Annotated in this window: 48 protein-coding genes and 4 pseudogenes (1 of these 52 running past the window's edge); 28 read left to right on the top strand and 24 right to left on the bottom strand. The window is 64.1% G+C overall.

The features are described from left to right. Positions 1 to 574 carry the 3' end of a cytochrome-c oxidase, cbb3-type subunit I gene (gene ccoN, locus GYB81_RS08605; RefSeq protein WP_161866650.1) on the top strand. It extends 854 nt beyond the left edge of the window, so only the last 574 of its 1428 coding nucleotides appear in the window; the start codon falls outside the window, past its left edge; its stop codon occupies positions 572 to 574. Further along, on the top strand, positions 564 to 797 hold the full coding sequence (locus GYB81_RS08600; protein WP_161866651.1) for a cbb3-type cytochrome oxidase subunit 3: 234 nt from the start codon (positions 564 to 566) through the stop codon (positions 795 to 797). Before ccoN ends, GYB81_RS08600 begins: the two co-directional genes overlap by 11 nt. Before the next feature lie 4 nt (positions 798 to 801). Here GYB81_RS08600 and GYB81_RS08595 read toward each other — a convergent pair whose 3' ends face one another. The 3 genes from GYB81_RS08595 to GYB81_RS08590 form a co-directional block, all read right to left on the bottom strand. Further along, a complete protein-coding gene (locus GYB81_RS08595) occupies positions 802 to 1458 on the bottom strand; it encodes a TIGR04211 family SH3 domain-containing protein (protein WP_161866652.1) in 657 nt (218 codons plus the stop codon). Positions 1459 to 1686: 228 nt separating this feature from the next. Further along, positions 1687 to 1824, bottom strand: coding sequence for a hypothetical protein (locus tag GYB81_RS24455; protein WP_178101860.1), 138 nt, complete (start codon positions 1822 to 1824; stop codon positions 1687 to 1689). Positions 1825 to 1856: 32 nt separating this feature from the next. Then, positions 1857 to 2756 (bottom strand): LysR family transcriptional regulator, encoded by a 900-nt coding sequence (locus tag GYB81_RS08590; protein ID WP_161866653.1) that lies wholly within the window; start codon positions 2754 to 2756, stop codon positions 1857 to 1859. 103 nt (positions 2757 to 2859) lie between these two features. Here GYB81_RS08590 and GYB81_RS08585 point away from each other — a divergent pair, with 103 nt between their 5' ends. The 6 genes from GYB81_RS08585 (at position 2860) to GYB81_RS08560 (ending at position 8313) form a co-directional block, all read left to right on the top strand. Beyond that, on the top strand, positions 2860 to 3723 hold the full coding sequence (locus GYB81_RS08585; RefSeq protein ID WP_161866654.1) for an MBL fold metallo-hydrolase: 864 nt from the start codon (positions 2860 to 2862) through the stop codon (positions 3721 to 3723). Then, positions 3714 to 4412, top strand: a complete 699-nt coding sequence (locus tag GYB81_RS08580) for an SDR family oxidoreductase (RefSeq protein WP_161866655.1) — start codon at positions 3714 to 3716, stop codon at positions 4410 to 4412. The genes GYB81_RS08585 and GYB81_RS08580 overlap by 10 nt, the downstream gene beginning before the upstream one ends. Before the next feature lie 204 nt (positions 4413 to 4616). Further along, a complete protein-coding gene (locus GYB81_RS08575; RefSeq protein WP_161866656.1) occupies positions 4617 to 6395 on the top strand; it encodes an acyl-CoA dehydrogenase C-terminal domain-containing protein in 1779 nt (592 codons plus the stop codon). A gap of 123 nt (positions 6396 to 6518) precedes the next feature. Continuing rightward, complete coding sequence (locus tag GYB81_RS08570) at positions 6519 to 7064, top strand: chalcone isomerase family protein (RefSeq protein WP_161866657.1); 546 nt, start codon at positions 6519 to 6521, stop codon at positions 7062 to 7064. 8 nt (positions 7065 to 7072) lie between these two features. Continuing rightward, entirely contained in the window at positions 7073 to 7606 is a 534-nt protein-coding gene (locus GYB81_RS08565; RefSeq protein ID WP_161866658.1) for a DUF3833 domain-containing protein, read from the top strand. Further along, positions 7603 to 8313, top strand: a complete 711-nt coding sequence (locus GYB81_RS08560) for an SDR family oxidoreductase (protein WP_161866659.1) — start codon at positions 7603 to 7605, stop codon at positions 8311 to 8313. The genes GYB81_RS08565 and GYB81_RS08560 overlap by 4 nt, the downstream gene beginning before the upstream one ends. Before the next feature lie 70 nt (positions 8314 to 8383). Here the strand turns inward: GYB81_RS08560 and GYB81_RS08555 are convergent, their stop codons facing one another. Further along, entirely contained in the window at positions 8384 to 8935 is a 552-nt protein-coding gene (locus GYB81_RS08555) for a TetR/AcrR family transcriptional regulator (RefSeq protein WP_161866660.1), read from the bottom strand. A 172-nt stretch (positions 8936 to 9107) separates the two neighbouring features. On the opposite strand from GYB81_RS08555, the gene GYB81_RS08550 reads away from it, so the two are divergent. The 3 genes from GYB81_RS08550 to GYB81_RS08540 are packed head-to-tail and all read left to right on the top strand — an operon-like array spanning position 9108 to position 14826. Then, a complete protein-coding gene (locus tag GYB81_RS08550; protein ID WP_161866661.1) occupies positions 9108 to 10271 on the top strand; it encodes an efflux RND transporter periplasmic adaptor subunit in 1164 nt (387 codons plus the stop codon). A gap of 15 nt (positions 10272 to 10286) precedes the next feature. Next, positions 10287 to 13421 carry a multidrug efflux RND transporter permease subunit TMexD gene (gene tmexD, locus GYB81_RS08545; RefSeq protein ID WP_161866662.1) on the top strand — a complete coding sequence of 1045 codons (3135 nt, stop codon included), beginning with the start codon at positions 10287 to 10289 and terminating at the stop codon, positions 13419 to 13421. Between the two features lie 4 nt (positions 13422 to 13425). After that, entirely contained in the window at positions 13426 to 14826 is a 1401-nt protein-coding gene (locus GYB81_RS08540; protein ID WP_218573843.1) for an efflux transporter outer membrane subunit, read from the top strand. 74 nt (positions 14827 to 14900) lie between these two features. On the opposite strand, the gene GYB81_RS08535 is transcribed toward GYB81_RS08540, so the two are convergent. Beyond that, on the bottom strand, positions 14901 to 15302 hold the full coding sequence (locus GYB81_RS08535; RefSeq protein ID WP_161866663.1) for a hypothetical protein: 402 nt from the start codon (positions 15300 to 15302) through the stop codon (positions 14901 to 14903). 115 nt (positions 15303 to 15417) lie between these two features. Between GYB81_RS08535 and GYB81_RS08530 the strand changes: the two genes are divergently transcribed. Then, on the top strand, positions 15418 to 16095 hold the full coding sequence (locus GYB81_RS08530) for a DUF4197 domain-containing protein (protein WP_161866664.1): 678 nt from the start codon (positions 15418 to 15420) through the stop codon (positions 16093 to 16095). 60 nt (positions 16096 to 16155) lie between these two features. Here the strand turns inward: GYB81_RS08530 and GYB81_RS08525 are convergent, their stop codons facing one another. The 5 genes and pseudogenes from GYB81_RS08525 to GYB81_RS08505 all read right to left on the bottom strand — a co-directional run bounded on the left by GYB81_RS08525 (position 16156) and on the right by GYB81_RS08505 (position 23086). Then, positions 16156 to 16935 carry an EAL domain-containing protein gene (locus GYB81_RS08525; protein ID WP_161866665.1) on the bottom strand — a complete coding sequence of 260 codons (780 nt, stop codon included), beginning with the start codon at positions 16933 to 16935 and terminating at the stop codon, positions 16156 to 16158. A 50-nt stretch (positions 16936 to 16985) separates the two neighbouring features. Continuing rightward, a pseudogene (locus tag GYB81_RS08520) lies at positions 16986 to 18616 on the bottom strand (methyl-accepting chemotaxis protein). Positions 18617 to 18817: 201 nt separating this feature from the next. Beyond that, the gene (acs, locus tag GYB81_RS08515) at positions 18818 to 20779 is read right to left on the bottom strand and encodes an acetate--CoA ligase (RefSeq protein WP_161866666.1); all 1962 of its coding nucleotides are present in this window, start codon (positions 20777 to 20779) and stop codon (positions 18818 to 18820) included. Positions 20780 to 21043: 264 nt separating this feature from the next. Further along, positions 21044 to 22048, bottom strand: a complete 1005-nt coding sequence (locus tag GYB81_RS08510) for a TRAP transporter substrate-binding protein (protein WP_161866667.1) — start codon at positions 22046 to 22048, stop codon at positions 21044 to 21046. Positions 22049 to 22165: 117 nt separating this feature from the next. Then, positions 22166 to 23086 (bottom strand): LysR family transcriptional regulator, encoded by a 921-nt coding sequence (locus GYB81_RS08505; RefSeq protein WP_161866668.1) that lies wholly within the window; start codon positions 23084 to 23086, stop codon positions 22166 to 22168. A 167-nt stretch (positions 23087 to 23253) separates the two neighbouring features. On the opposite strand from GYB81_RS08505, the gene GYB81_RS08500 reads away from it, so the two are divergent. From GYB81_RS08500 to GYB81_RS08475, 6 genes are all read left to right on the top strand, one after another. After that, positions 23254 to 24456 (top strand): CaiB/BaiF CoA transferase family protein, encoded by a 1203-nt coding sequence (locus GYB81_RS08500; protein WP_161866669.1) that lies wholly within the window; start codon positions 23254 to 23256, stop codon positions 24454 to 24456. 210 nt (positions 24457 to 24666) lie between these two features. Continuing rightward, positions 24667 to 25602, top strand: a complete 936-nt coding sequence (locus GYB81_RS08495; protein WP_161866670.1) for a hydroxymethylglutaryl-CoA lyase — start codon at positions 24667 to 24669, stop codon at positions 25600 to 25602. Positions 25603 to 25830: 228 nt separating this feature from the next. After that, on the top strand, positions 25831 to 26391 hold the full coding sequence (locus GYB81_RS08490) for a nucleoside deaminase (RefSeq protein WP_161866671.1): 561 nt from the start codon (positions 25831 to 25833) through the stop codon (positions 26389 to 26391). A 341-nt stretch (positions 26392 to 26732) separates the two neighbouring features. Further along, positions 26733 to 27401: a CsgG/HfaB family protein gene (locus tag GYB81_RS08485; RefSeq protein ID WP_161866672.1), complete on the top strand. Its 669-nt coding sequence runs from the start codon at positions 26733 to 26735 to the stop codon at positions 27399 to 27401. Between the two features lie 14 nt (positions 27402 to 27415). After that, entirely contained in the window at positions 27416 to 27763 is a 348-nt protein-coding gene (locus GYB81_RS08480) for a DUF4810 domain-containing protein (RefSeq protein WP_161866696.1), read from the top strand. A 14-nt stretch (positions 27764 to 27777) separates the two neighbouring features. Continuing rightward, positions 27778 to 28434 carry a DUF799 domain-containing protein gene (locus tag GYB81_RS08475; RefSeq protein WP_178101862.1) on the top strand — a complete coding sequence of 219 codons (657 nt, stop codon included), beginning with the start codon at positions 27778 to 27780 and terminating at the stop codon, positions 28432 to 28434. 43 nt (positions 28435 to 28477) lie between these two features. Here the strand turns inward: GYB81_RS08475 and GYB81_RS08470 are convergent, their stop codons facing one another. Continuing rightward, positions 28478 to 30031 (bottom strand): sigma-54-dependent phenylalanine hydroxylase transcriptional regulator PhhR, encoded by a 1554-nt coding sequence (locus GYB81_RS08470; protein WP_024308974.1) that lies wholly within the window; start codon positions 30029 to 30031, stop codon positions 28478 to 28480. Between the two features lie 254 nt (positions 30032 to 30285). On the opposite strand from GYB81_RS08470, the gene phhA reads away from it, so the two are divergent. The 5 genes from phhA (at position 30286) to ggpS (ending at position 36671) form a co-directional block, all read left to right on the top strand. Further along, positions 30286 to 31071 carry a phenylalanine 4-monooxygenase gene (gene phhA / locus GYB81_RS08465; RefSeq protein WP_161866674.1) on the top strand — a complete coding sequence of 262 codons (786 nt, stop codon included), beginning with the start codon at positions 30286 to 30288 and terminating at the stop codon, positions 31069 to 31071. 211 nt (positions 31072 to 31282) lie between these two features. Then, positions 31283 to 31636 carry a 4a-hydroxytetrahydrobiopterin dehydratase gene (locus GYB81_RS08460; RefSeq protein WP_024308976.1) on the top strand — a complete coding sequence of 118 codons (354 nt, stop codon included), beginning with the start codon at positions 31283 to 31285 and terminating at the stop codon, positions 31634 to 31636. Continuing rightward, positions 31633 to 32829, top strand: coding sequence for an amino acid aminotransferase (locus GYB81_RS08455; protein ID WP_161866675.1), 1197 nt, complete (start codon positions 31633 to 31635; stop codon positions 32827 to 32829). Before GYB81_RS08460 ends, GYB81_RS08455 begins: the two co-directional genes overlap by 4 nt. 202 nt (positions 32830 to 33031) lie before the next feature. Next, positions 33032 to 34294: an MFS transporter gene (locus GYB81_RS08450; protein WP_161866676.1), complete on the top strand. Its 1263-nt coding sequence runs from the start codon at positions 33032 to 33034 to the stop codon at positions 34292 to 34294. 118 nt (positions 34295 to 34412) lie between these two features. Further along, positions 34413 to 36671 carry a glucosylglycerol-phosphate synthase gene (ggpS, locus tag GYB81_RS08445; protein WP_161866677.1) on the top strand — a complete coding sequence of 753 codons (2259 nt, stop codon included), beginning with the start codon at positions 34413 to 34415 and terminating at the stop codon, positions 36669 to 36671. A 282-nt stretch (positions 36672 to 36953) separates the two neighbouring features. On the opposite strand, the gene GYB81_RS08440 is transcribed toward ggpS, so the two are convergent. The 10 genes and pseudogenes from GYB81_RS08440 to zwf form a co-directional block, all read right to left on the bottom strand. After that, positions 36954 to 37373 (bottom strand): VOC family protein, encoded by a 420-nt coding sequence (locus GYB81_RS08440; RefSeq protein ID WP_161866678.1) that lies wholly within the window; start codon positions 37371 to 37373, stop codon positions 36954 to 36956. 2 nt (positions 37374 to 37375) lie between these two features. Continuing rightward, on the bottom strand, positions 37376 to 37810 hold the full coding sequence (locus tag GYB81_RS08435) for a YciI family protein (protein ID WP_161866679.1): 435 nt from the start codon (positions 37808 to 37810) through the stop codon (positions 37376 to 37378). 205 nt (positions 37811 to 38015) lie between these two features. After that, a complete protein-coding gene (locus tag GYB81_RS25170; protein ID WP_438810705.1) occupies positions 38016 to 38720 on the bottom strand; it encodes a methyl-accepting chemotaxis protein in 705 nt (234 codons plus the stop codon). A gap of 150 nt (positions 38721 to 38870) precedes the next feature. Continuing rightward, a pseudogene (locus GYB81_RS25165) lies at positions 38871 to 39803 on the bottom strand (methyl-accepting chemotaxis protein); the annotation flags it as partial. A gap of 534 nt (positions 39804 to 40337) precedes the next feature. After that, positions 40338 to 40460: pseudogene (locus GYB81_RS08425) on the bottom strand (bifunctional 4-hydroxy-2-oxoglutarate aldolase/2-dehydro-3-deoxy-phosphogluconate aldolase); the annotation flags it as partial. Positions 40461 to 40573: 113 nt separating this feature from the next. Further along, complete coding sequence (locus GYB81_RS25160) at positions 40574 to 41278, bottom strand: methyl-accepting chemotaxis protein (protein WP_438810704.1); 705 nt, start codon at positions 41276 to 41278, stop codon at positions 40574 to 40576. A 198-nt stretch (positions 41279 to 41476) separates the two neighbouring features. Beyond that, positions 41477 to 42382: pseudogene (locus tag GYB81_RS25155) on the bottom strand (methyl-accepting chemotaxis protein); the annotation flags it as partial. 278 nt (positions 42383 to 42660) lie between these two features. After that, positions 42661 to 43332, bottom strand: a complete 672-nt coding sequence (locus GYB81_RS08415; protein WP_161866682.1) for a bifunctional 4-hydroxy-2-oxoglutarate aldolase/2-dehydro-3-deoxy-phosphogluconate aldolase — start codon at positions 43330 to 43332, stop codon at positions 42661 to 42663. 1 nt (position 43333) lies between these two features. Then, entirely contained in the window at positions 43334 to 44047 is a 714-nt protein-coding gene (gene pgl / locus GYB81_RS08410; RefSeq protein ID WP_161866683.1) for a 6-phosphogluconolactonase, read from the bottom strand. After that, positions 44034 to 45503, bottom strand: a complete 1470-nt coding sequence (gene zwf, locus GYB81_RS08405; RefSeq protein WP_161866684.1) for a glucose-6-phosphate dehydrogenase — start codon at positions 45501 to 45503, stop codon at positions 44034 to 44036. Before zwf ends, pgl begins: the two co-directional genes overlap by 14 nt. A 210-nt stretch (positions 45504 to 45713) precedes the next feature. Between zwf and GYB81_RS08400 the strand changes: the two genes are divergently transcribed. The 3 genes from GYB81_RS08400 to sugE all read left to right on the top strand — a co-directional run bounded on the left by GYB81_RS08400 (position 45714) and on the right by sugE (position 48107). Further along, on the top strand, positions 45714 to 46574 hold the full coding sequence (locus tag GYB81_RS08400) for a MurR/RpiR family transcriptional regulator (protein ID WP_178101864.1): 861 nt from the start codon (positions 45714 to 45716) through the stop codon (positions 46572 to 46574). A gap of 131 nt (positions 46575 to 46705) precedes the next feature. Continuing rightward, a complete protein-coding gene (locus GYB81_RS08395) occupies positions 46706 to 47653 on the top strand; it encodes a bile acid:sodium symporter family protein (RefSeq protein ID WP_161866686.1) in 948 nt (315 codons plus the stop codon). 139 nt (positions 47654 to 47792) lie between these two features. Next, positions 47793 to 48107 (top strand): quaternary ammonium compound efflux SMR transporter SugE, encoded by a 315-nt coding sequence (sugE, locus tag GYB81_RS08390; protein WP_161866687.1) that lies wholly within the window; start codon positions 47793 to 47795, stop codon positions 48105 to 48107. Positions 48108 to 48225: 118 nt separating this feature from the next. On the opposite strand, the gene GYB81_RS08385 is transcribed toward sugE, so the two are convergent. Continuing rightward, positions 48226 to 50100: an MFS transporter gene (locus tag GYB81_RS08385; protein ID WP_161866688.1), complete on the bottom strand. Its 1875-nt coding sequence runs from the start codon at positions 50098 to 50100 to the stop codon at positions 48226 to 48228. Positions 50101 to 50605: 505 nt separating this feature from the next. On the opposite strand from GYB81_RS08385, the gene GYB81_RS08380 reads away from it, so the two are divergent. Further along, positions 50606 to 51310 (top strand): 4'-phosphopantetheinyl transferase family protein, encoded by a 705-nt coding sequence (locus GYB81_RS08380; RefSeq protein ID WP_161866689.1) that lies wholly within the window; start codon positions 50606 to 50608, stop codon positions 51308 to 51310. 419 nt (positions 51311 to 51729) lie between these two features. Here GYB81_RS08380 and GYB81_RS08375 read toward each other — a convergent pair whose 3' ends face one another. Then, the gene (locus GYB81_RS08375) at positions 51730 to 53337 is read right to left on the bottom strand and encodes an ATP-binding protein (RefSeq protein ID WP_161866690.1); all 1608 of its coding nucleotides are present in this window, start codon (positions 53335 to 53337) and stop codon (positions 51730 to 51732) included. 10 nt (positions 53338 to 53347) lie between these two features. After that, positions 53348 to 54103, bottom strand: a complete 756-nt coding sequence (locus GYB81_RS08370) for a response regulator (RefSeq protein WP_161866691.1) — start codon at positions 54101 to 54103, stop codon at positions 53348 to 53350. A 763-nt stretch (positions 54104 to 54866) separates the two neighbouring features. On the opposite strand from GYB81_RS08370, the gene GYB81_RS08365 reads away from it, so the two are divergent. Continuing rightward, positions 54867 to 57671 (top strand): ribonucleoside-diphosphate reductase subunit alpha (locus GYB81_RS08365; protein ID WP_161897786.1); only part of this gene is annotated, 2805 nt, incomplete at its 3' end.

Genomic DNA, 57671 nt, shown 5'->3' with positions numbered 1-57671 from the left:
GGGCGGCATGGTCAACGGCATGATGACGCTGTCCGGCGCCTGGCATAAGCTGCGGACCGACCCGATCCTGCGCTTTCTGGTCGTTTCGCTGGCGTTCTACGGCATGAGCACCTTCGAAGGTCCGATGATGGCGATCAAGACGGTCAACGCCCTGTCCCACTACACCGACTGGACCATCGGCCACGTGCATGCCGGGGCGCTGGGCTGGGTGGCGATGATCACTTTCGGCTCGCTCTATCACCTCATCCCGAAAGTCTTCGACCGCGACGGCATGTACAGCACCGGCATGATCAACGCGCACTTCTGGCTGGCCACCATCGGCACCGTGCTGTACATCGCCTCGATGTGGGTCAACGGCATCACCCAGGGCCTGATGTGGCGCGCAGTCAACGAAGACGGCACCCTCACCTACTCCTTCGTCGAGGCGCTGGAAGCCAGCCACCCTGGCTTCGTGGTGCGCCTGGTCGGCGGCTTGTGCTTCCTCTCGGGGATGCTGCTGATGGCCCTCAACACCTGGCTGACCCTGCGCCACGCGGGCGCGCAACGCACCGAGGCGACCGCCCATGCCGGCTGAAGCCTGGTGGATGATCGCTCTGGCGGTATTCTTCCTCGGCGTACAGCTGAGCCTGGGGCGCGGCAGCCAGCGCGATCTCGACGAGGCGAGCATGCTGCCATTCGCCGACGACCCCGCCGTGGCGCGCCGCGTCGAACGCGACACCAGGCGCAGCACCACCGGCTGCGCCTGCCCCGGCAGCTGCGACGGAAGCTGCCGGCATCAGGGGCAGCAGACGTTCTGAAGGCTCACACCCACTGATCGTTACGCTTGCGTCGTACCCGCAGCATGGTCGGCAGGATCAGGCCGAGCAGCAACCCGGCACCGGCGATGCTGCCACCGTAAGCCATGTAACGCATCAGCGCCTGCTGCTGCTCGTTGCCCAGTTGCGCCTGGGCATCACGCAGCTGCGAGCGGGTGCTGGTCAGCTCGGCATCCAGCGCACTGCGCGCGGCCTGCAGTTCGTCGATGAGTTTCTTGCGTGAGTCGAGGGTCTCCTGCATGCCCTGCACGCGAGCCTTCCAGGCATCATCGATGCCTTTTAGCTCGGCACTCAGGTCAGCGACCTTCTGCTCCAGTTGCGGCAGGCGCTCAGCCTGGCCGGGTACCGACTGCAGGTCTCGGCTGGGAATCCATACCGAATTACCGCTTTCACTGCGCACCTGGCTGTAGTCGCCCTGAGTGCGCAACAACTCTACCTTCTCCCCGGAGGTCAGCGTGCCGACGATGCGATAGCCGTCGGTAGGGCCACTGCGCACGTAAGTATTGAGGCTGTCGCTGACCCAGCGCTGGTTGCTGGCGGCCTCTTCGGCCAACGTCGGTTGTGCGCCGCCGAGCAGGCCACCGAGCAGCAGGCAGGCACCGAGAATGCGGGGTTGGAGAGGGGCATGACGAGATAAAAACATGGGGCGATCTTCACGTGGCAGACAGACGAACCCGGCGAACGGGATGAACGTGTCGGCCTCGCGCTCAAAAGCATGCTGAGCATGATCCAGGCAGAATACGCGACGAAGACGTCACGCTAACGGCAAACAGCCATCCATTCCTGCCGGTACGGGCCGACAGCAGACAGACAGGCCCCATGGCCCTGAGTTCACTCGAAGCGGGCGATGGGGGATGGACGGAGCGCCGGCTCAGGCGTAGTGGCGCTGCACGAAGACGCAGAACTGCGCCACGGGCCTCGGCGGATAAAACAGATAGCCCTGGTAGCGAAGGCAACCGTGATCCGCCAGAACGCGTCGCTGCGCCACGCTTTCGGCGATGACCGTCATGCGCCATGTTCTGACCAAGAATGAAAGTGCTGCTAGTGCGGCCAGTGCGCCTCATCGGCCAACCGCTCGGCAATGAAATCCAGCAACAGGCGCATGGCGTGCAGCATCTGCCTGCGCGTGCCATACAGCGCATGGATACCCAGTACCGGCGGCTGGTAGTCCGCCAGCAGGCGCACCAGGCGCCCTTCGTGCAGCAGCTCCTCCACCGAGTAGAGCGGCTGCAGACTGATGCCCGCACCTGCCAGGGTGGCCTCCAGCAGCACCATCGACTCATTGGCGCTGAGGCTGCCGGACACCGACACCGCGCTGACCTCGCCCCGATGCTCGAACTCCCACAAGCTGCGGCCAAAATAGGCATAGGCCAGGCAGTTGTGCCGGGCCAGGTCCTCCGGGCGCTGCGGCGTGCCGTGCCGCGCCAGATAATCCGGGCTGGCGCAGACTACCGAACGGCATACCGCCAGGCGTCGGGCAATTAGGTTGGGATCGAGCTGATTGGTGATACGCAACGCCAGGTCGATACGTGACTCCACCAGGTTGACTGCCTCGCTGCCGACCATCAGATCGACGCTGACCTGGGGGAAGCGCTGGGTGAAATCGTGTAATGCGTGCACCAACCAGGCCTGCGCGAACGACTGGCTGCAGGTGATACGCAAGGTGCCGCGCGGCGCCTCGTCCACGCTTTGGCCGAGGGCCTGCATGCGCTCGGCCAGCGCCAGCATCTCGCGGCACTGCGGCAGCATCTGCTCACCGGCAGCTGTCAGGCTCAGGCGCCGCGTGCTGCGATGCAGCAGGCGCACTCCAGCCCAGCCTTCGAGTTCGGCGAGATAACGCGAGACCATCGCCCGCGACATGTCCAGGGCCTCGGCTGCGGCAGTCTGACTACCGCGCTCCAGCACCTCGACGAAAACCCGCGCAGCTGTCAGTCGATCCATGGTGATTCGCTCGATTAACGCAATTAACATGGCCAGCTTACGGGGCTTTTCGCTCGCCAGGTAGCACATACTATGCGCGATTCTCACCTGCCTGGAGATCGTCATGTCTTTCGCCACCCGCTTCATCGCCGGCCTTGGCCTGCTCGCCGCAGCAGGCGGCGCCCTCGCCCAGCCGTTGACCCTGGAGATCTACAACCCACGTGAAGCCGCCGTGTTCCCGGTCAGCTCGACGTTGATCAGCGGCGAGAAGGACGCGATCCTGGTGGATGCGCAGTTCTCCAACCGCGAGGCACAGGAACTGGTCGAGCGCATCCAAGCCAGCGGCAAGCGTCTGACGACCATATTCATCAGCCATGGCGATCCGGACTATTACTTCGGTCTCGATGTACTGACCCGCGCCTACCCAGAGGCCAAGGTACTGGCCACCCCGGCCACCGTCGCCCATATCGAGCAAACCCGAGCCCCCAAACTGGCCTACTGGGGACCGATCCTGAAAGACAGCGCGCCGGCCCGTACCCTGGTGCCCGAAGCGCTGCAAGGTAACCTGCTGGAGCTCGAAGGCCAGCGCATCGAAGTGGTCGGCCACGACGCACACACCACCAGCCTGTGGATCCCGAGCATCAAGGCGGTGGTCGGCGGCATACTGACCAGCGCCAACATCCACGTCTGGGTGGCCGATTCGCAGAGCGCCGAAGCGCGCAAGAGCTGGCTGAAGTCGCTGGACGAGCTCGAAGCCCTGCAACCGACCACTCTGGTACCGGGTCACTACCTGGGCGAGCCGGCGATGAACCTGGCCGACCTGCGCTTCACCCGCGATTACCTTCTGGCGCTGGAAGAGGAACTGCCCAAAGCCAAGGACAGCCAGGCACTGATTGCCGCCATGAAGGCGCGTTATCCTGACCTGCAGGATGAAAGCAGCCTGGAACTGAGCGCCAAAGTACTCAAAGGTGAAATGCAATGGCCATGAAACGCCAGATTCTGATTTGTGGCGCCTCGCGCGGCCTGGGCCTTGGCCTGGTGCGCGCCTTTCTCGACAGCGGTTGGCAGGTTCACGCGGTGGTGCGCGAGGTGCGACCTGCCAGCCCGCTGGACGGGTTGCGCAGCCAATATCCGAATGATCTGCAGGTGATTGCCTGCGACCTCAATGGCCTTGAAGCCTCCCACACCATCGAGGCCGCCCTGCACGGTCAGCGCCTGGACTGCGCCTTGTTCAACGCCGGGGTCTACGGTCCCAGCCATCAGGACCCGCGCCAGGCCGAGCTCGATGACATCGGCAAATTGTTCCTGGCCAATGCCGTGGCGCCTATCCGCCTGGCCCAGCAGTTGGCCGACCAGGTGGTCGACGGCGGCGTGATCGCCTTCATGAGCTCGCAGATGGCCAGCCTGCAACTGGCACGCGCTGCCGACATGCCGCTGTACGGTGCCAGCAAGGCGGCACTGAACAGTCTGCTACGCAGCTGGCAGATGCAGCTGCCGCAACAGCCCTGGAGCCTGCTGGCCCTGCATCCCGGCTGGGTACGCACCGACATGGGCGGTGAAGCCGCGCCCTTGAGCGTGGAGCAGAGCGCCAGCGGCCTGCGTGACGTGCTGCTCGCTCAGCTAGGCCAGCGTACCTGCGCCTTCCTCGACTATCAGGGCCAACCTCTGCCCTGGTGAGCAACGCTCATCCTGACGCCCGGCCGGTTGACCACCTGCCGGGCGTTTTCATTTCCGCCTCCGATAAACCTTTACACCCTGCACAAGCAGGTCCGTGACGCAGCGGCCTTGCACGAACGTACGCAAAAGGGCTTGCAAAGCCACTCAAACAGCTATACAAAAACTGTACATAAATTAAATTCTGTACAGCTTAGGTAAATCGCCATGCCGTCTTACCGTGCCCCGCTGCGTGATATGCGCTTCGTCTTCGAAGAACTGCTCGACGCCTACACCTTGCTGCAAGCCCTGCCTGAACACCGCGAGTTCAGCGCCGACCTCGGAGGTGCGATCCTCGAGGAGGCGGCCAAGCTGGCCGAGAACGTGCTGGCCCCGCTCAACGGTCCGGGTGACAAACAAGGCTGTCAGTACGATCCGCAGACACACAGCGTGCGTACGCCGGACGGTTTCAAGACCGCGTATCGGCAATTCGCCGAAGGTGGCTGGACGGCCCTGGCCTGCCCCCCGGAGTTCGGTGGTCAGGGCCTGCCGCACGTCCTCAACATGCTGGTCGAGGAGATGACCTGCTCGGCCAACCTGTCGCTGGGTATGTACCCGGGGCTGACCCACGGCGCCATCAACGCCCTGACCAGCCATGGCACGCCCGAGCAGCAGCAGAGGTACCTGCCGCGCCTGATCAGCGGCGAGTGGACCGGCACCATGTGCCTGACCGAACCGCAGTGCGGCACCGACCTCGGCCTGATCCGTACCCGCGCCGTGCCGCAGGCCGACGGCAGCTACGCCATCAGCGGCACCAAGATCTGGATCACCGGCGGCGAGCACGATCTGGTCGACAACATCGTGCATCTGGTGCTGGCCAAGCTGCCGGATGCGCCGGACAGCGTCAAAGGCATCTCCCTGTTCCTGGTGCCCAAGTTCCTCGAGGATGGCAGCCGCAACCCGGTGTTCTGTGGCGGCCTGGAACACAAGATGGGCATCAAGGGCTCGGCCACCTGCGTGATGAACTTCGAGGGCGCCAGGGGCTGGCTGATCGGCGAACCGAACAAGGGCCTGAGCTGCATGTTCACCATGATGAACTCGGCGCGCCTGATGGTTGGCATGCAGGGGCTGGGTGTGGCCGAAAGCGCCTACCAGATCGCCCTGGGCTTCGCCCGCGAGCGCCTGCAGAGCCGTTCGATCTCAGGGCCCAAAGCCGCCGACAAGCCGGCAGACCCGATCATGGTGCACCCGGACGTACGGCGCATGCTGCTGCGGCAGAAGGTGATGATCGAGGGCTGCCGCGCCCTCGCCTACTTCGCCGGCCTGCAACAGGACATCGCTCACGGCGCCGAGGATGCCGAAACCCGCAGTCGCGCCGACGATCTGGTGCAGCTGCTCACACCGGTGGTCAAGGCCTTCCTCACCGACGAAGGTTTCATCTGCGCCAACGAAGGCCTGCAGGTGCTTGGCGGCTCGGGCTTCACCGAAGACTGGGGCATCGAGCAACTGGTGCGCGACAGCCGCATCACGCGCATCTATGAGGGCACCAACGGTATCCAGGCGCTGGATCTGGTAGGCCGCAAGCTGTCTCTTGGCGGCGGTAGTGCAGTGCGCGCGTTCTTCGCTCTGGTCGAAGGCTGGCTCAAGCACAACGCCGAGGCTCCGCACGCAGCGGCTGTGACCCAGGCACTGAAGCAACTGCAGCAAGCGACCCTGTGGCTGGCCAGCGAAGGTAGCAAGGACCCGGAACAGGCCGCCGCGGCCGCAACGCCCTACCTGCGCCTGTTCGGCCTGACCAGCCTGGCCTGGCTGTGGTCCCAGCAAGCCCAGCTGGCCCAGCGTCAACTGGATGCCGGCAGTTCGGAGATCCACTTCTACGCGGCCAAGATCAAGTCCGCCGACTTCTTCATGGCCCGCGTCCTGCCGGAGACCGACGCGCTGCTCAGCGAGATCAAGGCAGGCAAGGCAACGCTGATGGCCTTCACCGATGAAGAGTTCGCCGCCTGATCACAGGCGGCAGCTGACAAGCTGCGCAATCCGGCAACACCACTTCTCCCCTTTTTGGTTGCCGGATTTTTTTCTTCAGTACCCGCGGCCAGCCCCTGGTCGCGACATTGCGGAGGGATGGTCATGACTGCCCTGATATCGCGCCTGTGTTCGACCCTGCTATTGACGCTGCTGCTCGCCAGCACCTTGGTGCAGGCCAATAACCAGGCCGGCTGGCGGGAACAGCTGCCGCAGGCCAACCTGGTCGGCAGTGGCGACTTCAGCTGGTTCGGCTTCTCGGTGTACAACGCCAAACTGTGGAGCCCGTCGCGGCAGGTGGACTTCACCCAGCCCTTCGCTCTGGAGTTGACCTACCGCCGCAGCATCAGCCGGGAAACCCTGGTCGACACCAGCCTCGACGAAATCCGCCGGATCAACGGCCAGCCGCTGGACCGCGAGCAGCAGGACGACTGGACGCAGCAGATGCGCCAGGCCTTCGTCGACGTCAGCGACGGTACACGCATCACCGGCGTGTTCCTGCCCGAACAGGGCTGCCGCTTCTACGTCGACGGCAAGCTGCAGCACGTCATCGACGACCCCGAGTTCGCCCGCGCCTTCTTTTCCATCTGGCTCGACCCGCAAACCCGCAGCCCCAAGCTGCGCACTGCGCTGCTCGGCCTTAACCCATGAGGTACGCCATGAAAGTCCTGTTGATCCTGCTGACCAGTCTGGTGCTGATCAGCTGCGGCCAGGTACCGGTCGAACGCTACGCCAACGAGAAACCCGTACTGGACCTGCCCACCTTCTTCTCCGGCCCGGTGCAGGCCTGGGGCATGTTTCAGGATCGCTCGGGCGAGGTGATCAAGCGTTTCCATGTCGATATCCAGAGCCGCCGCGACGGCGACAAGCTGATCCTCGATGAGCGCTTCCTGTACAGCGATGGCACCCGCCAGCGTCGGGTCTGGACGCTCACCCCGGACGGCGCCGGACGCTGGATCGGCACTGCCGACGATGTGGTCGGCCAGGCCACCGGTGAAGTGGCCGGCAACGCCCTGCGCTGGCGTTACCACCTCAACCTGCCGGTAGACGACACCACCTACGTCGTCTACTTCGATGACTGGATGTACCTGATGGACGACGACACGATGATCAACCGCTCGGTCATGAGCAAATTCGGCATCGAGCTCGGCCAGGTCACCTTGTTCTTCCGCCGCGGCGCAGCTCAACCATGAGCCAAGCGCTGACGCTGACCAGCTTCGGCAGCGGCTACAAGGCACTGGTGATCGGCGCCAGCGGAGCCATCGGCCAGGCCTTCTGCCTGTTGCTGCGCGCCGATGCGAACTGTGCCGGCGTGCGCGAACTGAGCCGCAGCAGCACGCCCGCACTGGATCTGGAAGCCCCTGCCAGCATCGCCGAAGCCGCCGCCGCGCTGGCTGGGGACGGCCCCTATCAGCTGATCGTTCATGCAGCCGGGCTACTGCACCGCTCCGGGATCGCGCCGGAAAAGAGCCTGGCCGCCATCGAGGCCGATGCCCTGCAGGCGGTGTTCCAGGTCAACGCGCTGGGCCCGGCGCTGGTGCTGCGACACTTCCTGCCCCTGCTCGACAAACAGGGCGCCATGGCAATGCTCTCGGCCAAGGTCGGCAGCATCGGCGACAACCGCCTTGGTGGCTGGTACGCCTACCGCGCCTCCAAGGCGGCGCTGAACATGCTGATCAGGACCGCCGCCATCGAACTGGCGCGCAGCAAACCCAAAGCGCGCCTGCTCAGCCTGCATCCGGGCACGGTAATCTCGCCGCTATCGCAGCCCTTTCGCGGCGCCGCTGCTGCGCGCCCGGCCGAACAGGCGGCTGCCGAGATGCTGCGAGTGATCGATAGTCTCGGGCCCGAGCAGAGCGGCAGCTTCTACGCCTACGACGGCCAATCGCTGCCCTGGTGAGTCAAGTTGGAAGCTCTACGAAGGGCGGTGATGGAGGCAGTCGCGTACACCCCTCAGACGATGGTGCGTATCAGGGTTTCGGCTGACCAGCGCCCTTGAGAAAGAACTGCTCCAGCACGCTCAGCGAGCGGGCGCTGGCGGCACGGCCACGGCGCTCGGCGTCGACCACACCATAGATCAGCGAGACGAACAGCTCGGTCAGCAGTTCGGCAGTGATATCGATGCGGAAATACCCCTCCTGCTGGCCACGCAGGAAGAAGCTGTCCACTGCATCGATATAGGCGACCCAGCGCGCACCGTCCTTGTCCGGATCGAGGCTGTCCGGGCGGTACTGGAAAATCATGAAAACCAGCAACTCACGATGCCTGAGATGATTCTCGATCAGGCTGCGCAGCGCCTGCCCGACCTCGGCGCCTCCGAGATCGGCCTCTTCGATCACCTGGCTGAGCACCACCTGGCTGTGATTCATCAGGCGTTCGATCAGGGCATCGCGTGTGCCACAGAAACGGTGCAGGGTGGCCTTGCTCACACCCGCAGCTTCCGCCAGCTCCTTGAGCGTGGCCCGCGGACGATCGACGAGGGCCACGGCCAACGCCTTGAGCAGTTTTTCGTCATTGGACATCGAGGCCCTCCGGTATAGCGGCGCGCGCATTGTGCAGAAAAAGTCCCCAGACTCAACAGGGGCTTGCAGATTTGATTACACAAGACCCAAATGAGTAAATATTGACTCATGATGAGCAAAGGATGATCATGCGCGCCTTCGTACAAATGGATCTCACTTCCAGGTGACAGGCATGAGCAGGACTCGCGGGCGTTACGTTTTTTTTTCAATGGTCACCCTCCTGGCGGCAATCGGCCTGGCTGGCTGTGGCCAGCAGGAGCAGGAAAGCGGTGAGGCGCCGCCCCGCGAAGTCGACGTCCTGACCGTCAGGACCGAACCTTTTACCGTCGTCGCTGAACTGCCGGGGCGCATCGAGCCAGTGCGTGTCGCCGAGGTGCGCGCGCGGGTGGCCGGCATCGTGCTCAAGCGCACGTTCGAGGAAGGCGCCGACGTCAAGGCCGGCGACCTGCTGTTCCAGATCGACCCGGCGCCCTTCAAGGCTGCCCTGTCGCGCGCGCAGGGCGAGCTGGCCCGCGCCGAGGCGCAGCTGTTCCAGGCGCAGGCCACGGTCAGACGCTACGAGCCGCTGGTGAAGATCGACGCCGTCAGCCAGCAGGATTTCGACGCAGCCAAGGCCGCGCTGCAAAGCGCCCAGGCCGACAAGCGCTCGGCACAGGCCAACGTGGAAACCGCGCGCCTGGACCTGGGCTATGCCCAGGTTCGTGCGCCGATCGCCGGCCGCATCGGCCGCGCACAGGTCACCGAAGGGGCGTTGGTCGGTCAGGGGGAAGCCACCCTGCTCGCCCGCATCCAGCAACTCGACCCGGTCTATGCCGACTTCACCCAACCGGCAGCCGATGCCCTGCGCCTGCGCGAAGCCATCGCCGAGGGCAAGGTATCCGGCGCGGCCGACCAGCCGCTGACGCTGCGCGTCGACGGTACCGACATCGAAAGCAAGGGCACCCTGTTGTTCACCGACATTTCGGTGGACCGCAGCACCGGGCAGATCGCCCTGCGCGGCCGCTTCGACAACCCACAGGGCGTACTGCTGCCGGGCATGTACGTACGCGTGCTGACGCCGCAAGGGCTGGACCAGAACGCCATTCTGGTGCCGCAGCGCGCGGTGCAGCGTGCCGCCGACGGCCAGGCCAGCGTGATGTTGCTGGGCGAAAACGACACCGTCGAGGTTCGCCAGGTCACCACCGGTGCCATGCACGGCTCACGCTGGCAGATCCTCGAGGGCCTCGAGGCCGGTGACAGGGTGATCGTCAGCTCCCTGGCGGCGATCCGTCCGGGCGCCCAGGTCGCCCCCCGCGAAGAAGAAGCTGCCAGCGCATCTCAATCCCAGGCGCAGTAAGCCGGAGAACACCTCATGTCCCTGTTTTTCATACGGCGCCCCAACTTCGCCTGGGTCGTCGCCCTGTTCATCTCGCTGGCCGGCCTGCTGGCCATCCCTTTCCTGCCGGTGGCGCAGTACCCCAACGTGGCGCCCCCGCAGATCACCGTGAGCGCCACCTATCCCGGCGCCTCGGCCCAGGTGCTGACCGATTCGGTAACCAGCGTCATCGAGGAAGAACTCAACGGCGCGAAGAACCTGCTGTACTTCGAGTCCACCAGCAACGCCAACGGCATCGCCGAGATCACCGTCACCTTCCAGCCGGGCACCGACCCGGAACTGGCCCAGGTGGACGTGCAGAACCGCCTGAAGAAGGCCGAGGCGCGCATGCCGCAAGCGGTGCTCACTCTGGGCATCCAGACCGAACAGGCCACCGCGGGCTTCCTGCTGATCTATGCGCTGAGCTACAAGGACGGCGGCAAGGACGACAACACCACGGCGCTGGCCGACTACGCCGCGCGCAATATCAACAATGAAATCCGCCGGGTGCCCGGCGTCGGCAAGCTGCAGTTCTTCGCCTCCGAAGCCGCCATGCGCGTGTGGATCGACCCGCAGAAGCTGGTCGGCTTCGGGCTGTCCATCGATGACGTGAACAACGCCATCCGCGCGCAGAATATCCAGGTGCCGGCCGGCGCCTTCGGCAGCACGCCGGGATCCAGCGAACAGGAGCTGACCGCGACGCTGGCGGTCAAGGGCACCCTCGACAACCCCGAGGAGTTCGCCGCCATCGTGCTGCGCGCCAATCAGGACGGTTCGCGCCTGACCCTGGGCGACGTGGCGCGCATCGAGGTCGGCAGCCAGGATTACAACTTCGGTTCGCGCCAGGACGGCAAGCCGGCCGTGGCCGCTGCCGTACAGCTGTCGCCCGGTGCCAACGCGATCCAGACCGCCGAGGCGGTCAAGCAGCGTCTGACCGAGCTGTCGGTGAACTTCCCGGACAACGTCGAGTTCTCGGTGCCGTACGACACCTCGCGCTTCGTCGACGTGGCCATCGACAAGGTCATCATGACCCTGGTCGAGGCCATGGTGCTGGTGTTCCTGGTGATGTTCCTGTTCCTGCAGAACGTGCGTTACACCCTGATCCCGTCCATCGTCGTGCCGGTGTGCCTGCTGGGTACGCTGACCTTCATGTACCTGCTGGGCTTCTCGGTGAACATGATGACCATGTTCGGCATGGTGCTGGCCATCGGCATTCTGGTGGACGACGCCATCGTGGTGGTGGAGAACGTCGAACGGATCATGGCCGAGGAAGGCCTGGCGCCAGTGCCGGCGACCATCAAGGCAATGGGCCAGGTGTCCGGGGCGATCATCGGCATCACCCTGGTGCTGTCGGCTGTGTTCCTGCCGCTGGCGTTCATGTCCGGCTCGGTCGGCGTCATCTACCAGCAGTTCTCGCTGTCGCTGGCGGTGTCGATCCTGTTCTCCGGCTTCCTGGCCCTGACCTTCACCCCGGCACTGTGCGCCACCCTGCTCAAGCCGATTCCCGAGGGCCATCACGAGAAAACCGGCTTCTTCGGTTGGTTCAACCGCAAGTTCACTGCCCTGACCGGGCGCTACACCCAGCTCAACGGCAAGCTGGTACCACGTGCCGGACGCGTCATGCTCATCTACCTCGGCGTTGTGGTGCTGATGGGCTTCTTCTACCTGCGCCTGCCGGAATCCTTCGTGCCGGTGGAAGACCAGGGCTACATGATCGTCGACATACAGCTGCCGCCGGGCGCCACCCGCGAGCGCACCTCGGCAGCCGGCGAGGAACTGGAGGAATTCCTCATGGCGCGCGACGCCATCGAAACCTCCTTCCTGGTGCTCGGTTTCAGCTTCTCCGGCATGGGTGAGAATGCCGCTATCGCTTTCCCGTTGCTCAAGGACTGGTCCCTGCGTGACGCCACGCAATCGCCGCAAGCCGAATCGGCCGCGGTGAACGAGCGCTTCGCCAACCTCGACGACGGCGCCATGATGGCCGTGCCGCCACCGCCGATCGAAGGCCTGGGCAACTCCGGCGGTTTCGCCCTGCGCTTGCAGGATCGCGCCGGCCTCGGCCGCGATGCCCTGCTCGCCGCTCGCGACGAGGTGCTGGGCAAGGTCAACGGCAATCCGAAGTTCCTCTACGCCATGATGGAAGGCCTAGCCGAGGCGCCACAATTGCGCCTGGTGATCGACCGCGAGCAGGCGCGCACCCTCGGCGTCAGCTTCGAGTCCGTCAGCACCGCGCTGTCCACCGCCTTCGGCTCATCGGTGATCAACGACTTCGCCAATGCCGGGCGCCAGCAGCGCGTGGTGGTGCAGGCCGAGCAGGCCGAGCGGATGACGCCGGAAAGCGTGCTGCGCCTGCACGTGCCCAATGACAGCGGCAGCCTGGTGCCACTGAGCGCCTTCGTCACCACGCACTGGGAACAAGGGCCGGTACAGATCGCACGCTACAACGGCTATCCGACGATCCGTATTGCCGGCGACGCCGCGCCGGGCGTGAGCACCGGCGAGGCCATGGCTGAACTGGAGCGCATCGCCGCCGACCTGCCGGCAGGCATCGGCTACGAATGGACCGGTCTGTCCTATCAGGAGCGGGTCGCCAGCGGCCAGGCCGTGATGCTCTTCGCCCTGGCCATCACCGTCGTGTTCCTGCTGCTGGTGGCCCTGTACGAGAGCTGGGCGATACCGCTGGCGGTGATGCTGATCGTGCCGGTCGGCGCCCTCGGCGCGGTGCTGGCGGTAACCGCCATCGGCCTGCCCAACGACGTGTACTTCAAGGTCGGCCTGATTACCGTGATCGGCCTGGCGGCGAAGAACGCCATCCTCATCGTCGAGTTCGCCAAGGATCTGTGGGAAGACGGCTACTCGCTGCGCGATGCCGCCATCGAAGCAGCACGCCTGCGTTTCCGCCCGATCATCATGACCTCCATGGCCTTCATGCTCGGCGTGGTACCGCTGGCCATCGCCACCGGCGCCGGCGCCGCCAGCCAGCGCGCACTGGGTACCGGCGTACTGGGCGGCATGCTCAGCGCGACCCTGCTCGGGGTGATCTTCGTGCCGATTTTCTTCGTCTGGGTGCTGTCGCTGCTGCGTGCCAAACCTCAGCAAACCGACAACCATCCCCTGCACAAAGCGGAGTAATGCGATGACCTCTCACCTCATGCTGCGCCCCGCTCTGCTGACCCTGGTCGTCGCCCTCGGCGGCTGCTCTCTGGCACCTCACTACGAGCGGCCGGAGGCGCCGGTCGCAGCCAACTGGCAGGTGGCCGGCGCCAATGGTACCCGCGCACAAGCGCTGGACTGGCAGACCTTCATCGTCGATGCCGACCTGCGCCGCGCAGTGGATACCGCACTGAACAACAACCGCAGCCTGCGACAGGCGCTGCTGGATATCGAGGCGGCCCGCGCGCAGTACCGCATCCAGCGCGCCGACCGTCTGCCGACGATCAACGCCAATGTCAGCGGCAACCGCCAGCGCCTGCCGGCCGACCAGTCACAGACCGGGCGCTCGGAAGTCACCAGCGTCTATCAGGTCGGCCTGGGCCTGGCGGAGTACGAGATCGACCTGTTTGGCCGCGTGCGCAACCTGTCCGAGGCGGCGCTGGAGACCTACCTGGCCACCGAGCAAGCCACCCGCGCCACGCAGATCAGCCTGATCGCCGAAGTGACCCAGGCCTATCTGACCCGCGACGGCGCGCTGCGGCGCAAGGCCCTGGTGGAACAGACCCTGGACAGCCGCCTGGCCTCGCTGGAGTTGGTCAGCAAGCGGCGTGAAGTCGGCGCCGCCACCGCACTGGACTACCAGGAAGCGGTCGGCCTCGCCGAGCAGGCCAAGGCCGAACGCGAGAGCACCGAACGCCAGCTGCGCCAGGCGGACAACGCCCTGGTGCTGCTGCTCGGCACAGCCGACGCCGGACGCCTGCTGCCGGCCGCGCCGCGTGACGCGCTGATGCTGCTGCAGGACATCGCCCCCGGCACCAGCTCCGAACTCATCGAACGGCGCCCGGACATCCTCGCCAGCGAGCACCGGCTCAAGGCGCGCCATGCCGATATCGGTGCGGCGCGTGCGGCGTTCTTCCCGCGCATCAGCCTGACCGGTTCGCTGGGCAGTTCCAGCACCGAGCTGTCCGGCCTGTTCGAGGGTGGCTCGCGGGCCTGGAGCTTTGCCCCGACGCTATCGCTGCCGATCTTCGCCGGCGGGCGCAACCGCGCCAATCTGGATCTGGCTGAAGTGCGCCAGGACGCGGCAGTGGCCAACTACGAAGGCACCATTCAGACCGCCTTCCGCGAAGTGGCCGACGCCCTCGCCGCCAGCGACACGCTGCGCCGTGAAGAAGCCGCGCGGCGTGCCCTGGCTGAGTCCAGCCGAGCGGCCGAAACCCTGGCCGAAGCCCGCTACAGGGGCGGAGTGGATGATCATCTGCGCTACCTGGATGCCCAGCGCAGCAGCTTCAACGACCAGGCCACGCTGATCCAGATAAGCACCGACCGCCAACTGGCGCTGGTCGACCTGTTCAGAGCATTGGGCGGCGGTTGGCAGCGCTAACCTGCTCGCCTGCCACGAAAGACAACGCCACGCATAAGCGTGGCGTTGTCTTTCTGAGAAACGTATCGCGGCGTTCAGCCAGAACCCAGAAGGTCGTTGGCATCGAGCAGGCGCCAGGCGATTTCCGGCCTTTTCTCCATGGCCCGGCGGATCGCCGCCGGAATGCTCTGGCGCGTCTTGCGGCACAACCCCGGATGCGCGTCGAAGCGCATGTGGATGCCACGCATGCTGCGAACTTCGCCATACGCCGGTTCGATGTGCAGGCGTATGCCCAACTGCTCGTACATGCGCCGCTGCATGCGCTCGAGTTCATCCAGGCTCTGCAGGTTCTCCAGACGTTCGAGCAGGCGCTGCTCCTCCTGGCGGGTCAGCAGCAGGACGCGCGTGTCGGCGCCCGGCCTGTCCAGCAACTCGTCGCGCTGACAGTCGCAGGCACCCGGTGGGCAGGGGTTACGCAGGGGCAATGGTGAATTCATGGACCCGATCATAGCCATAGCCAGGCGTGCTGCCCATCCACGCCTATCGTCTGGCTTGTCAGCACCGCAGACTCCGTTAAGCTCACAGCACTTTCCCCGATACAAGGAAGAACCCATGCTGCGCCTCACCACGTTCGCCGCTGGCCTGCTGCTCTCGGCCAACGTCTTCGCTCTGTCCCTCTCTGATCTGAGCCAGCAGGACGCCAGCGGTGGTCTCAAGGACGCGCTGATCCAGGGCGCCCAGGTGGCCGTCAGGCAACTGGGCACGCCCGGCGGCTTCAGCAACAACCCGGACGTGCGCATCGAGCTGCCGGGCAAACTCGGCAAAGCCGCCAAGACCATGAAGATGATGGGCATGGGCGCTCAGGTCGATCAGCTCGAAGCGAGCATGAACAAGGCCGCCGAGGCGGCCGTACCGCAGGCCCAGGCGCTGCTGGTCGACGCCGTTAAGAAGATGACCGTGGCAGATGCCAAGGCGATTCTCAGCGGCCCGCAGGACTCGGCCACGCAGTACCTGAACAAGAGCAGCCGCGAGCAGATCCGCGCCAGGTTCCTGCCCATCGTCAAGCAGGCCACCGACCAGGTGGGTCTGGCTCAGCAATACAACGCCTTCGCCGGCCAGGCCGCCAGCTTCGGTGTGGTCGATGCCAAGAGCAGCACGGTGGAAAACTACGTGACCGAACAGGCCCTCGATGGCCTGTTCGAGATGATCGCCAAGCAGGAAGCCAACATCCGCCAGAACCCGGCCGCTGCCGCCACCGGCCTGGCGAAGAAGGTATTCGGCGCACTCTGAGAAAAGCTGCAATTTCCTGCGCCCCGGTGGTCGTTGGCTATCGGGGCGTTTTCTTTTCCGTCAGGGCAGGCAGAGCCGGTCCAGCGCCGGACGCGCGAAGAGAAAGCCCTGCATGTAGCGAATGCCCAATTCGCGCAGGGCATCACGCTCCCCTGCACTTTCGATTCCCTCGGCGATGATGCGGATATCCAGCCGACTGGCCACCAGCACGATACCGGCGACTATCGCCTGGCGCACCGGGTCCTGGTCGATACCACGGGTCAGTGCCATATCCAGCTTGAGCACGTGTGGCTGGAATTCGGCCAACAGGTTGAGCCCTGAATAGCCGGCGCCGAAATCATCGATGGCGGTGGTGAAGCCCTGTTTGCCGTACTCAGCGAAGATCCGCTTGAGGTGCTCGGCATCGTGGATCTGCTCGCCCTCGGTCACTTCGAACATCAGCCGCTCGCGCGGGAAATCGAAGCGCTGCGCCGCCTCCAGGGTGGCGCGGATGCAGGTCTCGGCGCGATACACCGCATTGGGCAGAAAATTGATGCTGAGCAGACAATCCGGCACATCGAGCAGCCCGAGCGTTGCCGCCTGCTCGATGGCCTTGACCCGACAGGCCTGGTCGAAGCGATAGCGGTTGCCATCGTTGACCCGCCCCAGCACTTCGCCGGCCGACTCTCCGTTGCAGCCACGCACCAGGGCCTCATAGGCGAACGGCCGGTGTTCCTGTACATCGACGATCAGCTGGAACGCCATGGTGAAGTCGAACCCCAGGGCCTCGGCGTTACGACATTCGGCGCAGCCTACGGCGCGAAACGGCTGCGGAAAAATGCTCTGGCTGGCGATACCCATCGACGCTTCCTTATAGAACAAGACTTGGTGACCCTCCATTGTCAGCCTAGTCAAAATCTGAAGGAGGCGACCTGTTTTTCCAGAGACAAGGCCAACGTTTGCAGCCCCTGCGCCGTGCGCGAGGTTTCGGCCACCGCCTCGCTATTGTGCATCGACATCTGTGCGATGCGTTCGACGTTGCGCGCCACGTCCTGGCTGGCCACGGTCTGCTCGCGCAGCGCCAGGGAAATCTGATCGACCACATCGACCACGCGCCCGGATGCCTGGCGAATGGCGACGATGGCATCGCCGGCCTGGCTGGCCTGCTCCACGCCGCCACTGACCTGCTGCACGCCCACCTCCATGTTGCTGACCGCGTTGCGCGTTCCCACCTGAATTTTCTTGATCATCTCGGTGATCTCCTGGGTGGAGTTGGCGGTGCGCTGCGCCAGCAGGCGCACCTCGTCGGCCACCACGGCGAAGCCACGCCCCTGCTCGCCGGCCCGCGCCGCCTCGATGGCCGCGTTGAGCGCCAGCAGATTGGTCTGATCGGCGATTTCCTTGATCACGTTGACGATCGAGGAGATCTGATCCGAATGCTGGCCCAGCTCGGCGATCTGCGCCGCCGCGCCCTGCACGGTATCGGCGATACGCTGCATGCTGCGAGGGTTTCCTGGATGACCGCGCCACCTTCGGCCGACTGCCGGCCCGAATCGCTGGACAGCCCATGCGCCTCGTTGGCGTTGTCAGCGACGTGATTGATGCTGACGGTCAGCTCCTCCACCGTCGCCGCCATGCTCGAAGCCGCTTGTGATTGCTCCTGAGTGGAGACGGACAACTGGGTGGAAGCACTGGAAATGTTCTGCGCCGCCTCGACCAGCTGGACGGCACCGGCACGGATCTGCCCGATCATCTCTCGCAGGCGCTGCTGCATGGTGTCGAAGGCATCGAGCAGCACACCGATCTCGTCGCTTCCGGCACGCTCGATGCGCGAATCCAGGCGCCCCTGAGCAATGTCTCGCGCCACTTCGACAACCTGTTGCAGGCGCCCGGCGATGCTGCGCGAAAGCAGAAAGGCGACACTGACGGCCAACGCAGTGGCGATCAACCCGCCGACCAGCAGAATCACCAGTGACAGGGATTTGGCGGCATTCATCGATCCCGTACGCTGCTCCAGCAACGCGCGCTCTTCGGCCTGGACCTCACCCAGGATGCGGCGCATGGCGTCCATCCTGACCTTGGCATTGCCCGCCGAGATCCGTTCGACCAGCGCATCGAAGTCCCGTGACGCGGTACTGACCTGGCGCCGCAATTCGATATAGCCATTGATGTCCTCGCTCAGCCACTGGTCATGCAGCGCCTGCAGTTCGTCGAAGCGCCGCTGCTGGGCGGGGTTGTCACGGGTCAGTTGGCGCACATGGGCCATATGCTCGCGAAAGTCCTTCTCGCCGGTCTGCATGGGGCCTAGAAACTGGTCACGTCCGGTGATCACGAAGCCTCGTGCACCGGTTTCGATGTTGATCAGACTGGCCAGCAAATCGCCCGATTCGATGATCACGTCATAGGTATGAATGTTCAGCCGCACCGCGCGCTCGACCTGGTCGAAGCCGCGCCAGGTGGACAGCACCAACAGGAGAATGATCAGCAGGACGACGCCGAAACCCGCGTACAGCTTCTGGGAGATATTGAGATTGGCAAGCATGTGAACCTCTGAGTCGTCAGGGATGAGCGGACAGAGGTGCGTAAGTCGACCGCACCGGCTGGCAGTGCGCCATTATGCATATCGATACAATAATTATACAAACAAAATCTTATGTACAACTTTTGCCTGCTCCGGCAGCCGGAAAAGAAAAACCCCGCCGGGCTTTTGGCCGGGCGGGGTCTTCGCAGGTGCCGTTGCCGGTCAGGCGCAGGCGGATTGCATCTGGCGATGCGTATCGATGAGGTGCTGCACCACGCCAGGATCGGCCAGCGTGGAGATGTCGCCGAGTGCATCGTATTCGGCGGTGGCGATCTTGCGCAGGATACGGCGCATGATCTTGCCCGAACGGGTCTTCGGCAGGCCAGGCGCCCACTGGATCACGTCCGGCGTGGCGATCGGGCCGATCTCCTTGCGCACCCAGTTGCGCAGTTCCTGACGCAGCTGCTCGGAGGGTTCCTCGCCAGCGTTCAGGGTGACATAGACGTAAATGCCCTGGCCCTTGATGTCGTGCGGCACACCGACCACAGCGGCCTCGGCCACTTTCGGGTGGGCGACCATGGCGCTCTCGACCTCGGCAGTGCCCATGCGGTGGCCGGAAACGTTGAGCACGTCGTCGACGCGACCGGTAATCCACCAGTAGCCATCTTCGTCACGGCGCGCACCGTCACCGGTGAAGTACATGCCCTTGAAGGTCTTGAAGTAGGTGTCGACGAAACGATCGTGGTCGCCGAACAGGGTGCGCGCCTGTCCCGGCCAGGAGTCGATGATCACCAGGTTGCCTTCGGCCGGCCCCTCGATGATGTTGCCCAGATTGTCCACCAGCGCCGGCTGCACGCCGAAGAACGGACGCGCCGCGGAGCCCGGCTTCATCGGGTGAGCACCCGGCAGCGGAGTCATCAGGCACGCGCCGGTTTCGGTCTGCCACCAGGTGTCGACGATCGGGCAACGGCTCTGACCGACGTTCTCGTAGTACCACTGCCAGGCCTCAGGGTTGATCGGCTCGCCCACCGAACCCAGCAGACGCAGGCTGGAGCCATCGGCCCCTTCGACTGCGGCCTTGCCCTCGGCCATCATGGCGCGAATCGCGGTCGGTGCGGTGTAGAGGATATTGACCTTGTGCTTGTCGATGATCTTCGCCACGCGGGTGACGTCCGGGTAGTTCGGTACGCCTTCGAACATCAGGGTGGTGGCGCCGTTGGCCAGCGGCCCGTAGATCAGGTAGGTGTGGCCGGTGACCCAACCGATGTCGGCGGTGCACCAGAACACCTCGCCGGGGCGGTAGTCGAATACGCGCTCGTGAGTCAGCGAAGCGTAGGTCAGGTAGCCGCCGGTAGTGTGCAGCACGCCCTTAGGTTTGCCGGTGGAACCGGAGGTATAGAGGATGAACAGCGCTTCCTCGGCGCCCATTTCCTTCGGCGCGCAGACGCTGCCGGCGACCTTCATCAGGTCTTCGTACCAGATGTCGCGGTGCTGGTTCCACTTGATCTGGCCACCCGTGCGGTTGACCACGATGATCTTCTGCACGCTGTTGGTTTCAGGGTTGGTCAGCGCATCGTCGACGTTGGCCTTCAGCGGCACTTTCTTGCCGCCACGCACGCCCTCGTCCGCGGTGATCACTACCTTGGACTTGCAGTCGATGATGCGACCGGCCAGCGCCTCCGGGGAGAAGCCACCGAACACCACAGAATGGATCGCGCCGATCCGGGCGCAGGCCAGCATGGCGACGGCCGCTTCTGGAATCATCGGCATGTAGATGGTCACCACGTCGCCGCGGTGCACGTCCTGGCCGCGCAGAGCATTGGCAAGCTTGCACACTTGCTCGTGCAGCTCGCGGTAGGTGATTTCCTTGTGCTCGGACGGATCGTCGCCTTCCCAGATGATCGCGACCTGATCACCGCGCTCTTCCAGGTGCCGGTCGAGGCAGTTGTAGGAGACGTTCAGGGTGCCGTCGGCGTACCACTTGATATCGACGTGGTGATCGTCGAAGGAGGTCTGCTTGACCTTGGTGTAGGGCTTGATCCAGTCGATCCGTTTGCCCTGCTCGCGCCAGAAACCCTCGGGGTTGACCACGGACTGTTGGTACATGGCCTTGTAGGTGGCCTCGTCGGTCAGGGTCCGTGCAGCCACTTCAGGGCGCACAGGGTAAAGAGACGCAGCACTCATGGAATCACCTCGGCGGGTAGTTGTTTTTGTATGCTGCCTTTTGTATCCCCCGACCCTTCGTGAGGCCATTCGACCATGGTCTTACCGCTCTAAGACCATGGTCTTGCAACAGTTTCCGGCGCTTGCCAAGCCAATTCGGCAGCGCCAGGGATACGTCGACACGGCGCAAAAAACCCGGCACTAGGCCGGGTACAGGGGTAGACGCAGAGTCAACGGCGGGTAAAAGACCGCCCCGGGTGCGTGGGCCCGGGACGGTCATGGGGCTCACCGTTGATTGGCGGCCTGCGCGGCCTCGATCACATCAAGACCGATCTCCGCTTCGAACTTCTTCCAGGCCGGGCGTACCGCATCACGCCAGGCGGCACGTTGCTCGGGCGTCAGGGTGATGATCTCGCTCTTGCCGGTATCGAGAATCGCCTGGCGCGCTTCGGCGTTCAGCGCCTCGGCCTGTTTGTTCACCTCGACGGTCACCTCGTCGACGATCTGCTCCAGCTCGCTGCGGATGTCCGCCGGCAGGCCGTTCCAGAACTGGGTATTGGTGATCAGCAGGTAGTTGCCGATGGCATGGTTGGACTCGGTCATGTACTTCTGTACCTCGAAGTACTTCTGCGAGTAGATGTTCGACCAAGGATTGTCCTGGGCGTTGACCACACCGGTCTGCAGGCCCTGGTAGATTTCGGCGAAGGCCATCTTGCGCGGCACCGCGCGCAGGGCGCTGTACTGCGCGGCCTGCAGGTCGGACGGCTGCACGCGGAATTTCTGCCCACGGGCGTCGCCTGGCTCCACCAGCGGCTTGTTGGCGGTGAGCTGACGCATACCGTTGAGCCAGTAGGCCAGACCGGTGATGCCCTTGCCCTCCATCGACTTGAGCAGCGCCCTGCCCTTTTCCGAGGACTGGAAGCGCTGCGCGGCAGCCACGTCATCGAACAGGAACATCAGGTCGAACAGCTGCAACTGCTTGGTGTACTGCTCCAGCTTGGAGGGTGCCGGCGCCAGCATCTGCACCTCGTTCAGCAACAGCGCCTCCATTTCCTTGCCGTCGCCATAGAGTGACGAGTTGGCGTAGACCTCGACCTTGACCTTGCCGGCCAGGCGCTCCTCAACCAGCTTCTTGAACATCAGCGCGCCCTGGCCCTTGGGCGTGCTGTCGGCAGTGATATGGGAGAACTTGATCAAGATCGGATCGGCTGCGTGGGCAGTCAGCGCGCCGAGCAGTGCGCAACCGGCGAGCACACCCGCCAGGCCACGGCGGACGAATGAGAACTTCATGGAGAGCTCCTGTTGTTTTTGTCTGAGCGTCGAAGGAGAAACCCTTCGATTGGCCCGGACTCTACTGCGCCCTTGCACAAGCTGAAATTCACATTTGGACAAGCGAGCCTTCGGCATTCACGAAGGCAGCGCCGAAGGCCCCTCTACCAATGAGCTGTTACGCAGATGATCGAGCATCTGCTTCGCGGTCAGCGAAAGGTTCTCCTGGTTACGCACCGCCACCTTGAGTTCGCGCCGCGCCCAGGGGTCGTACAGCGGGATCACCCGCACATCCAGCGCCGGCAGGTAGGTGCGCACCGCCAGATCCGGCAATACGCCGACACCCATGCCGGTGTGGATCATCCGGCAGATGGCCTCGAAGCTGCGTACCTGGATGCGCAGGCGCAAGCTCACGCCCTGGCTGTGCGCCGAATGCTGCAACAGGCCGTGCAAGGAGGCGTCCTGCTGCAGGCCGATGAAATCGAAGCCCACCGCCTCGCGCAGGAACAGGCCGTCGCGTTCGGCCAGGGGATGCTCGCGCGGGGTGACCAGCGCCAACTGGTCGTGGCGGTAGGTGAACACCTGCAGATCCTCGGCCGGCACGTGGCCGGCGAAGATGCCGATATCGGTCAGTCCCTCGCGCACGGCGCGGATGGTCTCGCTGCTGACCCGCTCTTCCAGATCGATCTTCACCTGCGGGTGCAGGCGGCTGAAACTGGCCAGGTCCTCGGGCAGAAACTCGATCACCGCCGAGGTGTTGGCGTGGATGCGCACATGGCCCTTGACCCCTTCGCTGAACTCGCTGAGGTCGGCGTTGAGCTGCTCGAGGTTGTCCATCATGTTGCGCGCGTGGTGCAGCAGCGCGTGGCCGGCCGGGGTCAGCTCGACGCCCTTGGGCTGACGATAGAGCAACGCGATGCCGAGCTGGTTTTCCAGGTCGCTGACGCGCTTGCTCACCGCCGCCAGGGCCAGGTGCTCGCGCTCGGCGGCGCGGGTCAGGCTGCGTTCGTCGGCGATGGCCACGAACAGCTTGAGGGTGACGAAATCGATGCGGCGCATGGGTTCTCCATTTCGTGCCTGGCGAAGCGAGGCTGCCAGAAGGCTGATTTACAGCATGCCACTTCGCGATACGCGAAGCCTAGCTTGGCCATTGAGCAATTGTCGGCACCGCGCCGCTGCGCCATTCTGCGCACCACGAGAAACGCACAGGCAAATCGGGTGCAGCCATGACTCAGAGCAACACCAGCAACATGGCCCTGCAGGGGCTCAAGGTGATCGAGATGGGCCAGCTCATCGCCGGCCCCTTCGCCAGCAAGCTGCTCGGCGAATTCGGCGCCGACGTGATCAAGATCGAGCCGCCGGGCGTCGGCGACCCGCTGCGCAAGTGGCGCAAGATCAAGGACGGCACCTCGCTCTGGTGGCATGTGCAGTCGCGCAACAAACGCTCGCTGACCCTCGACCTGAAACAGGCCGAAGCCCAGGACATCGTCCGCCAACTGGTCAGTGAAGCCGATGTGCTGGTGGAAAACTTCCGCCCCGGCACGCTGGAAGGCTGGGGCCTGGGCTACGAGGCGCTGAAGGCGATCAACCCGCGGCTGATCATGCTGCGCATCTCCGGCTACGGGCAGACCGGCCCCTACCGCGACCTGCCCGGTTTCGGCGTGATCGGCGAAGCCATGGGCGGCCTGCGCCACCTCTCCGGCTACCCCGGCCAGGCGCCGGTGCGTGTCGGGATCAGCATCGGCGACTCGTTGTCGTCGCTGTACGGCGTGATCGGCGTGCTGCTGGCCCTGCAGGAGCGGGCGCGCAGCGGTGAAGGCCAGGAAATCGACGTGGCGCTGTACGAGTCGGTATTCGCCATGATGGAAAGCCTGATCCCCGAATACGACGCCTTCGGCTATATCCGCGAGCCGGCCGGCAGCGCCCTGCCCGGCATCACCCCGTCCAACTCCTATCCCTGCAAGGATGGCAGCTACGTGCTGATCGCTGGCAACGGCGACAGCATCTACAAGCGCCTGATGAGCCTGATCGGCCGTGATGACCTGGGCAACGACCCACGTCTGGCGCAGAACGATGGCCGTAGCCAGCATGCCGAACTGATCGACGGCGCCATCGCCGAATGGACCGCCCAGCGTGGCCGTGACGAAGTGATCGAAGCGCTCAAGGACGCACGCGTACCGGCCGGCTACCCCTATACCGCCGCCGATATCGTGCAGGACCCGCACTACCTCGCGCGGCAGATGATCGAGCAGGTACAGACCAGCGTCGGCCCGCTCAAGGTGCCGGGCGTGCTGCCCAAACTCAGCCGCACACCGGGCCGCATCGGCAGCGGCGGCCCGCAACTGGGCGAGCACAACGACGATATCCTCGCCGGGCTTGGCCTGAGCGCGGAACAGGTCGCCGGCCTGCGCGAGCGCGGCGTCATCTGAGCCACGCGGAATGGATAGCCCGTAGCCCGGATGAAATCCGGGGATTGCCGACGCATTTCCCGGATGGCATCCGGGCTACAAGGGCTGCTGAGTACCCGTAGAGTGGACCGGGGCGCGTAGCCAACGCGAAGCTTGTCCACCACCCACCCCATAAAAGCGGGTGCGCACAGCGCATCCTACGTCGCTTGCCGCTCATCTTGAGGGTTTACCATGAGCAAACGCCTTTACATCCAGGACGTCGCCACCCGCGACGGCTTCCAGATCGAAGCCACCTTCGTGCCCACCGAAGACAAGATCGCCCTGATCGACCGCCTTTCCCACACCGGCCTGGCCAAAATCGAAGTCACCTCCTTCACCTCGCCCAAAGCCATTCCCAACCTGCGCGATGCCGAAGAGGTGATGCGCGGCATCCAGCGCGTGGTGGGCGTCGAGTACACCGTGCTGGTGCCCAATGTGAAGGGCTGCGAGCGCGCGCTGTCGTGCGAAGTGGACGAGATCAACCTGGTGATGTCAGCCAGCGACACCCATGGCCTGGCCAACCTGCGCATGACGCCCGAGCAGTCCCTGGCGCAGTTTCGCGAAATCATCGAGGTCACACGCGGCAGCGGCGTCTTCGTCAACGCCTCGCTGTCGACCACCTTCGGCTGCCCTTTCGAGGGTGAAGTACCCGAGGCCCGCGTGTATGAACTGACCGAGCGTCTGCTGGAGCTCGGCGTGCAGGGCGTGACCCTGTGCGACACCACCGGCATGGCGGATCCGGCGCAGGTCGAGCGCATCTGCCGCGAGGCTTTGCAGCGCTGGCCTGAAGCAGTGTTCACCGCGCATTTCCACAACACCCGTGGCATGGGCCTGGCCAATGCCCTGGCGGCGCTGAACGCCGGCATCGACCGCTTCGACGCCTCCCTCGGCGGTCTCGGCGGCTGCCCCTACGCACCGGGTGCCAGCGGCAATATCTGCACCGAGGACCTGGTGCACATGTTCCAGCGCATGGGCCTGGAGACCGGCATGAATCTCGATGCCCTGCTCGAAGCCGCCGCCACCCTGCCCGAGCTGATCGGCCACGATGTGCCAGGCGCCATCCTCAAAGCGGGCAAAGCGGATCGCCGCTATCCGAAACCGAAGTGGGTGCAGGAAGCCGGGCTCTGAATTCGTCGTCAGGTTGAGCAAAAAAAAAGGGCGACCAAATTGGTCGCCCGCCCATTCAAGGCATTCCTCGAGAGAAATGCGGAAACGCTTGCACCCATATCACGCAGGATGATCGGGACGCGCCCAGTGTCGCCGTGCCTTCCCACCCTGCCTATTGCACCAAGGTCGTAGGGCACCGGCCAAATGGCAGGCCATACTCCGCCGACACCTCGCCGGTCTGGAAACGCCATGAACCCCGAGCATCTCGCCCTTCTGCAGCAAGCGCCCGCCAGCACCCATGCCGATGACACCTGGGCCAGGCTGTGTTGCGAACAGGCCCTGCTGGCCATTGAGGAAGGCTGTTACGCAGTCGGCGCCGTGCTGGTGGACGAGGCAGGCGAACTGCTTTGCAGCGGTCGCAATCAGGTGTTCGCCTCGGCCTACGCCAGCGCCGCTCACGCCGAGATGCAGGTGCTCGATCAGCTCGAAACGGAGCATGCGCAGGTCGACCGGCGCAGGCTGACTCTCTACGTCAGCCTCGAACCCTGCCTGATGTGCTACGGCCGTATCCTGCTGGCCGGCATAACCCGTGTGCGCTATCTGGCACGCGACCGCGAAGGCGGCTTCGCACTGCGCCACGGACGCTTGCCAGCGGCCTGGGCCAATCTCGCCTCAGGCCTTTCGGTGGTTGAGGCCGAGGTCGATCCCTACTGGCTCGACCTGGCCGAACAAGCCATCGGCCGCCTACAGGACCGCCAAACCTTGCGCCAGCGCGTCATCCAGGCCTGGCGCGGTCAGCGGCAACCCTGACCGACGAATTTTCTTCTACAAACGCCCCTACTCCGGCTGAAGTGATTATTCCAGCCCGCGCTGCCCGGCTTGGTTGAGCTACAGGACGGGCAGTAATGCGCTAGCGCGCCAAAGCCGTCACATCAATGACAGGCATGGCTGGCAAAATGCCTCGTCGGATTTTAGAATCGCCAGCGCAGGAAGCACCCCGCACCCGTCTCCCGGGTTGGCGTCATGGATCGACTCATCAAGCGCTTCGCCCAGTACGCGCAACAACGTCCTTAGCGTCCCATCTCGTGGAAGTGTCCGGCGGTCTTCTGCCCGTTACAGGCTCGCCCTGCCCATTTTCAAACGAGATCCGTATGAACGAGATCCTCACCGCCAGCCTCGCCGGCATGCTCGTGCTGCTCGCCGGCTGCGCCACCGAAAGCTCGCGTACCCTCGAAGTCGCCAAGGTCAACACTGCCACCAGCCACTACAGCGGCGCGCGCAGCCCTATCGCCGTAGGCAAGTTCGACAACCGCTCCAGCTACCTGCGCGGGATTTTCAGCGACAGCGTCGACCGCCTTGGCGGGCAGGCCAAGACCATCCTGATCACCCACCTGCAGCAGTCGAACCGCTTCAACGTGCTGGACCGCGACAACCTCAGCGAGCTGCAGCAGGAGTCGGGCTTCTCCAAGCAGGCTCAGCAGATCAAGGGCGCCAACTACGTGGTCACTGGTGACGTGACCGAGTTCGGCCGCAAGGAAGTCGGCGACCATCAACTGTTCGGCATCCTCGGCCGTGGCAAACAGCAGATCGCCTACGCCAAGGTGAACCTCAACATCGTCGACGTCGCCACTTCTGAAGTGGTGTATTCCAGCCAGGGCGCCGGCGAATACGCCCTGTCGAACCGCGAGATCATCGGCTTCGGCGGCACCGCCAGCTACGACTCCACGCTGAACGGCAAGGTCCTCGACCTGGCGATTCGCGAGGCGGTGAACACCCTGGTCAATGGCATGGACAGCGGCGCCTGGCGCCCGGTCAAGTGAGCGAGGAGCGCACGATGAAATCCCCACTTCTGCTCACCACCTTGCTGGCCACCGCCCTGCTGGCGGGCTGCGCACAGCAACCCAAATCCCTCTACTACTGGGATGGCTATCAGCAGCAGGTCTACCAGCGTTTCGAAAACACTACCGGCACCGAAGAACAGATCGCCGCGCTGGAGGCCAGCGCGCAGAAAGCCCGCGCAGCCGATCGCACCCTGCCGCCGGGCTTCCATGCCCACCTCGGGATGCTGTACGCGGAGATCGGCAAACCCGATCAGGTGCGCCAGCAATTCGAAACCGAAAAAGCTCTGTTCCCCGAGTCCGCTCAGTACATGGACTTTCTGATGCGCAATGTAGCGAAGTGACCGAAATGCCTCTAATGAACTCGATCAGAACATTCGCGGCACTCGCCGTACTCGCCCTGGTGACGGGCTGCGCGACTCAGCAGCCTTATGACTACAGCGCCTTCAAGGAAAGCAGCCCGGCTTCAATTCTGGTGCTGCCGCCAGTCAACAAGTCGCCGGACATCAAGGCGACCTTCAGTGTTTATTCGCATATCACCGCGCCCCTGAGCGAAGCCGGCTACTACGTGCTGCCGGTGGCGGTGGTCAACGAGACGTTCAAGCAGAACGGCCTGCTCAACGCGGAAGAAATCCGTGAAGTCCCGCCGAACAAGCTCTACGAGATTTTCGGCGCCGACACGGTGCTGTACATCGACGTGACCGAGTACGGCAGCAGTTACAAGGTGATCAGCAGCGAGGTCGTGGTGGCCGCCAGCGCCACTCTGGTCGACCTGCGTACTGGCAAGGAACTGTGGAAAGGCGTTGCGCGGGCCAGCAGTGCCGAGCAGCAGCAGCAGAACAACGGCGGCGGCCTTGCCGGCATCCTGATTACCGCCCTGGTCAATCAGGTGATGAACACCCTGAACGATCGCGGCCATGAGATCGCCGGCATTACCAGCGCCCGCCTGCTGAACAGCAATCCGGTCAACGGCATTCTGCCCGGCCCACGCGCACGGCCCGTCAGCGCTCGCTGAAACGCCTTGGGCGAGCCCGGATCATCGGGCTCGCCTCATCTTCCTAGTCCTTGCCCAGCCCGTGCTGCCGAAGCTTGTTGGCGATGGTGGTATGGGAAACACCGAGACGCTTGCCCAACTGGCGGCTGCTCGGGTGATCGCGGAACAAGCGCTCCAGCACCGCCTTCTCGAAGCGCCCGAGAATATCGTCGAGGCTGCCGTCGACCGAAAACTCACCGAGCGGCTGCGGCGCGCCGTAATCCGGCAGGCGGATATGCTCGGCCTTCACCGTGCCGCCGTCGCATAGCGAAACCGCCTGAAACAGCACGTTCTCCAGCTGCCGCACGTTGCCCGGCCAGTGGTAATGGGCCATGCGCTCGAAGGCCTGTGGCGCCAGCTTCGGCAGCGCACAACCGATCTGCCGACTGGCCGAATCGAGAAAGTGCTCGACCAGCGGCTCCAGCCCGTCGAGGCATTCGCGCAGGGGCGGAATATGCAGGCTGAGCACGTTGAGGCGGTGATAGAGATCCTGGCGAAACTCGCCACGCGCGCAGAGCTCGGAAAGATCGACCTGGGTGGCGCAGATCACCCGCACATCGAGGTACACCTCCTCGTCGCTACCGACACGGCGGAAGCAGCCATCCTGCAGAAAGCGCAGCAGCTTGGCCTGCAGGCGCGGGCTCATCTCGCCGACGCCATCGAGAAACAGCGTGCCGCCTGCAGTCAGTTCCAGCAGGCCGAGCTTGCCTTCCGGACGCGCGCCCTCGAAGGCGCCGGGGCCGTAGCCGAACAGCTCGGTCTCGGCCATGGACTCGGGCAGCCCGGCGCAGTTGAGCGCCATGAAGGGTGACTGCCCACGGGGGCTGGCCAGGTGGCAGGCGCGCGCCAGCAACTCCTTGCCGGTACCGGTTTCGCCCTCGATCAGCAGCGGCGCGTCCAACGGCGCCATGCGTCGCGCTTCCTTGACCACAGCCGCCATCACCTTCGAGCTCTGGAAGATCGAGTCGAAGCCGCGCAGCTCCTGCTTGCGCACATGGTAGATACGCTCACCGACACGGTCTGCGCGGTGCAGGGTCAGCACGGCGCCGGCCAGCGCCTCGCTGTCGTCGTGTTCGTTCTGCAGCGGCGCGATATCGGCAAGAAACACGTCGCCCTTGATCTTCACCCGCAAGCCGTTGATCCGCGTCTTGTTGGCGCGCACCAGCTCGGGCAAATCGAAGTCCTCGGCGTAGCGCGACAGGGCCATGCCCGGCACTTCGTCCACGCGCACGCCGAGCAGCTGCGCCGCGCTGCGGTTGGCGGCGACGATGCTGCCGGCCATGTCGATCGAGAGCACCGGAAAGTCCAGCGCACCGAGCAGCGCATTGAGCTCCAGATGGCGCCGCTCGCTGGGCATCAGCCCCACACGCTTGACGCCGAATACGCCGGGAATTGCTTCAAACTTCGGCCTCAGCGACTGGAACTGCAGATTGATCAGATTCGGGCAGTGCAGGTAGATGGCATTGCCCTGCTCGCCCCCGACTTCGCCACGGGCGACGTTGATGCCGTAGTCGACCAGCAGGTTGAGGATGTCACGCAGAATGCCGACACGGTTCTGGCAGTGGACCTTGATACGCATGGCTCAGGCTCTTGTTGTTATGGCCGCCGAGTCACTGAAATCGGAGGTGGCGGCATAATTTTCGTCAAGAATATGTGACAGCCAAGCACAGCAGCAAGCCGACAGATCGCCATATCGGCAACATCGTAATCAAAACTTTACATTTCCCTAGGGCGATCCTGGGCTGCGCTGCTTCTGGCCATCGTTTCAACCCGAGCGATCAGCGGCATGCTCGGGTCAAGATAAGAACAACAGCCCCTAAGAAGGAGGCAGCGATGAAGAGTACGCAGTACGTGGCCCGGGAACCGGACGAGAGTGGCTTTATCCATTACCCGGAAAGCGAGCATCAGGTGTGGAATACCCTGATCACCCGCCAGCTGGAGGTGATCGAAAACCGCGCCTGCCAGGAATACCTGGACGGTATCGAACAGCTCGGCCTGCCGATAGAGCGCATTCCGCAGCTCGGCGAGATCAATCGTGTGCTCGAATCCACAACTGGCTGGCGCGTGGCGCGGGTACCGGCGCTGATTCCCTTCCAGACCTTCTTCGAGCTGCTGGCCAGCAAGCAGTTTCCTGTCGCCACCTTCATCCGCACGCCCGAGGAGCTGGACTACCTGCAGGAACCGGACATCTTCCACGAGATATTCGGCCACTGCCCGCTACTGACCAACCCCTGGTTCGCCGAATTCACTCACACCTACGGCAAGCTCGGCCTCAAGGCCACGAAAGAGCAGCGCGTGTACCTGGCGCGGCTGTACTGGCTGACCATCGAATTCGGCCTGCTCGACACCCCGGCTGGCCGGCGCATCTATGGCGGCGGCATCCTCTCCTCGCCGAAGGAAACCCTCTACGCCCTGTCCGACGTGCCCGAACACCAGGCCTTCGACGCACTGGAGGCAATGCGCACGCCGTATCGCATCGATATCCTGCAGCCGGTGTATTTCGTCCTGCCCGAGCTCAAGCGCCTGTTCGAGCTGGCTCACGAAGACATCATGGCGCTGGTGCACCAGGCCATGCAGATGGGCCTGCATGCACCGAAATTTCCGCCGAAAGCCGCGTAGCCCTTCAACTCCCCTCGCCCATTTATGGGAGAGGGGTCGGGGGAGAGGGCAAGTGGTTCACGCTATCTTCCCTTTGACCATTGCGGTGGAAAACGCTTCGCGGTTTTCCACCCTACGAAAATCTATTCAGCGAGTAGTCCGGATGAAATCCGGGATCGCTCGCAGACATGGCCCCGGATTTCATCCGGGCTACAAAAATCAGGAGCCCCCAATGAGCCTTGCCCAAGCCCAATGCGAAGCCTGCCGCGCCGATGCGCCGAAGGTGTCCGATGAAGAACTGGCCGAACTGATCCGCGAGATCCCCGACTGGAACATCGAGGTGCGTGGCGACCATATGGAGCTGGAGCGCGTATACCTGTTCAAGAACTTCCGCCACGCTCTGGCCTTTACCAATGCCGTTGGCGCCATCGCCGAAGAAGTCGGTCACCATCCGGCCCTGCTCACCGAATGGGGCAAGGTCACCGTCACCTGGTGGAGCCACGAGATGCGCGGCCTGCACCGCAACGACTTCATCATGGCCGCACGCACCGATGTGCTCGCCGCCAGCGCCGAGGGCCGCAAGTGAGTCACTTCGACCAGGTCGTCCGCGTACCGGGCGACCCCATCCTCAGCCTGATGGAAGCCTATCGACTGGACAGCAACCCGGCGCGTCTGGACCTTGGCGTCGGCGTGTACAAGGACGCCCAGGGTCTGACGCCGATTCCCCGCGCAGTGAAGCTGGCCGAGCAACGCCTGCTCGACAGCGAACTGACCAAGACCTACGTCGGCGGCCAAGGCGATGCGGCGTTTGGCGAGCGCCTGAGCCAGCTGGTGCTGGGGGCCCACTCGCCGTTGCTGAGCGAGCAGCGTGCCGGCGCCACGCAGACGCCCGGCGGTACCGGTGCGCTGCGCCTGGCGGGCGATTTCATCCGCCAATGCCTGCCCGGTCGCGGCATCTGGCTGAGCGATCCGACCTGGCCGATCCATGAAACCCTGTTCGCCGAAGCCGGGCTCAAGGTCGGCCACTATCCATACGTCGGCGCCGACAACCGCCTCGACGTGGAGGCCATGATCGCCGCACTCACCCACCTGCCCAAGGGCGACGTGGTGCTGCTGCATGCCTGCTGCCACAATCCCACCGGCTTCGATCTCACGCCGCGCGATTTCAAGCGCGTGCTGGAGGTGGTCAAGGCGCGCGAACTGCTGCCGCTGATCGACTTCGCCTACCAGGGCTTCGGCGACGGACTGGAGGAGGATGCCTGGGCCGTGCGTCTGTTCGCCGCCGAACTGCCGGAGCTGCTGATCACCAGTTCCTGCTCGAAGAACTTCGGCCTGTATCGCGAGCGCACCGGCGCCCTGATCGTCTGCGCCGGCAACGCCGAAAAACTCATCGACATCCGCAGCCAGCTGGCCTCCATCGCCCGCAACCTGTGGTCGACGCCGCCCGCCCATGGCGCTGCGGTGGTGGCGCAGATACTCGGCGACGACGAGCTTAAAGGCCTCTGGCAGGACGAGCTGGAAGGCATGCGTCTGCGCGTGGCCAGCCTGCGCCGCGGCCTGGTCGAGGCACTGGCGCCACATGGGCTGAGCGAGCGTTTTGCGCATATCGCCGAACAGCGCGGGATGTTCTCCTACACCGGCTTGTCGCCGCTGCAGGTGCAACGCCTGCGTGAGGAGTTCAGCGTGTACATGGTCGGCAGCGGACGCGCCAACGTCGCAGGGCTGGATGCGGCACGACTCGACGCATTGGCCAGCGCCATCGCCCGGGTCAGCCTCTGAGCCCACCTGCACGGGGCCCGTGATCGGTGCAGGCGCAGGTCACGGCGCCACAGGCAGGCGCGTGAGCACCGTCAGAAAATATCCACAGACCGTTCGTCGATTAAAATAATATTTAAAAGTCAATCACTTACAGCAAAACCCAACAAAGCGGTGGCCTGCTTCATGCTTGCCCTCACCGGCATAGTCCCCTAGGGTAGTTTGCATGTGGTCTCTCATTGCCCCCATCAGTTCACTGCTGAGCGGGGTCGCGTTACTCCTGCTTGGCAATGGTCTGCTCAATACCCTACTGACCCTGCGTGGCGTCGCCGAAGGCTACTCCACCACGATGCTCGGACTGATCATGTCCGGGTACTTCGTCGGGTTCCTCCTCGGTACCTGGCTGGCGACGCCGCTGGTCAGACGCATCGGGCACATTCGCGCGTTCGCCTGTTGCGCCGCCCTGGCCGCCATCGCCGCCCTGCTCCATTTACTGCTGATCGATCCGTGGGTCTGGCTGCTGTTGCGCGTGCTCTATGGCCTGGGACTGGTGACGCTGTACATGGTCATCGAGAGCTGGCTCAACGCCCAGGCGCCCAACGAGAAACGCGGCCAGGTCTTCGCCGTGTACATGGCGGTCAACCTCGGCGCCCTGGCGCTGGCTCAGCAGCTGCTGCACCTGGCCGACCCGGTGCAGTTCACCCTGTTCGCTATCGCCGCCATCCTGATCAGCGCCGCGCTGATGCCCATCACCCTCACCCGCCAGGCACAACCGACGCTGCCCGAGTCGCCGCCGACCAACCTGCGCCAACTTTGGCAGATCGCACCACTGGCGATCATCGCCGCGGCTCTGTCCGGCCTGGCGATGGGTGGCTTCTGGGGCATGGCGCCGGTCTATGCCAGCCTGGCCGGCTTCGATACGTCCGGCGTCGGCCTGCTGATGACCGCCACCATTCTCGGCGGCGCCCTGCTGCAATGGCCCATCGGCATTTATTCGGATCGCCACGACCGGCGCCAGGTGCTGCTGCGGGTGGTGATACTGGCGGTCGTCCTGGCACTGATCATGAGCCTGCTGCCGGCAGGGCCGCTGCTACTCGGCGCGATCTTCATCTGGGGCGGCCTGGCCTTCGCCATCTACCCCATCGCCGTGGCGCAGCTGATCGACCAGCTGCACGCCGACGAAATTCTTTCCGGCTCGGCCAGCCTGCTGATGGTCAACGGCATCGGTTCGGTGTGCGGGCCGCTGCTGGCCGGTGTGCTGATGGAGCAACTGGGCGCCAGCGCACTGCCTCTGTACTTCGCCACCACCCTCGGCCTGCTGGCTGCCTATACCTTTTATCGGCTGCGCCATGTCAGCGACCTGGTCAGCGGCGACGCCGCGCATTTCGTGCCGATGCTACGCACCAGTCCCAAGGTGCTGGAGCTGATGCCCGATGCCCCCGCGCAAGAGCACGAACAAATGGAGGGCAACCCGAACCCTACGTCCTGAAGACGTGAACCGGCTGTTTCGGCAAGGCCCCGAGCCTACCCCAAGCAGCCAGAAACCCGGCCTGGCGGCCGCTCCCCCCCCTGAGCGCACCGCACTGGCCACTTCTGGAGAAACAACGATGCTATTAGCCACCGACCTGGATGGAACCTTTCTCGCCGGCGATCCCGAAGACCGCCTGAGCCTCTACCAGACCATCGCCGCCCACCCCGAGATCAAGCTCGCCTACGTCACCGGGCGCAGCCTGGAAGCGGTGCTGCCGCTGCTGGCCGACCCGACACTGCCGCAGCCGGACTACATCATCGCCGACGTCGGCGCGACCCTGGTGCATGGCGACACCCTGCAGCCGATCCAGCCGCTGCAAAGCGTGGTCGACGCCCGCTGGCCCGGCGAAACCCAGGTGGCCAGCGCCATCGAGCCGTTCGGCCTGGAGCGCCAGGACGTGCCGCAGGCGCGGCGCTGCTCCTACTTCTGCACGCCCGAACAAGCGGCCAACCCACAACTGCGCAAGGTCGCCGATGAGCTGGGCTGCGACCTGCTCTACTCCGCCGAGCTGTATCTGGATTTTTTGCCCAAGGGCGTGAACAAGGGCAGCAGCCTGCACGCTCTGGCCGACTGGCTGGAGCTGGATCACGATCAGGTGCTGGCGGCCGGCGATACGCTCAATGACCTGTCCATGCTCAGCGCCAGCTTCCATGGCGTCTGCGTCGGCCAGTCGGAAGCCGCGCTGCTGGAGGCCACGCGCAGCCACTCGCGCACCCTGCACGCCAGCCGCCCAGGCTGCGGCGGGATTCTCGAGGCCTTCGCCCACTTCGGCTTTCTCGGCGAGCACGGCATCGCCGCCGAACGCCGCCAGGCCGCGCAACCGGGCAAGGCCGAGCTGGTGATGGTCTACCACCGCCTGCCCTACGAGGAATACCGCAACGCTGCCGGCAAGCTGCAGCGCCGTCGCCCCACCTCGCCCAACGGCATCATCCCCACCCTGTTGAGCTTCTTCGGTGACGGCCGCCCCGGCTCCTGGGTCGCCTGGGCCGTGCACGAGGACGGCGACGAGCCGTTCGACAGCCACACCACGGTGGACGCCGAGCGCTACCCCAAGCTCACCGCCGCGCGGGTCAAGCTGAGCAAGGAAGAAGTGGACATCTTCTACAAGCGCTTCTCCAAGGAGGCCTTCTGGCCGACCCTGCATACCTTCTGGGAGCGCGCCACCTTCAACGAAGACGACTGGCTGGTGTTCCTCAAGGTCAACCGTGCCTTTGCCGAACGCACCGCGCTGGAGGCCGCCGAAGGCGCCATCGTCTGGCTGCATGACTACAACCTGTGGATGGTGCCGGCCTACCTGCGCGAGCTGCGCCCGGACCTGCGCATCGCCTTCTTCCACCACACCTATTTCCCCTCGGCTGACGTGTTCAACGTGCTGCCCTGGCGCCGGCAGATCGTCGGCAGCCTGCTGCAATGCGACTACATCGGTTTCCATATCCCGCGCCAGGTGGAGAACTTCGTCGACGTCGCCCGCGGCGTGTTCCCGCTCAAAGCGCTGGAACGACAGAGCTGCGCGCCGCGCTTCATCACTTACGGCTGCGCCGTCGGCCTGGAACGCATGACCACCGCGCTGGATACCGGCACCCGTCAGGTCAGGCTCGGGGCGCACCCGGTCGGCCTCGACATCGACCGTGTACGCAATGCCCTGGCGGCGCCGAAAATCCAGGAGCTGATGGCGAACCTGCGCGAGGAAATGAAGGGCGTGAAGCTGATTCTCGCAGTCGAGCGCCTCGACTACACCAAGGGCATCCTGGAAAAGCTCAACGCCTATGAGCGCCTGCTCGACGACAACCCCGAGCTGCTCGGCAAGGTCACCCTGGTCACCGTCTGTGTGCCGGCAGCGCGCGAAATGAGGGTCTATGACGAGTTGCAGACACAGATCGAGCAGGCCGTGGGTCGCATCAACGGCCGTTTCGCCCGCATCGGCTGGACGCCGCTGCAGTTCTTCTTCCGCAGCCTGCCGTTCGAGGAAGTCAGCGCCTGGTACGCCATGGCCGACGTCATGTGGATCACCCCGCTGCGCGATGGCCTCAACCTGGTCGCCAAGGAGTTCGTCGCCGCGCAAGGCCTGCTGGGCGGGCGCGGTGTGCTGGTACTGTCGGAGTTCGCCGGTGCCGCCGCCGAGCTCAAGGGTGCATTGTTGACCAACCCGCACGACCCCGCCGATCTGGCACAGACCTGCTACCTGGCACTTAACCTGCCCAAGAGCGAGGCCCAGGCGCGTCTGCGCGAGCTGTTCGATATCGTCTGCTTCAACGATATCCGCCGCTGGGGCGAGGACTTCCTGGCGGGCGTGCAGATAGAGGAAGAGCGCGAGCCGCTGACGCTGGTGGGCTGAAAAACAGCGTTCGCGGCTGAAACGGAATGCCGCCCAACCGCTCCTACCCAACTATTAGTCTGTAGGAGCGGCTTCAGCCGCGAAAGACACGTTCCCACTTCCGCCGAATTATGTCCGGCCTAGCTCGTAGGGCGGGTGAAACCCGCCACCGACGATCTGGCGGGTTGCACCCGCCCTACATGGAGCAAAGCCTGTAGGAGCGGCTGGGGGCACTCCGTTTTAGCCGCGAAAGCCATCCCGCTTCCCCGGATTGCATCCAGGCTACGTTTGGAAGGCTCGCCGTCAGCCCTCCTGACTATCGATCACACAATTGATCATCCACGGCACGCCGAAGCGGTCGGTGAGCATGGCGAAGCGGGTTGCCCAGAAGGTGGCCTGCAGCTCCATCTGCACGTCGCCACCGGCCGACAGCGCTTCATAAAGGCGCTCGGCCTCCGGCACGTTGTCCACCTGCAGGGAGATCGAGCAGCCTTTGATACCCTCGTGCGGATATTGCGGAATGGTATCCGACGCCATCAGAATCTGGTCACCCGCCGTCAGGCACACATGCATCACCCGGTCGTGATACTCCGGCGGCACCTCACCGGCATCCGGGCTTTCGCCGAAACGCATCAGCTCCAGCTTGCCGTCCAGCAGTTGGGCGTAAAAATTGAAAGCTTCCTCGCACTGGCCGTCGAACGTCAGATAAGCATGTATCTTCATCGCTACTCTCCTTGATTTTCACTGCTGATGCGCGCGCGAATACGGTCTTCCTGCTCGCGCAATTCGGGGGTGAATTCGGCGCCGAAATCCTCGGCCTCGAAGATCTGCCGAATCTCGATATCGGACTCGCCAGGCATGGGATTTGGGCAGCGCTTGACCCAGTCTATGCACGCCTGCAGCGACTCGCACTGAAAGATCCAGAAGCCCGCCACCAGCTCCTTGGTTTCCATGAACGGACCATCGATCACCGTGCGCTGCTTGCCGGAAAAACGCACCCGCGCGCCTCTGGAGCTGGGGTGCAGTCCTTCGCCGGCGAGCATCACGCCAGCGGCCGCCAGCTCTTCGTTGTAACGGCCCATCGCCGTTAGCAGCTCTTCGCTGGGCATTACGCCGGCTTCGGAATCCGCGGTGGCTTTGACAATCACCATGAAACGCATCGCCTTTCTCCTTGTTCGAGTCGAAGTCGCGCGCAGGGTGTCTCCCTACGGCTGACAGTGAACCCGGGGTGGGGTTCTATGCAGTAGTCGAAGGAGTGAAGAAAGAATCGACAGGCGAAGGGAATATTTTTGTCGGGTCGCCAGATACGACCCGCGGCAGGAACGAGTTGCGCGGCGCCTCAGGAAGCACGCCGCGCAGGCAGGATCACACGCGGAAGCGGCTGACCAGCGATTGCAGCTGACCACCCAGGCGCGCCAGCTCAGCTGAGGACTTGGCCGTTTCGTCGCTGGCGGTGGCGGTCTGTTCAGAAACATCGCGCACACTGAGAATGCTGCGGCTGATTTCCTCGGCCACGGCGCTCTGCTCTTCCGCGGCAGCAGCGATCTGCTGGTTCATTGACTGGATGTTGGACACCGCCTGAGTGATGCTGCCCAGCGAATCCCCAGCCTTGCGCGTCAGCTCGACGCTGCTGTCGGTCAGGTTGCGACTGTTGCGCATCACCGCGGCGACCTGTTGGGTGCCGCTCTGCAGGCCGGCAATCAGCGCTTCGATCTCTTCGGTGGACTTTTGCGTGCGCTGCGCCAGGCCGCGCACCTCGTCGGCGACCACGGCGAAACCACGCCCGGCCTCGCCGGCACGTGCCGCCTCGATAGCGGCGTTAAGCGCCAGCAGGTTGGTCTGCTCGGCCACCGACTTGATCACGTCCATGACGCTGCCGATCTTGTCGCTTTCCTGCTGCAGGCCATTCATCGCATCGCTGGAGCGGCTGACCTCGGCGGCCAGACGCTCGATCTGCGTGATCACCTCGGCGACTACCTGGTCCCCCACGCGGGCCTGGCCATCGGCCTGGTTGGCCGCCTGCGACGCCTGCTCGGCGTTGCGCGCGACTTCCTGCACGGTGGCCGACATCTCGTGCATGGCGGTGGCGACCTGGTCGGTCTCGCTCTTCTGACTGTTGGCACCGGCGCTGGTCTGCTCGGTGACCGCCGAGAGCTCTTCAGCTGCACTGGCAATCTGCGCCACGCTGTCGCGGATGCCGGCGATCAGCTCGCGCAGGCTGCTGGCCATACTCTGCACGCCTTGCTGCAGCACACCGATTTCATCGCGGCGGGTCACCTGCAGGCTATGCGTCAGGTCACCTTCGGCAATGCGCTCGACGGCGTCGAGAGTATCCTTCAGTGGCCGGGTGATCTGTCGGGTGATGACCCAGGCAGCCACTACACCGAGAAGCAAGGCCAGCAATGTGGCGCTGAGTTGCAGGATACGGGCGTTGGCACTTTCGCTGTCTCGACGGGTCATCTGGATCTGCGTCAGCTCTTCGCTGGCCTTGACGATCTGATAGCCCTGTTCAGTCAATTCCTTGCGGGCCAGAGCGACATCCTCATTCGCCGATTTGAACGCAAGTACTCCGTTACGGTAGTCGTTCAGAGCACCTTCCGCCCGGGTGATACGCTCCGGATACTGGCCACCGAAACGTTCGCGAAACTGGCCAAGGGCAGCGAGGCTCGCATCGATCTGCGCCATGGCGGTACGCTCCGTTTCCGCGTTGGCATTAAAGATGTAGCCCCGTACGTGGTAACGCACCACCTGCCAGTCGTCCTTGATCTTGGTGATAGCCTGGAACTGGGCAAAGCGACTTTCATCGTAGTCCGGCAGGGCCACGATCGCCGCATTGATCTCATCGAGCAAGCGCCCGACGTTGCCGCCACTGCTAACCATGCTCTGGCGAGCGTCGTTGATCCCACGGTAGCCAGCACGCATGGCGTTCAGGGAGATCTGATAAGCCTTGATCTCGCTCTGCTGCATTTGCAACAGGCGCACGTTTTCCGGACTTTTGAAGGTCGACAGCACCTGCTGATGCTGAGCCGAGAATTCATCCAAGGTTTTCTGCACGTTCTGGGCAAGCTGCTCATCGCCGTTGGCGAGCATGTATTGCAGGCGCACGATACGCAGATTGGTCAGCGAATCGTTCAATCGACTGATATCGCTCATCCAGTCGCTGCGCTGTATCAAGCTACCCAGACTGGTCCAACCAACCAGGGCGAGAACGATCGTCAGGGCGAGCACAAGGCCGAACCCGAAAACGAGTTTGAGGGTGACGCTGATATTCGCGAACCAGCTATTCATAGGATTCTCCAACCTTCTATAGGGCTACATGCGGCTGGAGAATTGTTTTTGTGGCCAGCGAAAGGCTCGGCATTCTAAGGAAATGACCACCCACCCGCCAAGCCTATGACGCCACTAAATCGCCACCCATCTGACGAAGGGCGCACCCCAGCAAGGCGGCGCCTCGGCATGGCCCCTAGAGGCTGACCTTCTACTCTCTTGGTCGCAGCTCTTCTCGGCGGCTGTACTGGCAAAACGCATACCCTATAGCGAACGCTGGAAGCCTGTTTTTTGCCGGTGCTCGCGCTTCTGCAACTTGACGGTGGCTGGACGCTTGAAATTACTCAACATGCAGCGGCTCTGCACAGATTCGGGCGAGCAACTGCAACGCCTCGGCACTGGATTGCTGGATACGCGCCCAATCGCCTCCAGACCATGCTCAGAGCGCAGAGTCACTTCCAGTACACGTAAAAAACCACCCGCGGCCAGGGCATCGGCCAACGGCAGGATGTCCGCCTCAAGGGCGATGGTGATCAGCAGCATGATCCGCGCCTTCGCACGCCCTCTCGGTCCACGAAAGCAAGTGCGCGCAGCACACCCTACGGGGTGAGCGACGCCCCTGTGGCGTGCGCCGCTCACTGTTGCAGCGCTTAGGATCAAACGCGGAAGCGGCTGACCAACGACTGCAGATGATTGCCCAGGCGGGCCAGTTCCACCGAGTTGGCCGCCGTTTCTTCGCTGGCGGCGGCACTCTGCTCGGCTACGTCGCGCACGCTCAGTACGCTGCGGCCGATCTCTTCGGCGACCGCGCCCTGCTGCTCGGCGGCGGCAGCGATCTGCTGATTCATCGATTGAATGTTGGACACCTTCTGATTGATCACCCCCAGCGCCACACCAGCCTTGCGCGCCAACTCGACGCTGTCGTCGGTGAGGCTGCGGCTTTCCTCGAGCACACCTGCCACCTCCTGAGTACCGCGCTGCAGGGCACCGATCAGGTTCTCGATTTCTTCGGTGGACTGCTGCGTGCGTCGCGCCAGGCTGCGCACTTCGTCGGCGACCACGGCGAAGCCACGACCCGCCTCACCCGCACGCGCGGCCTCGATGGCCGCATTGAGCGCCAGCAGGTTGGTCTGGTCGGCCACCGCCTTGATCACGTCCATGACGCTGCCGATCTTCTCGCTTTCCTTCTGCAGCAGATTCATGGCATCGGTGGAGCGCACCATTTCGCCAGCCAGTGCCTCGATCTGGCCGATCGCCTCGGCGACGACAAGATCTCCCTGGTTCGCTTCGGCATCTGCGTCGGCCGCGGCCAGCGAGGCCTGCTCGGCATTGCGCGCGACTTCGTTGACCGTCGCGGACATTTCCTGCATGGCGGTGGCCACCTGATCGGTTTCCAGCTTCTGGCTGTTGACCCCGGCGCTGGTCTGCTCCGTCACTGCCGACAGCTGCTCGGCGGCGCTGGCGATCTGGCTGGCGCTGTCGCTGATGCCGCCGATAAGCTCACGCAGCGACTGCCCCATGCGATGCACACCTTGTTGCACCTCGCCGATCTCGTCGCGGCGGCTGGTTTCGGGCAGATGGCTCAGGTCACCGGCGGCGATGCGCTCGACCACCTGCAACGTCTCGCCCAGCGGCCGGGTGATCTGGCGTGTCATGACGACCGCCGCACCGATACCGATGAGCAATGCCACCAGCGTGGAGATCAACTGTATGGACTTGACTGCCGAGCTATCGCTGTTGCGCTCCGCGATCTGATTGGCAACGAGCTGATCGCTCAGCTCGACGATCGCATTACCGGTTTCATCGAGCTCATCACGCGCCTTGAGTGCTCGGGTATTGGCCTGCTGGAACGCCTCCACGACTGCGCGGTAGCCATCGAAGCCCCGGCGGATGGCAGCGACCTGCGCCGCACTTTCGCTGCCCATCGCCACGTCCAGCTGGGTCAGGCTGTCGGCAGTTCGCTGCAACTGCCTAGTCACGGCTGCTTCGGTGGCGGCGTTGACCTTGGCGGTATAGCCACGCACCTCGTAGCGCATCAGCTGAATACCTTCCTTGGCATCACGCATTGCGCGATAACGAACCTGCCGCTGCGGATCGTATTCCGGCATGCGCTCTATGGACTCGGCGAGCGTCTCGATCTCGGCGAACACATTACGCGCCAGGCTGCCCATCTCGTTGCGCGCCGCCGCAGCATCGGCATAAGCGCGTTGCATGGTCGAGAGTGACTCCTGGTATCGAGCGATCTGCGCATGCTGCTGCTTCAGCAAACGGAGGTTCTGCGTCGAGCTGAAGTTGTTGATGCTGCGGTCATGCGCCTCGCGATAGCGGTCGAGCGCTTGCTGCATCGCCTCTGCAAAGGCCGTGTCGCCATTGCTGAAGACGTAACGAACGCGGCTCACCCGCAGATCATTGAGCAGGGTATTGACCTGATTGATCTCGATCACCCGCTGGCCACGCTCAGTCATGCGGCTGATGCCATCCCAACCGGTGATCGCCAGAACCAGAGTAAGTACAAGTACGAGGCCGAAGCTCAGGGCAAGCTTCCAGGTGACGCTGACATTACCGAGCCATTTGCTCATGAAATTCTCCATCCGCGAAAAAACGATCGGGCATCCGCTGGAGAATTGTTCTTGTTGTCAGCACGCTAACCTACGACACCCGGTTATTGATTAGCGTACGACGATATCATGGCGCCAGCATTAAGTCATCAGTCAACTATATGACTGGATCTTTTCAACTCCACTCAGCCCAGCAGCTTCAACGCCTCGGCACTGGCTTGCTGGATACGCGCCCAATCGCCGTTTTCCACCCATTCACGCTGGAACATCCAGGTGCCGCCGACGCACATGACGTTGGACTGCGCCATGTAGCGCTGCAGATTGTCCGGATTGACGCCGCCAGTTGGGCAGAAACGCACGCCGCCGAAGGGGCCGGCGAGCGCCTTGAGCGCCGCGACGCCGCCGCATAGTTCTGCCGGGAACAGCTTGAAGCGGCGATAGCCAAGGGCGTAGCCGACCATCAGCTCCGAGGCACTGCTCACGCCCGGCAGCAACGGCAGCGGGTTGTCCAGCGCCGCCAGCAGCAACTCACGGGTACTGCCCGGCGTGACGATGAATTGCGCACCGGCTGCAGTGGCCGCCGCCAGCATGTCTTCATCGAGCACGGTGCCGGCGCCGACGCACAGCTCGGGACGCTCGGCACGCAGGCGACGAATTGCCTCCAGGCCGTGCTCCGAGCGCAGGGTCACCTCCAGCACGCGCAGGCCGCCGGCGGCCAGGGCGTCGGCCAACGGCAGGATGTCCGCCTCACGGGCGATGGTGATCACCGGCATGATCCGCGCCTGCGCGCAGATGCGGTCGATCTCGGCGATTTTGTCGGCCATGCGCGCGCGCTGGTCTTGGTCGAAGCTGGTCATGTCAGGGGCACCAATGAATTTCGAGAGGGGAATGCAGGAACGCGCGGATCGGCAGCTCGGCGATCTTGCCGGACTGCAGCGCCGCGCTGAGTGTGTTCAGTTTCGCCTGGCCCTGGATCGCCAACAGCGGCAGGCGCGCGCTGGCCAGTAGCGGCAGGGTCAGGGTCAGGCGCTGCGCCGGCTCGCTCGGCGCCAGCATCGGCAACACCCGGCGTGCGCAATCTGGCTGTAGCGCCTGGTGCAGATTGGGGCTGTGCGGGAACAGCGAGGCAGTGTGGCCGTCATCGCCCATGCCCAGTACCAGCACGTCGATAGGCGCCAGTTCGGCGACGGCCGTGTCGGCCAGGTCGGCCGCTCGCTCCAGGTTGCCGGCAACCTGATAAAGACCGATGAAACGCGCCTCGGCCGCAGGCCCCTGCAGCAGATGACGACGCACCAGTCCTTCGTTGCTGCCTGCGTGGTTGACCGGTACCCAGCGCTCGTCGGCCAGGCTGACCAGTACCTGCGCCCATGGCAGCTCCTGCTGCGCCAGCGCTTCGAAGAACGGCACCGGACTGCGCCCGCCGGACACCACCAGGGTGGCCTGGCCGCGACTGGCAATGGCCTCACGCAGCGCATCGGCTACGCGCATCGCCATCGACTGCGCCAATTGCTCGGCGTCGTTATGCGCGCAGGCCTGTACGCCCTGCGGCAGTTTCAGTTCAGAGATCGCCATACCAGCTCCTGCCATCGCGGGTGATCAACGCCACCGAGGCCATCGGGCCCCAGCTGCCGGCGGTGTAGGGTTTCGGCGCTTCGCCGAGGCGCTGCCAGCCGTCGATCAACTGATCGCACCACTGCCAGGCGTATTCGATTTCGTCCTTGCGCACGAACAGGTTCTGGTTGCCGCGCATCACTTCCAGCAGCAGTCGCTCGTAGGCATCGGGAATGCGCGCACTGCGGTAGGTATCGGAGAAACTCAGCTGCAGCGGGCCGCTGCGCAGCTGCATCCCCTTGTCCAGGCCCTGATCCTTGGTCAGCACCTGCAGGGCGATGCCCTCGTCCGGCTGCAGGCGGATGATCAGCTTGTTGCCGATCAGCTGGCGCTGCTCCGGGGCGAAGATGTAGTGCGGCGGTGCCTTGAAGTGGATGACGATCTGCGACAGTTTCTGCGGCATGCGCTTGCCGGTGCGCAGGTAGAACGGCACACCGGCCCATCGCCAGTTACGGATGTCGGCACGCAGGGCGACGAAGGTTTCGGTATCGCTCTGGGTGTTGGAATTCTCTTCCTCCAGATAGCCCGGCACCGGCCGCCCATCGCTGCTGCCGGCGACGTACTGGCCGCGCACCACGCGCTGGCCGAGCTGCTCGACGCTGATCGGCTCCAGCGCCTTGAGCACCTTGACCTTCTCGTCGCGGATGCTGTCGGCGGACAGATCGCTGGGCGGGTCCATGGCGATCAGGCAGAGCAGCTGCAGCAAGTGGTTCTGGATCATGTCGCGCAACTGCCCGGCCTGATCGAAGTAACCCCAGCGGCCCTCGATGCCGACCTTCTCGGCAACGGTGATTTCCACGTGGGAAATGTGGTTCTGGTTCCACTGGGTCTCGAACAGGCTGTTGGCAAAACGCAGGGCGATGAGGTTCTGCACCGTTTCCTTGCCCAGGTAATGATCGATGCGATAGACGCGATTCTCCGGGAACACCTGAGCCACGGCGTCGTTGACCGCACGCGAGGATGTCAGGTCGTGGCCGATCGGCTTTTCCAGCACCACCCGCGTCCCTTCGGCCAGCCCGACGGCAGCCAGGTTGGCGCAGATGCCGCCATACACCGACGCCGGCGTAGCGAAGTAGGCGATCAACTGATCCTGCGGACTGACATGCTCGAGCAGCGCGGCGTAGTCCTCGGCCTTGAGAAAATCCATCGTCAGGTAGTTCAGCCGCGCCAGGAAACGCGCCAGGTCGGGCTCCGTCAGCTCCTTGGCCGGCACGTACAGGCGCAAGGCCTGCTCGATGGCGAGCAGATGCCGACTCGGCTCACCGGCATCACGCGCCAGCGCAAGGATGCGCGTGGCATCGTGCAGCAAACCGGCGCGATCGAGCTGGTAAAGCGCGGGAAATAGCTTGCGCAACGCCAAATCGCCCAGCGCGCCGAACAAGGCCAAGGTGCAGGATTCAAGTTTCATCGCAGGCATGAGTTTGTTCTTTTATCAAGATGAACTAGAAATACCGGGTGATACTGCATTTATCAAGAAAAAATATTGTTATAGCAACAACATTTTCCTAGGCAACCAATAAGTCAGTGGTCGCCCGGGGGCGTCATCAGTAGGATAGGCCGGCCGCTTGGCTGCCGATCGCCTGCTGCCGAGCCCGTCAAACCGCTGTTAGGAGCCCCTATGGACCGAGTGCGCAACCTGCTGGAACAGATCCAGAGCCGCCTGGACGACCTGAACAAGGCCGAACGCAAGGTCGCCGAAGTGATTCTGCATGACCCACAGCAGGCCACTCGTTTCAGCATCGCCGCTCTGGCACAGGCGGCCGGGGTCAGCGAGCCGACGGTCAATCGTTTCTGCCGCTCGTTCGGCGCCAACGGCTACCCGGAGCTGAAGATGCAACTGGCGCAGAGCCTGGCCAGCGGCGCCGCCTATGTCAGCCGCGCAGTGTCGGCCGACGACGGCCCCGAGGCCTATACGCGCAAGATCTTCGGCAGCACAATCGCTTCGCTGGACAGCGCCTGCCAGAGCCTCGATCCGCAGCACGTCAGCCGCGCCGTCGACTTGCTGATCCAGGCGCGGCAGATCCACTTCTTCGGCCTCGGCGCTTCCGCCTCGGTGGCACTGGATGCGCAGCACAAGTTCTTTCGCTTCAACCTCGCCGTCTCGGCCCACTCCGACGTGCTGATGCAACGCATGATCGCCTCGGTGGCGCACACCGGTGATCTGTTCGTGATCATTTCCTACACCGGGCGCACTCGCGAACTGGTGGAGGTGGCGCGCCTGGCACGCGAGAACGGCGCCTCGGTACTCGGCCTCACCGCCGCCGGCTCGCCACTGGCCAGGGCCAGTACCCTGAGCCTGGACATTCCACTGCCGGAAGACACCGACATCTACATGCCGATGACATCACGCATCATCCAGCTCACCGTGCTCGATGTGCTCGCCACGGGTGTCACCCTGCGTCGTGGGGTGGACTTTCAGCCGCATCTGCGCAAGATCAAGGAAAGCCTGACCGCCAGCCGCTATCCGGCGGATGAAGAATCACTGTAGAGGTTCGGACAAGGCATCTGCGCCTAGGTTGCGCCGATGATGCCTGAGCTCACCTGCATCGTGCCGTTCAGGCAAATCGCATCTCTTCTGGTAGGCTTGCCGGCTTTCCCGAAAAGCCCAGGCCTCATTCCATGCAAGCACTGATCGCCTTCAGCCGTTTCATCGGCAACACCTTCGCCGTCTGGGTGTTGCTGTTCGCCGTCATGGCCTTCTTCCAACCCAGCTGGTTTCTGCCGCTGACCGCCTGGATCGTCCCGCTGCTCGGGCTGATCATGTTCGGCATGGGCCTGACCCTGAAGGGCGCGGACTTCCAGGAAGTTGCTCGGCGCCCGCTGGCGGTGCTGCTGGGCGTGCTGGCTCAATTCAGCATCATGCCACTGGTGGCCTGGGTGCTCTGCCAGCTGTTCGCCCTGCCCCCGGAGATTGCCGTGGGCGTGATTCTGGTGGGCTGCTGCCCCGGCGGCACCGCCTCCAACGTGATCACCTGGCTCGCCCGTGGCGACCTGGCGCTGTCGGTATCGATCACAGCCGTCACCACCCTGCTCGCCCCGCTCGTCACCCCGGCACTGATCTGGCTGCTGGCCTCGGAATGGCTGCCGGTCTCATTCAGCGCCATGTTCATCTCCATCCTCAAGATGGTGCTGCTGCCTATCGTCCTTGGCCTGATCGCCCAACGCCTGCTCGGCGAGCGGGTCAAGACCGCCGTCGAAGTACTGCCGCTGATTTCCGTGGTGAGCATCGTTGCCATCGTCGCTGCCGTGGTGGCAGCCAGCCAGGGCAAGATTGCCGAATCCGGCCTGCTGATCATGGCCGTGGTGATCCTGCACAACGGCATCGGTCTGGGCCTGGGGTATCTGGCCGGCCGCCTGTTCGGCATGTCACTGGCGCAGCGCAAGACGCTGTCCATCGAAGTCGGCATGCAGAACTCCGGCCTTGGTGCCGCGCTGGCCAGCGCGCACTTCAGCCCACTGGCCGCCGTGCCCAGCGCCCTGTTCAGCGTCTGGCACAATCTGTCCGGCCCGCTGCTGGCGACCCTTTACCGCCGGATGGATCAAACCGCCAAAGACAGTACAGACTGATTCAGCACTGCACGAAGCCGGGGCGCCTTGCCCCGGACGCGCCAATATGCACAATAACGGTGCGCGCGAGGACGACCTCCACACCCTGAACCCAGGGTGGCTCATCCGGGGACGGCCCCTTCAACCACTGGAGGTGACCATGTCCTGGATCATTCTGTTTCTCGCCGGCCTGTTCGAGGTCGGCTGGGCCATCGGCCTGAAATACACCGAAGGCTTCACCCGCCCCCTGCCAACGCTGCTGACCGTCTGCGCCATGCTGGTCAGCCTGGGCCTGCTCGGCCTGGCCATGAAGGAGCTACCGCTGGGCACCGCCTACGCCATCTGGACCGGCGTCGGCGCCGTAGGCACGGTGATCGCCGGCATCATCCTGTTCGGCGAGTCCATGGCGCTGCTGCGCCTGGCCAGCGTGGCGATGATCGTCTGCGGGCTGGTCGGGCTCAAGCTGAGCCACTGAGAAAGCCGGAATCCAGCTTTGTGGGAGGCGCTTTAGCGGCGAAATCGCGGCTGCAACTGCAGGGATGCAGGAGGTAGAGCGAAGCAGGATGCCCGAGCCGAAAGCCCCTCCCACAAGCTCAGCGCCAATCCCCGCGCAACTCGGCCACCTGAGCCTGCAACGCCTCGCGCCTGGCCTGCTCGGCCACCACCGGCGTACCGGCCACCAGGCACACCCGCGACCAGAACCGCTTGAACAGGCCCTTGTGCGGCGCACGACTGAAGAAACTGCCCCACAGACCCTGCAGCGCCATGGGAATCACCGGCACCGGGTTCTCTTCGAGAATGCGCTCGACCCCGGCCTTGAACTCGTCGATCTCGCCGTCGCCGGTCAGCTTGCCCTCGGGGAAGATGCACACCAGCTCGCCGTTACGCAGGTACTCGGCGATCTTCTTGAACGCCGCGTCGTAGATCAGCAGGTCCTCGCTGCGCCCGGCGATCGGCACCGTGCCGGCAGTGCGGAAGACGAAATTGAGCACCGGCAGGTCGTAGATCTTGTAGTACATGACGAAACGCACCGGCCGGCGAATGGCGCCGCCGATCAGCAGCGCATCGACGAACGACACGTGGTTGCATACCAGCACCGCCGGGCCTTCGTCGGGGATCACGTCGAGGCCCCTGTGCTCGACGCGGTACATCGAATGCCCCAGCAGCCAGATGAGAAAGCGCATGCTGAATTCGGGGACGATCTTGAAGATGTAGCTGTTGACCGCGATGTTCATCAGCGACACCACCAGAAACAGCTGCGGAATCGACAGCCCGGCGACGCTCAGGAACAGGATCGCGGCGATGGCCGAGGCGACCATGAACAACGCATTGAGGATGTTGTTGGCGGCGATCACCCGCGCCCGCTCGTGCTCGGCGGTGCGCGACTGAATCAGCGCATACAGCGGCACGATGTAGAAGCCGCCGAACAGACCGATACCGAGAATGCAGCCGAGAATCCACCAGGCCTGACCATGGCCCAGCAGCGCCTGCCAGTCATGCGGCGCAACGCCCTGCGGGAAACCGCCGGAGAACCACCACAGCAGCATGCCGAACAGGGTCAGGCCGATGGAGCCGAACGGCACCAGGCCGATCTCCACCTTGTGCCCGCTCATGCGCTCGCAGAGCATCGAGCCCAGGCCGATGCCCAGCGAGAACACGGTGAGAATCAGCGTCACCACGCTCTCGTCGCCATACAGCCATTCCTTGGCATAAGCCGGAATCTGCGTCAGGTAGATCGCGCCGAGAAACCAGAACCAGGAGTTGCCCACCAGCGAGCGTGAAACCGCCGGGCGCTGGCCCAGGCCAAGCTTGAGGATGGCCCAGGACTGGCGAAAGATGTTCCAGTCCAGCGGCAGTTCCGGCATCGCCGCCGAAGCCTTGGGAATGCCGTGGCTGGCCAGGTAGCCGAGCAGCGCCACGCCGACCACCGAGCCGGCGACGATGGGCGCATAGCTGCTGCTGGCCATCATGATGCCGGCGCCGATGGTGCCGGCCAGAATCGCCAGGAAGGTGCCCATCTCCACCAGCGCGTTGCCGCCCACCAGCTCCTCTTCCTTGAGGTGCTGCGGCAGGATCGAATACTTCACCGGGCCGAACAGCGCCGACTGCGTGCCCATGGCGAACAGTACCGCGAGCATCAGCGGCAGGCTGTCGAGCAACACCCCGGCAGCGCCGGCGAGCATGATCAATATCTCGGCAGCCTTGATCTTGCGGATCAACGAATCCTTGGCGAACTTCTCGCCGAACTGGCCGCCGAGGGCGGAGAACAGAAAGAACGGCAGGATGAACAGCAAGGCGCAGAGATTGACCAGCAGATCGCGGTCGACGCCCGTGTTGAGCTTGAACAGGATGGCGAGAATCAGCGACTGCTTGAAGATGTTGTCATTGAAGGCGCCGAGCAATTGCGTCACGAAAAACGGCAGGAAGCGCTTCTTGCCGAGCAGGGCGAATTGCGATTGTTGGGTCATCGTCCATGGTCCTCGCGGGAGTCGGTTTTGCCCGCTCAGGCATTTGACTGCAAATGACCCCACGAAAGCCACAGGGCAAATGCGAACGCCTTGGCGATACGCGACAGCGTGGGGAGGGCTTTAGCCGCGACAGCAACTGCGCAGAGCTCGCCGCTGAAGCGCCTCCCACAGCCGGGTACATCGTGACGACTCGGTCCGGTAGGGTGCGCCACGCGCACCGAGGCGCCGCCGAATCCCCGGCACTCACCGCTCATCTCCGAGGCGCCCAACCACGCCGCCAAACGCAGCGCAAAAAAAAACGGCAGCCCAATCGGGCTACCGTTCTCGAACTCGGAGAAAACGTCAGTGCCCTCGCACTGACTACAACCTCACCTGCATTCCCTGGGGAATGCCAGCGCAGTCTGACAAAAGCCAGGACCAGCGTCCGTTTAGCTTTGTTACCTGCCTGCAAAGAAATGTAAACGGCGGATGACTGCACGGTCCGCCGCGCGGCACAATCGCGCCCATGAACGCCTACCACCCTGCCTGCTGCAGCCCTCTCGACACGCACAACCCGCTGCCAAACGTGCTTGCCGGCGCGCAGCTGATCAGCACACGCTTCGACCCGACCCAGCTCACAGAGGATGACTTCGCCCGCTGCGGCATCGCCCCAGTGCGCGGCGTCGCCAAGCGTCAGGCCGAATACCTGGCCGGGCGCCTGTGCGCACGCGAAGCGCTGCGCCGCGTGACCGGCCAGGCCAGCGTGCCTGCCGTCGGTGAAGACCGCGCGCCGCAGTGGCCGCGTGGCGTGGTCGGCTCCATCACCCATGGCGACAACTGGGCTGCTGCGCTGGTCGCGCCTGAAGATCAATGGCGCGCCCTGGGCATGGACGTCGAGCGCCTGCTGCCGGCCGAACGCGCCCAGCGCCTGCAGGGCGAAATCCTCACCCCCGCCGAACTGCTACGCCTGCAAGACCTCGACGAGAACGCCCGCGCCCTGCGCATCAGCCTGACCTTCTCGGTCAAGGAAAGCCTGTTCAAGGCGCTCTACCCGCTGACCCTGACGCGCTTCTACTTCCATGACGCCGAGCTGCTGGACGTCGGCGACGATAGTGTGCGCCTGCGCCTGCTGATCGACCTCAACGTGCACTGGCGCTCAGGCGCCGAACTGGACGGCCAGTTCGGCCTGTTCGACGGCAAGGTGCTGAGCCTGGTGGCAGTGGCGGCGTGATCATGCAGCTGCGTAGGGTGATGACGCCTCTCTCATCCACCATCCCGGCAGCCCTGGTGTATCGGTCGCGCCGCGCATTTGAAGCGCGATCCACCTACCCCTAGCTGGCGGCGGTCATGCTGCTCACTTGAGGTCGCACTCGTTTGGCTCCCCTCTCCCATTCATGGGAGAGGGGCTGGGGGAGAGGGTGAAAGTACCGCAAACCGCAATTTCCCCTCCGAACGCGGCCCGCCCTAACCCTCTCCCCAAAGGGGCGAAGGGACTGATCGCGCTCAACCGTTTCTTGAGTGAACGACATTGCACTGATGGCGGGGCTGTTGTAGCCCGGATGCAATCCGGGAACAGGTAGCCGGTCAGCCCCGGATTGCATCCGGGCTCCAAAAACTCGCTGCGCACGGCGCACCCTACGGAACAGCGCCCTACTCCCCCTGGCGCCGCGGCCACACCAGGCTGAAACGCGCGCCGCCGAGGCTGTCGCTGCGGCCGATCTGCGCGCGGCCGCCGTGCCAGTAGATGATCCTGCGCACGATCGACAGGCCCAGCCCGTGCCCGCCGGACGCCCGCGTGCGGCTGTCATCCAGGCGCAAAAAGGGACTGAACAGACGTTCCCAGGCTTCCTCCGGCACGCCCGGCCCGTCATCCTCGACATCGATGCGACAACGCTTGTAGCCGACCTGACAGCTGATCAGCACCCGCCCTTCGGCGTAACGCATGGCGTTGCTCACCAGATTCTGCAGCGCCCGATGCAGGTAACGCGGCTCGGCTTCGACCCAGCAGGCGCCGTCGGCCTGCACGCTGAGCACCGCACCGCATTCCACGCGCACCTTGTTGCTCAGCGGCGCCAGTTCCTCGATCACCTGATCGATCAGCGCCCTGAGCTCCACCTGCTGAAAGTTCAGCGCCGGCGAGCCCTGCTCCAGACGCGCATAGGTCAGCATCTCGTCGACCAGCTTGTCGAGGTCCTGGATATCGCTGTCCATGCCATCCATGTACTTGCGCCGGGCACTTTCGTTGGGCGCATCGGCGATCATCTCCAGGCCGAAACGCAGCCGCGCCACCGGCGTGCGCAGCTCATGGGACACCGCACGCACCAGTTCGCGCTGGGTGCTCAGGGAGGTCTGCAGGTGCTCGGCCATGGCATTGAAACTGCTGGCCAGACGCCCCACCGAGTCCGCGCCGCGCGTCGGCACGCGTGCATCCAGGCGACCGCTGGCGATATGCGTGGCCGCGCTCTCCAGGGCACGCAGGCGCTGCTCCAGCGAGCGCACCAGCAGGTAGACGATCAGGCCGATCAGGCTCAGGCCCAACGCGCCAATCAGCACCAGCAGCTGCGGCGGATAGGGGTTCATCTGGTACAGCGGGCCGATTTCCAGCACCCAGGGCGTATCGACGATGCCGGAGAACACATAGATGGAGTCGCCGCCCTTGCCCAGCGCCATCACCGTATCGCCCTCATCGATACGCCGACGCTGGTCGAGGTCCAGGGTGGCATCTTCGAGCCGTATCAGTTGCAGGTCGAAGCCGAACTGCTTGGCCGCCTTCAGTTCGGCCAGGCGCTGCGGCTGCTCGTGCACCGGGTAGCGCACCAGCTCATCAATCAGCAGGTAGTTGGTGGCCCGCGCCAGCTGCTCGCTGATCTGCTGGATCTCCCCCGTCAAAAGCAGCGGCTGCTTGCCGTCGAGCAGGCCGTAGACCTTGGCCGAGTGCGGGCCGGTCTGGCGCACCAGCACATGGCCGCGCTGCAGGCGATTGCGCTCGCTGCTTTCCAACGCCACCTCGCTCAGCGCCTGCAGCTCCAGGGGGATGCCGAGCAGGCGCGACCACACCACCAGGGCGCGCTTGCGCTCCACCTCGTTCATCGGCAGCAGGTTGTCCGCCATCAGGCGGAAGGTGCCGCGCGCCAGCCCCTCGCGGTACTGATCGCCACGCACCTCGTTGACCAGGTGCAGGGTGCCGACGCCCAGCAGCGCCACCAGCACCAGCGCAGCGAGCATGCCGCCGTAGATGCGCAGGAAGATCGAGTTCATGGCCGCCCGATCAATCGCGCAGGAGCGGCGGCACATCACCGAACGGCAGCGCCTCGGCGGCCTCGGCGACGAACAGATAACCCTTGCTGCGCACCGTCTTGATCATCCGCGGGTGCATCGGGTCATCACCGATCTTCGGACGGATACGCGAGATGCGCACGTCGATGGAACGGTCCTGGCCGTCGTACTCGATACCACGCAGGGAATTGAAGATTTCCTCGCGCGACAGGATGCGCCCGGCGTTGACCGCCAGCAGCCACAGCAGATCGAACTCGGCGCTGGTCAGCTCGATGCCCTGCTCGCCCAGCCAGGCCTCACGCATGGCACTGTCGATGGCCAGCGCGCCGAACTGCAGCCGCCGCGGCTGACCTTCGTCGCGCTCGCTCTCGCTACCCTCGCGGCGCCGTAGCAACGCGCGAATGCGCGCCAGCAGCACGCGGGGGCGCACCGGCTTGCACACGTAATCATCGGCGCCCATCTCCAGGCCCAGCACCTGGTCCATGTCGTCGGTTCGCGCGGTGAGCATGAGAATCGGGCCCTTGTAGCCGCCGCGCACCTTGCGGCAGATGCTCAGGCCGTCCTCCCCCGGCAGCATGAGGTCGAGAATCACCAGGTCCGGCTGCTCGGCGAGAATCCGCGCTGCCGCACGGGCGCCGTCGGCCTCAACGGCCACGCGCAGGCCGTTGCCTTCCAGATACTCGCGGGTCAACTGCGCCAGGCGCTGGTCATCCTCGACGATGAGAATCTGCCACGCTTCTTGTTCCACACCCTCTCCCCTTTGCATACCGGCAAGCGCCGCAAATACCGCAGCCATTCTAGGGGCTGTGCGCATCTCGGCGCGAGCGGCAAACCCGTGCCCGAGCCTGAGCGTCTCGGCAAGCACAGCACATGCTAAAAGCACTATATATAGTGGTAGCCTGTGCACCGCCGAACAGCTTCGCCAAGTCGCGGGAATCCCGCCTCCAAGGGCGACGAACGGTCATCATTGGCCAGAGCCAGAGACCACGCGGGCTACGCCGCAGGCGCCCACAAGACACTCACATCTTATCCACAGGTTGTTCTGTTTCTAGCGCCTTGCAATGCCTCCAACAGCGCACTATCTTGTATCCCCATTGCGCGGCAGCCACCAGATGTTGGGTTACCGCGAAAAACCGGACACAAAAAGAACGAATCGCGCAAGCCCTTTTCACAGGGTTTTCCAGATGTTCCGGCCAATCGTTTTGCCCTAACCCAGGCCTGGCCTGGGTTACAGCCACGCCGCAATGTTCCACGTTGCGCGTGAGCCGGTCAGACAGCGGCCTTGCCCGCCAGTCGACCACTATATGTAGTAGGCGGGGTGTGGTAATGCCCCGCTGTGACTTATGCGCCAGGACGGCACTTGAAGTCGTGCCCACCCTGCCAGCTGTTGCGACACCCCGTACCCGGCCCCGCTGCCGCGTGCGGCTCAGTTGTTAATGGAATGAACGGCGGACAGGGCGCGGTTTCCAATCGTGACGTCCAACCAAAAATTACAGAACACGGAGATCTCCATGCATACCGACACTACTCGCGAGAACCCGCAGGCCGTGGCGCCGCAGGCCGCTGAATCCTCCCAGGATCTGGCTGCCACCGCGCCCGGCCAACTGCGTGTGATCAAGCGCAACGGCACTGTCGTCCCCTACACCGATGACAAGATCACCGTCGCCATCACCAAGGCCTTTCTCGCAGTAGAAGGCGGCACCGCTGCCGCTTCGTCGCGTATCCACGACACCGTCGCGCGCCTGACCGAACAGGTCACCGCCACCTTCAAGCGCCGCATGCCGTCCGGCGGCACCATCCACATCGAAGAGATCCAGGACCAGGTCGAACTGGCCCTGATGCGCGCCGGCGAGCAGAAGGTTGCCCGCGACTACGTGATCTACCGCGAAGCCCAGGCCAACAAGCGCAAGGCCAGTGCCGGCAGCGAAATCGCCCAGCCGCACCCGAGCATCCGCATCACCACCGCTGGCGGTGAGCTGCAGCCGCTGGACATGGGCCGCCTGCAGACCATCATCACGGAGGCCTGCGAAGGTCTGGCCGAAGTCGACGGCGGTCTGATCGAGCGCGAAACCCTGAAGAACCTGTACGACGGCGTCGCCGAGAAGGACGTCAACACCGCCCTGGTGATGACCGCCCGTACCCTGGTCGAGCGTGAGCCGAACTACAGCTACGTCACCGCCCGCCTGCTGATGGACAACATCCGCGCCGAGGCCCTGAGCTTCCTGAACATTGCAGGCAGTGCCACTCACCACGAGATGGCCGACCTGTACGCCAAGGCTCTGCCGGCCTATGTCGACAAGGGCGTTGAGTTCGAGCTGCTGGACGCCAAGCTGAAGGAGTTCGACCTGGAGAAACTGGGCCGTGCCATCAACCACGAGCGCGACCAGCAATTCACCTACCTCGGCCTGCAGACCCTGTACGACCGCTACTTCATCCACAAGGACGGCATCCGCTTCGAACTGCCGCAGGTGTTCTTCATGCGCGTGGCCATGGGCCTGGCCATCGAAGAGCCGAAGAACCGCGAAGACCGCGCCATCGAGTTCTACAACCTGCTGTCCTCGTTCGACTACATGGCGTCGACCCCGACCCTGTTCAACGCCGGTACCCTGCGTCCGCAGCTGTCGTCGTGCTACCTGACCACCGTGCCGGACGACCTGTCGGGCATCTACGGCGCCATCCACGACAACGCCATGCTGAGCAAATTCGCCGGCGGCCTGGGCAACGACTGGACCCCGGTGCGCGCGCTGGGCTCCTACATCAAGGGCACCAACGGCAAATCCCAGGGCGTCGTGCCCTTCCTCAAGGTGGTCAACGACACCGCCGTGGCGGTCAACCAGGGCGGCAAGCGCAAGGGCGCGGTGTGCGCCTACCTGGAAACCTGGCACATGGACATCGAGGAATTCCTCGAGCTGCGCAAGAACACCGGTGACGACCGTCGTCGTACCCACGACATGAACACCGCCAACTGGATTCCGGACCTGTTCATGAAGCGCGTCTTCGAAGACGGCAAATGGACCCTGTTCAGCCCGTCCGAAGTACCGGACCTGCACGACCTGACCGGCAAGGCCTTCGAAGAGCGCTACGAGTACTACGAGGCTCTGATCGAGTACGGCAAGATCAAGCTGTACAAGACCATCCAGGCCAAGGACCTGTGGCGCAAGATGCTCTCGATGCTGTTCGAGACCGGCCACCCGTGGCTGACCTTCAAGGACCCGTGCAACCTGCGCAGCCCGCAGCAGCACGTGGGCGTGGTACACAGCTCCAACCTGTGCACCGAGATCACCCTGAACACCAACAAGGACGAGATCGCCGTCTGCAACCTGGGCTCGGTCAACCTGGTCAACCACATCGTCGACGGCAAGCTGGACAGCGAGAAACTCGGCCGCACCGTCAAGACCGCTGTGCGCATGCTCGATAACGTCATCGACATCAACTACTACAGCGTCGACCAGGCACGTAACTCCAACCTCAAGCACCGTCCGGTCGGCCTCGGCCTGATGGGCTTCCAGGACGCCCTGTACCTGCAGCACATCGCCTACGGTTCGGACGCGGCCATCGAGTTCGCCGACAAGTCGATGGAAGCCATCAGCTACTACGCCATCCAGGCCTCCTGTGACCTGGCCGAAGAGCGTGGCAGCTACAGCACCTTCGAAGGTTCGCTGTGGAGCAAGGGCATCCTGCCGCTGGACTCGCAGCAACTGCTGATCGAAGCGCGTGGCCAGAAGTACATCGACGTCGACCTGTCCGAATCGCTGGACTGGGCGCCGATCCGCGAGCGCGTGAAGAAAGGTATTCGTAACTCGAACATCATGGCCATCGCGCCGACCGCGACCATCTCCAACATCATTGGCGTGTCGCAGTCCATCGAGCCGACCTACCAGAACCTGTACGTGAAATCGAACCTCTCCGGCGAATTCACCGTGATCAATCCCTACCTGGTACGCGACCTGAAAAACCGCGGCCTGTGGGACCCGGTCATGGTCAACGACCTGAAGTACTACGACGGCTCCGTGCAGCAGATCGAGCGCATCCCGCAGGACCTGAAAGACCTGTACGCCACCGCCTTCGAAGTGGAAACCAAGTGGATCGTCGACGCTGCCAGCCGTCGCCAGAAGTGGATCGACCAGGCTCAGTCGCTGAACCTGTACATCGCCGGCGCCTCGGGCAAGAAGCTGGACGTGACTTACCGCATGGCCTGGTACCGTGGCCTGAAAACCACCTACTACCTCCGTGCCCTGGCCGCCACCAGCACCGAGAAGTCCACCATCAACACCGGCAAGCTCAACGCAGTTTCCGCTGGTGGCGACGAAGGCTTC

Origin of the sequence: Pseudomonas yangonensis (genome assembly GCF_009932725.1) — a bacterium.
Taxonomy (GTDB): domain Bacteria; phylum Pseudomonadota; class Gammaproteobacteria; order Pseudomonadales; family Pseudomonadaceae; genus Aquipseudomonas; species Aquipseudomonas yangonensis.
The sequence above is the reverse complement of the archived record's forward strand: the minus strand, read 5'-3'. Positions and strand labels throughout refer to the sequence as shown.

Excerpts from the sequence above, each read along its gene's own strand:
- GYB81_RS08600 (WP_161866651.1), top strand. The coding sequence starts at position 564 with ATGCCGGCTGAAGCCTGGTGGATGATCGCTCTGGCGGTATTCTTCCTC.
- GYB81_RS08595 (WP_161866652.1), bottom strand. The coding sequence starts at position 1,458 with ATGTTTTTATCTCGTCATGCCCCTCTCCAACCCCGCATTCTCGGTGCC.
- GYB81_RS24455 (WP_178101860.1), bottom strand. The coding sequence starts at position 1,824 with ATGACGGTCATCGCCGAAAGCGTGGCGCAGCGACGCGTTCTGGCGGAT.
- GYB81_RS08590 (WP_161866653.1), bottom strand. The coding sequence starts at position 2,756 with ATGGATCGACTGACAGCTGCGCGGGTTTTCGTCGAGGTGCTGGAGCGC.
- GYB81_RS08585 (WP_161866654.1), top strand. The coding sequence starts at position 2,860 with ATGTCTTTCGCCACCCGCTTCATCGCCGGCCTTGGCCTGCTCGCCGCA.
- GYB81_RS08580 (WP_161866655.1), top strand. The coding sequence starts at position 3,714 with ATGGCCATGAAACGCCAGATTCTGATTTGTGGCGCCTCGCGCGGCCTG.
- GYB81_RS08575 (WP_161866656.1), top strand. The coding sequence starts at position 4,617 with ATGCCGTCTTACCGTGCCCCGCTGCGTGATATGCGCTTCGTCTTCGAA.
- GYB81_RS08570 (WP_161866657.1), top strand. The coding sequence starts at position 6,519 with ATGACTGCCCTGATATCGCGCCTGTGTTCGACCCTGCTATTGACGCTG.
- GYB81_RS08565 (WP_161866658.1), top strand. The coding sequence starts at position 7,073 with ATGAAAGTCCTGTTGATCCTGCTGACCAGTCTGGTGCTGATCAGCTGC.
- GYB81_RS08560 (WP_161866659.1), top strand. The coding sequence starts at position 7,603 with ATGAGCCAAGCGCTGACGCTGACCAGCTTCGGCAGCGGCTACAAGGCA.
- GYB81_RS08555 (WP_161866660.1), bottom strand. The coding sequence starts at position 8,935 with ATGTCCAATGACGAAAAACTGCTCAAGGCGTTGGCCGTGGCCCTCGTC.
- GYB81_RS08550 (WP_161866661.1), top strand. The coding sequence starts at position 9,108 with ATGAGCAGGACTCGCGGGCGTTACGTTTTTTTTTCAATGGTCACCCTC.
- tmexD (WP_161866662.1), top strand. The coding sequence starts at position 10,287 with ATGTCCCTGTTTTTCATACGGCGCCCCAACTTCGCCTGGGTCGTCGCC.
- GYB81_RS08540 (WP_218573843.1), top strand. The coding sequence starts at position 13,426 with ATGACCTCTCACCTCATGCTGCGCCCCGCTCTGCTGACCCTGGTCGTC.
- GYB81_RS08535 (WP_161866663.1), bottom strand. The coding sequence starts at position 15,302 with ATGAATTCACCATTGCCCCTGCGTAACCCCTGCCCACCGGGTGCCTGC.
- GYB81_RS08530 (WP_161866664.1), top strand. The coding sequence starts at position 15,418 with ATGCTGCGCCTCACCACGTTCGCCGCTGGCCTGCTGCTCTCGGCCAAC.
- GYB81_RS08525 (WP_161866665.1), bottom strand. The coding sequence starts at position 16,935 with ATGGGTATCGCCAGCCAGAGCATTTTTCCGCAGCCGTTTCGCGCCGTA.
- acs (WP_161866666.1), bottom strand. The coding sequence starts at position 20,779 with ATGAGTGCTGCGTCTCTTTACCCTGTGCGCCCTGAAGTGGCTGCACGG.
- GYB81_RS08510 (WP_161866667.1), bottom strand. The coding sequence starts at position 22,048 with ATGAAGTTCTCATTCGTCCGCCGTGGCCTGGCGGGTGTGCTCGCCGGT.
- GYB81_RS08505 (WP_161866668.1), bottom strand. The coding sequence starts at position 23,086 with ATGCGCCGCATCGATTTCGTCACCCTCAAGCTGTTCGTGGCCATCGCC.
- GYB81_RS08500 (WP_161866669.1), top strand. The coding sequence starts at position 23,254 with ATGACTCAGAGCAACACCAGCAACATGGCCCTGCAGGGGCTCAAGGTG.
- GYB81_RS08495 (WP_161866670.1), top strand. The coding sequence starts at position 24,667 with ATGAGCAAACGCCTTTACATCCAGGACGTCGCCACCCGCGACGGCTTC.
- GYB81_RS08490 (WP_161866671.1), top strand. The coding sequence starts at position 25,831 with ATGAACCCCGAGCATCTCGCCCTTCTGCAGCAAGCGCCCGCCAGCACC.
- GYB81_RS08485 (WP_161866672.1), top strand. The coding sequence starts at position 26,733 with ATGAACGAGATCCTCACCGCCAGCCTCGCCGGCATGCTCGTGCTGCTC.
- GYB81_RS08480 (WP_161866696.1), top strand. The coding sequence starts at position 27,416 with ATGAAATCCCCACTTCTGCTCACCACCTTGCTGGCCACCGCCCTGCTG.
- GYB81_RS08475 (WP_178101862.1), top strand. The coding sequence starts at position 27,778 with ATGAACTCGATCAGAACATTCGCGGCACTCGCCGTACTCGCCCTGGTG.
- GYB81_RS08470 (WP_024308974.1), bottom strand. The coding sequence starts at position 30,031 with ATGCGTATCAAGGTCCACTGCCAGAACCGTGTCGGCATTCTGCGTGAC.
- phhA (WP_161866674.1), top strand. The coding sequence starts at position 30,286 with ATGAAGAGTACGCAGTACGTGGCCCGGGAACCGGACGAGAGTGGCTTT.
- GYB81_RS08460 (WP_024308976.1), top strand. The coding sequence starts at position 31,283 with ATGAGCCTTGCCCAAGCCCAATGCGAAGCCTGCCGCGCCGATGCGCCG.
- GYB81_RS08450 (WP_161866676.1), top strand. The coding sequence starts at position 33,032 with ATGTGGTCTCTCATTGCCCCCATCAGTTCACTGCTGAGCGGGGTCGCG.
- ggpS (WP_161866677.1), top strand. The coding sequence starts at position 34,413 with ATGCTATTAGCCACCGACCTGGATGGAACCTTTCTCGCCGGCGATCCC.
- GYB81_RS08440 (WP_161866678.1), bottom strand. The coding sequence starts at position 37,373 with ATGAAGATACATGCTTATCTGACGTTCGACGGCCAGTGCGAGGAAGCT.
- GYB81_RS08435 (WP_161866679.1), bottom strand. The coding sequence starts at position 37,810 with ATGCGTTTCATGGTGATTGTCAAAGCCACCGCGGATTCCGAAGCCGGC.
- GYB81_RS25170 (WP_438810705.1), bottom strand. The coding sequence starts at position 38,720 with ATGTCGGCCACCGTGCAGGAAGTCGCGCGCAACGCCGAGCAGGCGTCG.
- GYB81_RS25160 (WP_438810704.1), bottom strand. The coding sequence starts at position 41,278 with ATGTCCGCGACGGTCAACGAAGTCGCGCGCAATGCCGAGCAGGCCTCG.
- GYB81_RS08415 (WP_161866682.1), bottom strand. The coding sequence starts at position 43,332 with ATGACCAGCTTCGACCAAGACCAGCGCGCGCGCATGGCCGACAAAATC.
- pgl (WP_161866683.1), bottom strand. The coding sequence starts at position 44,047 with ATGGCGATCTCTGAACTGAAACTGCCGCAGGGCGTACAGGCCTGCGCG.
- zwf (WP_161866684.1), bottom strand. The coding sequence starts at position 45,503 with ATGCCTGCGATGAAACTTGAATCCTGCACCTTGGCCTTGTTCGGCGCG.
- GYB81_RS08395 (WP_161866686.1), top strand. The coding sequence starts at position 46,706 with ATGCAAGCACTGATCGCCTTCAGCCGTTTCATCGGCAACACCTTCGCC.
- sugE (WP_161866687.1), top strand. The coding sequence starts at position 47,793 with ATGTCCTGGATCATTCTGTTTCTCGCCGGCCTGTTCGAGGTCGGCTGG.
- GYB81_RS08385 (WP_161866688.1), bottom strand. The coding sequence starts at position 50,100 with ATGACCCAACAATCGCAATTCGCCCTGCTCGGCAAGAAGCGCTTCCTG.
- GYB81_RS08380 (WP_161866689.1), top strand. The coding sequence starts at position 50,606 with ATGAACGCCTACCACCCTGCCTGCTGCAGCCCTCTCGACACGCACAAC.
- GYB81_RS08375 (WP_161866690.1), bottom strand. The coding sequence starts at position 53,337 with ATGAACTCGATCTTCCTGCGCATCTACGGCGGCATGCTCGCTGCGCTG.